General features: G+C 73.5%; 55 protein-coding genes and 1 tRNA gene (2 of these 56 only partly in view). 26 read left to right on the plus strand and 30 right to left on the minus strand.

Annotated elements, in window-relative coordinates:
- Nucleotides 1–437, minus strand: partial view of an aspartate aminotransferase family protein gene (locus tag SJY06_RS18150; RefSeq protein ID WP_380168936.1) — the start only. It extends 808 nt beyond the left edge of the window; the window shows 437 of its 1245 coding nt (coding positions 1–437); its start codon is at nucleotides 435–437; the stop codon falls past the left edge of the window.
- A gap of 166 nt (nucleotides 438–603) precedes the next feature.
- Between SJY06_RS18150 and SJY06_RS18155 the strand changes: the two genes are divergently transcribed.
- From SJY06_RS18155 to SJY06_RS18170, 4 genes are all read left to right on the plus strand, one after another.
- The gene (locus SJY06_RS18155) at nucleotides 604–1605 is read left to right on the plus strand and encodes an NAD-dependent epimerase/dehydratase family protein (protein WP_380168937.1); all 1002 of its coding nucleotides are present in this window, start codon (nucleotides 604–606) and stop codon (nucleotides 1603–1605) included.
- Nucleotides 1606–1675: 70 nt separating this feature from the next.
- Entirely contained in the window at nucleotides 1676–2251 is a 576-nt protein-coding gene (locus SJY06_RS18160; RefSeq protein WP_380168938.1) for a hypothetical protein, read from the plus strand.
- A gap of 335 nt (nucleotides 2252–2586) precedes the next feature.
- A complete protein-coding gene (locus SJY06_RS18165) occupies nucleotides 2587–3183 on the plus strand; it encodes a copper chaperone PCu(A)C (protein WP_380168939.1) in 597 nt (198 codons plus the stop codon).
- The gene (locus SJY06_RS18170) at nucleotides 3180–4424 is read left to right on the plus strand and encodes a Dyp-type peroxidase (protein ID WP_380168940.1); all 1245 of its coding nucleotides are present in this window, start codon (nucleotides 3180–3182) and stop codon (nucleotides 4422–4424) included. Before SJY06_RS18165 ends, SJY06_RS18170 begins: the two co-directional genes overlap by 4 nt.
- A gap of 307 nt (nucleotides 4425–4731) precedes the next feature.
- Here the strand turns inward: SJY06_RS18170 and SJY06_RS18175 are convergent, their stop codons facing one another.
- The 11 genes from SJY06_RS18175 to SJY06_RS18225 form a co-directional block, all read right to left on the minus strand.
- Complete coding sequence (locus tag SJY06_RS18175; protein WP_380168941.1) at nucleotides 4732–5091, minus strand: hypothetical protein; 360 nt, start codon at nucleotides 5089–5091, stop codon at nucleotides 4732–4734.
- A gap of 61 nt (nucleotides 5092–5152) precedes the next feature.
- Nucleotides 5153–6208 (minus strand): copper resistance D family protein, encoded by a 1056-nt coding sequence (locus tag SJY06_RS18180; protein ID WP_380168942.1) that lies wholly within the window; start codon nucleotides 6206–6208, stop codon nucleotides 5153–5155.
- 97 nt (nucleotides 6209–6305) lie between these two features.
- Nucleotides 6306–7637 carry a hypothetical protein gene (locus SJY06_RS18185; RefSeq protein ID WP_380168943.1) on the minus strand — a complete coding sequence of 444 codons (1332 nt, stop codon included), beginning with the start codon at nucleotides 7635–7637 and terminating at the stop codon, nucleotides 6306–6308.
- Complete coding sequence (locus tag SJY06_RS18190) at nucleotides 7637–8572, minus strand: copper resistance protein CopC (protein ID WP_380168944.1); 936 nt, start codon at nucleotides 8570–8572, stop codon at nucleotides 7637–7639. Before SJY06_RS18190 ends, SJY06_RS18185 begins: the two co-directional genes overlap by 1 nt.
- Before the next feature lie 50 nt (nucleotides 8573–8622).
- The gene (locus tag SJY06_RS18195; protein ID WP_380168945.1) at nucleotides 8623–9612 is read right to left on the minus strand and encodes an SDR family oxidoreductase; all 990 of its coding nucleotides are present in this window, start codon (nucleotides 9610–9612) and stop codon (nucleotides 8623–8625) included.
- Between the two features lie 197 nt (nucleotides 9613–9809).
- Nucleotides 9810–11699 (minus strand): hypothetical protein, encoded by a 1890-nt coding sequence (locus SJY06_RS18200; protein WP_380168946.1) that lies wholly within the window; start codon nucleotides 11697–11699, stop codon nucleotides 9810–9812.
- A gap of 116 nt (nucleotides 11700–11815) precedes the next feature.
- Nucleotides 11816–12775 carry a carbohydrate ABC transporter permease gene (locus SJY06_RS18205; RefSeq protein ID WP_380168947.1) on the minus strand — a complete coding sequence of 320 codons (960 nt, stop codon included), beginning with the start codon at nucleotides 12773–12775 and terminating at the stop codon, nucleotides 11816–11818.
- Nucleotides 12739–13683, minus strand: a complete 945-nt coding sequence (locus tag SJY06_RS18210) for a carbohydrate ABC transporter permease (protein WP_380168948.1) — start codon at nucleotides 13681–13683, stop codon at nucleotides 12739–12741. The genes SJY06_RS18205 and SJY06_RS18210 overlap by 37 nt, the downstream gene beginning before the upstream one ends.
- Nucleotides 13680–14987, minus strand: coding sequence for an ABC transporter substrate-binding protein (locus tag SJY06_RS18215; RefSeq protein WP_380168949.1), 1308 nt, complete (start codon nucleotides 14985–14987; stop codon nucleotides 13680–13682). Before SJY06_RS18215 ends, SJY06_RS18210 begins: the two co-directional genes overlap by 4 nt.
- A gap of 152 nt (nucleotides 14988–15139) precedes the next feature.
- A complete protein-coding gene (locus tag SJY06_RS18220) occupies nucleotides 15140–15508 on the minus strand; it encodes an FKBP-type peptidyl-prolyl cis-trans isomerase (RefSeq protein ID WP_380168950.1) in 369 nt (122 codons plus the stop codon).
- Nucleotides 15509–15604: 96 nt separating this feature from the next.
- A complete protein-coding gene (locus SJY06_RS18225; protein ID WP_380169731.1) occupies nucleotides 15605–16204 on the minus strand; it encodes a LysE/ArgO family amino acid transporter in 600 nt (199 codons plus the stop codon).
- An 83-nt stretch (nucleotides 16205–16287) separates the two neighbouring features.
- On the opposite strand from SJY06_RS18225, the gene SJY06_RS18230 reads away from it, so the two are divergent.
- Nucleotides 16288–17211, plus strand: a complete 924-nt coding sequence (locus SJY06_RS18230; RefSeq protein WP_380168951.1) for an ArgP/LysG family DNA-binding transcriptional regulator — start codon at nucleotides 16288–16290, stop codon at nucleotides 17209–17211.
- Nucleotides 17212–17472: 261 nt separating this feature from the next.
- Entirely contained in the window at nucleotides 17473–19740 is a 2268-nt protein-coding gene (locus SJY06_RS18235; protein ID WP_380168952.1) for a putative bifunctional diguanylate cyclase/phosphodiesterase, read from the plus strand.
- Here the strand turns inward: SJY06_RS18235 and SJY06_RS18240 are convergent.
- The 6 genes from SJY06_RS18240 to SJY06_RS18265 form a co-directional block, all read right to left on the minus strand.
- Nucleotides 19718–20494 carry a hypothetical protein gene (locus tag SJY06_RS18240; RefSeq protein WP_380168953.1) on the minus strand — a complete coding sequence of 259 codons (777 nt, stop codon included), beginning with the start codon at nucleotides 20492–20494 and terminating at the stop codon, nucleotides 19718–19720. The two genes, SJY06_RS18235 and SJY06_RS18240, sit on opposite strands and share 23 nt — an antisense overlap.
- On the minus strand, nucleotides 20494–20937 hold the full coding sequence (locus SJY06_RS18245) for an S-adenosylmethionine decarboxylase (protein WP_380168954.1): 444 nt from the start codon (nucleotides 20935–20937) through the stop codon (nucleotides 20494–20496). Before SJY06_RS18245 ends, SJY06_RS18240 begins: the two co-directional genes overlap by 1 nt.
- Before the next feature lie 229 nt (nucleotides 20938–21166).
- On the minus strand, nucleotides 21167–22138 hold the full coding sequence (locus tag SJY06_RS18250) for a pirin family protein (protein ID WP_380168955.1): 972 nt from the start codon (nucleotides 22136–22138) through the stop codon (nucleotides 21167–21169).
- Nucleotides 22119–23285: a DUF4349 domain-containing protein gene (locus tag SJY06_RS18255; protein ID WP_380168956.1), complete on the minus strand. Its 1167-nt coding sequence runs from the start codon at nucleotides 23283–23285 to the stop codon at nucleotides 22119–22121. Before SJY06_RS18255 ends, SJY06_RS18250 begins: the two co-directional genes overlap by 20 nt.
- A gap of 150 nt (nucleotides 23286–23435) precedes the next feature.
- The gene (locus tag SJY06_RS18260; RefSeq protein ID WP_380168957.1) at nucleotides 23436–23843 is read right to left on the minus strand and encodes a DUF5709 domain-containing protein; all 408 of its coding nucleotides are present in this window, start codon (nucleotides 23841–23843) and stop codon (nucleotides 23436–23438) included.
- 52 nt (nucleotides 23844–23895) lie between these two features.
- On the minus strand, nucleotides 23896–25020 hold the full coding sequence (locus SJY06_RS18265) for a PrsW family intramembrane metalloprotease (protein WP_380168958.1): 1125 nt from the start codon (nucleotides 25018–25020) through the stop codon (nucleotides 23896–23898).
- Nucleotides 25021–25043: 23 nt separating this feature from the next.
- Here SJY06_RS18265 and SJY06_RS18270 point away from each other — a divergent pair, with 23 nt between their 5' ends.
- The 9 genes from SJY06_RS18270 to SJY06_RS18310 all read left to right on the plus strand — a co-directional run bounded on the left by SJY06_RS18270 (nucleotide 25044) and on the right by SJY06_RS18310 (nucleotide 30922).
- The gene (locus tag SJY06_RS18270) at nucleotides 25044–25274 is read left to right on the plus strand and encodes a hypothetical protein (protein ID WP_380168959.1); all 231 of its coding nucleotides are present in this window, start codon (nucleotides 25044–25046) and stop codon (nucleotides 25272–25274) included.
- Nucleotides 25275–25284: 10 nt separating this feature from the next.
- Nucleotides 25285–25950: an oligoribonuclease gene (gene orn / locus SJY06_RS18275; RefSeq protein WP_380168960.1), complete on the plus strand. Its 666-nt coding sequence runs from the start codon at nucleotides 25285–25287 to the stop codon at nucleotides 25948–25950.
- A 46-nt stretch (nucleotides 25951–25996) separates the two neighbouring features.
- Nucleotides 25997–26069, plus strand: a tRNA-His gene (locus SJY06_RS18280).
- Nucleotides 26070–26279: 210 nt separating this feature from the next.
- On the plus strand, nucleotides 26280–26942 hold the full coding sequence (locus SJY06_RS18285; RefSeq protein ID WP_380168961.1) for a hypothetical protein: 663 nt from the start codon (nucleotides 26280–26282) through the stop codon (nucleotides 26940–26942).
- Between the two features lie 455 nt (nucleotides 26943–27397).
- Nucleotides 27398–27865, plus strand: coding sequence for a tyrosine-type recombinase/integrase (locus SJY06_RS18290; protein ID WP_380169732.1), 468 nt, complete (start codon nucleotides 27398–27400; stop codon nucleotides 27863–27865).
- Nucleotides 27866–27961: 96 nt separating this feature from the next.
- A complete protein-coding gene (locus SJY06_RS18295) occupies nucleotides 27962–28279 on the plus strand; it encodes a helix-turn-helix domain-containing protein (RefSeq protein WP_380168962.1) in 318 nt (105 codons plus the stop codon).
- Between the two features lie 157 nt (nucleotides 28280–28436).
- A complete protein-coding gene (locus tag SJY06_RS18300; RefSeq protein WP_380168963.1) occupies nucleotides 28437–29294 on the plus strand; it encodes a hypothetical protein in 858 nt (285 codons plus the stop codon).
- Between the two features lie 252 nt (nucleotides 29295–29546).
- Entirely contained in the window at nucleotides 29547–30086 is a 540-nt protein-coding gene (locus SJY06_RS18305) for a hypothetical protein (protein ID WP_380168964.1), read from the plus strand.
- An 83-nt stretch (nucleotides 30087–30169) separates the two neighbouring features.
- Nucleotides 30170–30922 (plus strand): hypothetical protein, encoded by a 753-nt coding sequence (locus tag SJY06_RS18310; protein ID WP_380168965.1) that lies wholly within the window; start codon nucleotides 30170–30172, stop codon nucleotides 30920–30922.
- A 744-nt stretch (nucleotides 30923–31666) separates the two neighbouring features.
- On the opposite strand, the gene SJY06_RS18315 is transcribed toward SJY06_RS18310, so the two are convergent.
- Entirely contained in the window at nucleotides 31667–32269 is a 603-nt protein-coding gene (locus tag SJY06_RS18315; protein ID WP_380168966.1) for a hypothetical protein, read from the minus strand.
- A gap of 1080 nt (nucleotides 32270–33349) precedes the next feature.
- On the opposite strand from SJY06_RS18315, the gene SJY06_RS18320 reads away from it, so the two are divergent.
- Nucleotides 33350–34819, plus strand: coding sequence for a hypothetical protein (locus SJY06_RS18320; RefSeq protein WP_380168967.1), 1470 nt, complete (start codon nucleotides 33350–33352; stop codon nucleotides 34817–34819).
- An 87-nt stretch (nucleotides 34820–34906) separates the two neighbouring features.
- Nucleotides 34907–35206 (plus strand): hypothetical protein, encoded by a 300-nt coding sequence (locus tag SJY06_RS18325; protein WP_380168968.1) that lies wholly within the window; start codon nucleotides 34907–34909, stop codon nucleotides 35204–35206.
- A gap of 256 nt (nucleotides 35207–35462) precedes the next feature.
- Here SJY06_RS18325 and SJY06_RS18330 read toward each other — a convergent pair whose 3' ends face one another.
- Complete coding sequence (locus tag SJY06_RS18330) at nucleotides 35463–35630, minus strand: hypothetical protein (protein ID WP_380168969.1); 168 nt, start codon at nucleotides 35628–35630, stop codon at nucleotides 35463–35465.
- A gap of 84 nt (nucleotides 35631–35714) precedes the next feature.
- Nucleotides 35715–39206, minus strand: a complete 3492-nt coding sequence (locus tag SJY06_RS18335) for a hypothetical protein (RefSeq protein ID WP_380168970.1) — start codon at nucleotides 39204–39206, stop codon at nucleotides 35715–35717.
- A 179-nt stretch (nucleotides 39207–39385) separates the two neighbouring features.
- On the opposite strand from SJY06_RS18335, the gene SJY06_RS18340 reads away from it, so the two are divergent.
- Nucleotides 39386–39514, plus strand: a complete 129-nt coding sequence (locus tag SJY06_RS18340; protein WP_380168971.1) for a hypothetical protein — start codon at nucleotides 39386–39388, stop codon at nucleotides 39512–39514.
- 36 nt (nucleotides 39515–39550) lie between these two features.
- On the opposite strand, the gene SJY06_RS18345 is transcribed toward SJY06_RS18340, so the two are convergent.
- Nucleotides 39551–42364, minus strand: a complete 2814-nt coding sequence (locus SJY06_RS18345) for a DUF4365 domain-containing protein (RefSeq protein WP_380168972.1) — start codon at nucleotides 42362–42364, stop codon at nucleotides 39551–39553.
- Between the two features lie 192 nt (nucleotides 42365–42556).
- Here SJY06_RS18345 and SJY06_RS18350 point away from each other — a divergent pair, with 192 nt between their 5' ends.
- Complete coding sequence (locus SJY06_RS18350) at nucleotides 42557–43468, plus strand: hypothetical protein (protein WP_380168973.1); 912 nt, start codon at nucleotides 42557–42559, stop codon at nucleotides 43466–43468.
- A 240-nt stretch (nucleotides 43469–43708) separates the two neighbouring features.
- Here the strand turns inward: SJY06_RS18350 and SJY06_RS18355 are convergent, their stop codons facing one another.
- The 7 genes from SJY06_RS18355 to SJY06_RS18385 form a co-directional block, all read right to left on the minus strand.
- Nucleotides 43709–44515, minus strand: coding sequence for a hypothetical protein (locus tag SJY06_RS18355; RefSeq protein ID WP_380168974.1), 807 nt, complete (start codon nucleotides 44513–44515; stop codon nucleotides 43709–43711).
- A gap of 238 nt (nucleotides 44516–44753) precedes the next feature.
- On the minus strand, nucleotides 44754–45548 hold the full coding sequence (locus SJY06_RS18360; RefSeq protein WP_380168975.1) for a GNAT family N-acetyltransferase: 795 nt from the start codon (nucleotides 45546–45548) through the stop codon (nucleotides 44754–44756).
- 127 nt (nucleotides 45549–45675) lie between these two features.
- Entirely contained in the window at nucleotides 45676–46134 is a 459-nt protein-coding gene (locus SJY06_RS18365) for a hypothetical protein (RefSeq protein ID WP_380168976.1), read from the minus strand.
- Nucleotides 46135–46253: 119 nt separating this feature from the next.
- Entirely contained in the window at nucleotides 46254–47294 is a 1041-nt protein-coding gene (locus SJY06_RS18370; RefSeq protein ID WP_380168977.1) for a hypothetical protein, read from the minus strand.
- Nucleotides 47291–48064, minus strand: a complete 774-nt coding sequence (locus SJY06_RS18375; protein ID WP_380168978.1) for a hypothetical protein — start codon at nucleotides 48062–48064, stop codon at nucleotides 47291–47293. The genes SJY06_RS18370 and SJY06_RS18375 overlap by 4 nt, the downstream gene beginning before the upstream one ends.
- 251 nt (nucleotides 48065–48315) lie before the next feature.
- Nucleotides 48316–48993, minus strand: a complete 678-nt coding sequence (locus SJY06_RS18380) for a GNAT family N-acetyltransferase (protein ID WP_380168979.1) — start codon at nucleotides 48991–48993, stop codon at nucleotides 48316–48318.
- Nucleotides 48994–49231: 238 nt separating this feature from the next.
- On the minus strand, nucleotides 49232–49702 hold the full coding sequence (locus tag SJY06_RS18385; protein ID WP_380168980.1) for a hypothetical protein: 471 nt from the start codon (nucleotides 49700–49702) through the stop codon (nucleotides 49232–49234).
- Between the two features lie 171 nt (nucleotides 49703–49873).
- Here SJY06_RS18385 and SJY06_RS18390 point away from each other — a divergent pair, with 171 nt between their 5' ends.
- The 3 genes from SJY06_RS18390 to SJY06_RS18400 are packed head-to-tail and all read left to right on the plus strand — an operon-like array spanning nucleotide 49874 to nucleotide 52640.
- Nucleotides 49874–51013, plus strand: coding sequence for a HupE/UreJ family protein (locus tag SJY06_RS18390; RefSeq protein ID WP_380168981.1), 1140 nt, complete (start codon nucleotides 49874–49876; stop codon nucleotides 51011–51013).
- A 35-nt stretch (nucleotides 51014–51048) separates the two neighbouring features.
- The gene (locus SJY06_RS18395; protein ID WP_380168982.1) at nucleotides 51049–51486 is read left to right on the plus strand and encodes an ArsR/SmtB family transcription factor; all 438 of its coding nucleotides are present in this window, start codon (nucleotides 51049–51051) and stop codon (nucleotides 51484–51486) included.
- On the plus strand, nucleotides 51483–52640 hold the full coding sequence (locus SJY06_RS18400) for a cation diffusion facilitator family transporter (RefSeq protein ID WP_380168983.1): 1158 nt from the start codon (nucleotides 51483–51485) through the stop codon (nucleotides 52638–52640). The genes SJY06_RS18395 and SJY06_RS18400 overlap by 4 nt, the downstream gene beginning before the upstream one ends.
- Nucleotides 52641–52855: 215 nt before the next feature.
- On the opposite strand, the gene SJY06_RS18405 is transcribed toward SJY06_RS18400, so the two are convergent.
- Nucleotides 52856–53149, minus strand: a complete 294-nt coding sequence (locus SJY06_RS18405) for a hypothetical protein (protein WP_380168984.1) — start codon at nucleotides 53147–53149, stop codon at nucleotides 52856–52858.
- Between the two features lie 548 nt (nucleotides 53150–53697).
- Between SJY06_RS18405 and SJY06_RS18410 the strand changes: the two genes are divergently transcribed.
- The 4 genes in view from SJY06_RS18410 to SJY06_RS18425 are tightly spaced (each overlapping or abutting the next) and all read left to right on the plus strand, a layout consistent with a single transcriptional unit that may run on beyond the window.
- Nucleotides 53698–54432, plus strand: coding sequence for an ABC transporter ATP-binding protein (locus tag SJY06_RS18410; RefSeq protein WP_380168985.1), 735 nt, complete (start codon nucleotides 53698–53700; stop codon nucleotides 54430–54432).
- Nucleotides 54429–55427 (plus strand): ABC transporter permease, encoded by a 999-nt coding sequence (locus tag SJY06_RS18415; RefSeq protein ID WP_380168986.1) that lies wholly within the window; start codon nucleotides 54429–54431, stop codon nucleotides 55425–55427. The genes SJY06_RS18410 and SJY06_RS18415 overlap by 4 nt, the downstream gene beginning before the upstream one ends.
- Nucleotides 55420–56403 (plus strand): ABC transporter permease, encoded by a 984-nt coding sequence (locus tag SJY06_RS18420; RefSeq protein WP_380168987.1) that lies wholly within the window; start codon nucleotides 55420–55422, stop codon nucleotides 56401–56403. The genes SJY06_RS18415 and SJY06_RS18420 overlap by 8 nt, the downstream gene beginning before the upstream one ends.
- On the plus strand, nucleotides 56400–56427 hold the start of the coding sequence (locus tag SJY06_RS18425) for a hypothetical protein (RefSeq protein ID WP_380168988.1). The gene runs 608 nt beyond the window's last position; the window shows 28 of its 636 coding nt (coding positions 1–28); the start codon lies at nucleotides 56400–56402; its stop codon lies beyond the right edge, outside the window. The genes SJY06_RS18420 and SJY06_RS18425 overlap by 4 nt, the downstream gene beginning before the upstream one ends.

Raw genomic sequence — 56427 nt, forward strand, 5'->3', positions numbered from 1 at the left:
TAGGCGTTCGGGGTCGGCAGGGTGAGGCTGCCCGGCATGGTCGGCCCGTGACCGCGTCGGCCGGCCGCGTAGGTCGCGGCGGCCGCACCGGAGGTCATGCCGTGCCAGGAGCGGTCGAAGGACACGACCTCGTAGCCGCCCGTGGCCAGCTTGGCCATCCGGATCGCGGCCTCGTTGGACTCCGCCCCGGTGCTCAGCAGCAGCACCTTGCTGAGCTCCGGCGGCAGCGTCGCGGTGAGCTTCGTGGCCAGGTCGACCACGGGCGGGCTGAGCATGCCGCTGTACAGGTGGTCGAGCGTGGCCACGGCCTGCGAGACGGCCCGGACCACGTCGGGGTGGGAGTGCCCGAGCACCGCGCTCATCTGCCCGGACGTGAAGTCGAGGATCGCGTTGCCGTCGCTGTCGTAGACGTAGCTGCCGGCCGCGCGCTCGATCACCCGCGGCGTCCACGCCGTCCCGTACCGGACCAGGTGCCGGTCCACGTCGTCCCAGAAACTCGGCCGGGCCTGTCGGTGCCATCCGTACCTCCGCGTGGGGGCGTGCTGGGACGAGGTGACTGTAGGTGCGGCCGCAGCCGCGGTGGGAGTGGGCCAGGCTGCACGCATGACCGACGTGCTGGTGCTGGGTGGGACGGCGTGGCTGGGCGCACGCGTGGCGGCGGCGTGGCGGGACCGGGGGGCGCAGGTGACCTGCCTGGCCCGCGGCTCGGCGCCCGTCCCGTCCGGCACCCGGCTCGTCCGCGCCGACCGCACCACCCCCGGCGCCTACGACGACGTCGTCGACCGGGACTGGGACGAGGTCGTCGAGGTGTCGTGGGCACCCCCGCTGGTGACCGGGGCACTCGCCGCGCTGGCGGACCGGGCCCGGCACTGGACCCTGGTGTCATCGGTGTCGGTGTACGCCGACCACACCGTCCCGGGGGCCGACGAGTCCGCGGCCCTGCTGCCCGCCGACGACCCCACGGACTACGGCCGGGCCAAGGTGGCGGCGGAGACCGCCTCCACCGCGGCCGTCGGCGGCCGGCTGCTGGTGGCGCGGGCCGGTCTGGTCGTCGGCCCCGGTGACGGCTCGGACCGGTTCGGCTACTGGGTCTCGCGCCTGGCCCTGGCTCGGCAGCAGGGCGACGGCCCGGTGCTCGTCCCCACGACGGCCGAGCGGTGGGCCCAGGTCGTCGACGTCGACGACCTGGCGGACTGGCTCGTCGCGGCCGGGGCGTCCGGCCTGACCGGCACGGTCGACGCCGTCGGCCCCCCGCAGCCGCTGCGGACGGTGCTGGAGACGGCCGCGACGGTCGCCGGCCACCGCGGCGAGCTGGTGGCAGCCCCCGACGACTGGCTTCGGGCCCACGACGTGGCCCACTGGGCGGGCCCCCGGTCCCTGCCGCTGTGGCTGCCGCCGGACCACGCCGCGATGGCCCGGCGCCGCGGCGAGGCCCTGCAGGCGTCGTTGGCCTCGCTGGGGCTCGCCCTGTCGCCGCTGACCGCGACCCTGGAGCGGACCCTGGCCGACGAGCGCCGGCGCGGCCTGGACCGCGAGCGCCGTTCCGGCCTGGCGCGCCAGGACGAGCTGGCGCTGCTGGCGGCGCTGGACCGGGACGACGGCTGACGGCGGACGCCGGGCCGGCGTCGTGCCCACAGCCCTCCCGCCGTGGGGCCCGCTGAAGTACGGTGAGCCCGTGCACCCGGACCAGCGCGCCGCCGCGGGACCGCTGCGCGCGGCCGTGGCCGCCGTGGCGGTGGTCGGCCTGGCCGGCGCCGGTCACCTGGCCGCGGGTGGCGCCACGCCGTCGCTGCGGGCGCTGCTGCTGGCCCTGCTGGTGGTGGCCCTGATGTGCACCGCGGTCGCGACCCGGCAGGTCTCCGCCCGGCGGCTGGCCGCCGTCGTCGGCGGTGGTCAGGTCGTGCTGCACCACGCGTTCGGCTGGGTGCCGGGCAGCCACGGCTCCGAGGCGGACGCCGTCCCCGCTGCGGTCGAGGCCGCCGGGCACGGGTCGCTCTGGTCGGACCCGACGATGCTGGCCGCGCACCTGCTGGCCACGGTCTGCACCGTGGCCCTGCTGCGCCGGGGCGAGGCCGCCCTGGTGGCGCTCGGCTCCTGGGCCGGCCCGCTGCGGCTCGTCCTGCTGACCGTGTCCCCCGTGGGACCGCCCCAGCCCCGGGCTGCGGCCGACGACCCGCTGCCGCTCGGCGACCCGCACCTCGCGACCGACCCCGTCCGGGGTCCGCCGCGGTCCTTCGCGCTCGCTGCCTGAGGCCGACGCGCACGACCGTCCCCGTCTGCTCACCGTGACCGGTGGGTGGTGCGGTCGGTCCTGACCTGTCGTCCCGCGGCGCCCCGCTGACCACCGCACCCGCGAGCCCTCGCCCCCCCGACCACCCGAACCGCCCGCAGGCGGACGGCGGGACGGACCGGGCGCGACCGTGCGGTCACCGGCCCCCTGCGAGCAGACGCCGGCGCGCCAGCCCGACCGCCCGGTCGGGGTGGCTGACGCCCCCTCGCCCGACCCGGTGCCCCGGGCGAGGCACCCGACCCACCCAAACCGACGGGCCACCGTGGCCCGCACCCGACCCGAAGGACACCTGTGCCATGAAGACGACGACGCCTCTGCTCGCCGCCGCCCTGCTCGCCGCCACCGCCCTCAGCGCCTGCGGGGACTCCGACGCCTCCTCCTCCGACGGCTCGACCGCCGCCGGCTCGACCGGCCTGCGCCTGGACGACGGCGTGGTCCGCGCCGCCGACTCCGGCATGACGGCCGCGTTCGGCACCCTGGTCAACGACGGCGACGAGGACGTCGTCGTCGTGTCGGCCACCTCCGACGTCGCCGAGGTGATGGAGCTGCACGAGGTGGTCGAGTCCGACGGCGCCATGGTCATGCAGGAGAAGGACGGCGGCTTCGTCGTCCCGGCCGGCGGCAGCCACCTGCTCGAGGCCGGCGGCGACCACGTGATGTTCATGGGCCTGACCGACGGCCTCGAGGCCGGCGAGACCGTCACCTGGACCCTGGAGCTCGAGGACGGCTCGGTCGTCGAGCTGAGCGCCCCGGTGCGCGACATCGCCGCGGGCGACGAGGAGTACATGGGCGACATGGAGATGGGTGACGACATGGACATGGAGTCCGGGGACACGGAGTCGATGGAGCCCGGGGACGCGGAGTCCGGGATGGACATGGGGTCCGACGGGTGAGCGGGCACCCGGTCAGCCGTCGGCACCTGGTCGGCGGCGGCCTCGCGGGCCTGGCCGGGCTGGGTGTGGCCGGCGCGGCCGGGGTCGCGGCCGGTCGGGCGCAGGACCGTCCGATCACGCCCGACGGCACCTCGCCCGGCAGCTACGGCCGACCCGGTCTGGACGAGGTCGTGGCCTTCGACGGCGCGCACCAGGCCGGCGTGGCCACGGCGCAGCAGCGTTCGGCCGCGTTCGTCGGGCTGGACCTGCGCGCGGACGTCGGCCGGGCGGAGCTGGTCAAGATGATGACGGTCGTCACCGGTGACGCCCGCCGCCTGACCGAGGGCCTGCCGGTCCTGGGGGCGGCGGACAGCGGGCTGGCCGCGGTGCCGGCGTCGCTGACGGTGACGGCCGGTTTCGGCCAGGGGCTGCTGCGGGCCGCCGGGCTGCAGCAGCAGGCCCCGCCGTGGCTGCGGGACCTGCCCGCCTTCGGGGTCGACCGGCTGGAGGAGCACTGGAGCGGGGCGGACCTGCTGCTGCAGGTCTGCGCGGACGACGACACCACGGTGACCAACGCGGTGCGGTCGCTCACCCGGGGGATCCGCGGCTTCGCCGACGTGCGGTGGGTCCAGCGCGGCTTCGCCCGGGCCACGTCGCTGGAGGCCGGGGAGTCCGTCGGGCACCGCAACCTGTTCGGGCAGGTGGACGGCACGGTCAACCCGCGGCAGGACACCGACGAGCTGGACCGGCTGGTCTGGGTCGACGACGGGCCGGACTGGCTGCGCGGCGGCACCGGGATGGTGCTGCGGCGCATCTGGATGGACCTCGACGACTGGGACCGCCTCGGCCGGGTCGAGCAGGAGCAGGCCGTGGGGCGGGGCCTTGCGGACGGCACACCGCTGGTGGCCGCGGCCGACGACCCGGACGAGGTCGACCTCGAGGCCCGCGAACCCAGCGGGCTGCAGTCGGTGCCGCCGTGGTCGCACGTGCGCCGCGCCCGGGGGGACGGCCCGCCCGGGCCGCAGTTCCTGCGTCGCAGCTACAACTACGACGACGGTCCGGGTGAGTCCGGTCGGCAGGACGCGGGGTCGCTGTTCGTCGTGTTCTGCGCCGACGTCGACGCGCAGTTCGTGCCCGTGCAGCGCCGGCTCGACGAGCTCGACCTGCTCAACGACTGGACGACCCCGGTGGGCAGCGTCGTGGTGGCGGTGCCGCCCGGGTGCGGTCCGGACGGGTTCCTGGGGCAGGAGCTGCTGGCGTGAGACGGACCCGCTGAGACCCGCCGGCCACGGCCACCAGGCCTGACACCGGGAAGAAAGGACCTCCTGCCGCAGCACGGCACGGAGGTCATTCCCATGCCATTCTGCTGACCATTCTCTGGCAATTTCCTGGCAATTTTCGCGACTATTCCGACTTCCCCCCGGTCGCATTCTTCTGTAGCATTCACCACGGCGGCGATCCGGGAGAGTCACTGCCATTCGTCCTTGTTCTTCGGAGCAGGACGGACCTTCGGGAACAGCGCGGCCCGCCTCGCCTGATGGGCGGGCCGCGTGCCCTCGGCCGGCCGGCTCAACGGACGGCGAGGCGGTAGATCAGCAGACCGGTGTCGTGGGTCTCGATCTCGAAGACGCCCGGGATGTCGGCGGTGAACGTGACCTCGCCGCTACCCGGTCCGTCCAGCCGGATGTACTCGTCGAAGCCGTGCACGTGCACCTCGGCCGCCGCGTCCGACGTGACCTGCAGGGTCACCTCGGTCCCCCGCGTCACCTCGGGCGCCTCCTCGGGCACCGTGACCCCGCCGTCCGACAGCTCCGCGGTCAGGGTGACGGGCTCACCCGGTGGTGCGGCGGGGGTGGAGCCGCAGCCGGCCAGGACGGCGGCCGCCGTCAGGAGGGCCGCGGCGAGCGGGGCGGCGGGGCGGTGCGCCATGGCGGGGGCCTCCAGCGGGTCGAGCGGGTGCGTCCAGGGGTGTCGCGGTCAGGCGTCGGGGTCAGGGTGTCGGGGTCCGGGCGAGCGCGACGGCCAACCCGACGGTAGCGGCCATGACGACGACCTCGACGGCGGCCAGGCGCCGGAACGCCGACGGCTGCCCCGCCCGGAGCCGACGGATGGTGCGGCGACGGTGCAGCGCCCCGAACGTCCCCAGCAGCACCAGCGCGGCCAGCTTGGCCAGCAGCAGCCAGCCGTAGGCCGTGGCGGTCAGCAGCCCGGGCTCCGGCACCCGGATCCAGGCGTTGATGGCCCCCGAGACGGCCACGACGACGAAGCAGGTCAGGGCGACGGTGTCGAAGCGGCCGACCGCGACGGCCAGGGCGACGTCGTCCCGACGCAGGTGGACGACGAGCCCGGCGAGCCCGCCGACCCAGGCCAGGGCGGCCAGCACGTGCACGATGAGGCTGGTGATGGCCAGGTAGTGGTTGGCGGCGCTCGCGGCGTGCCCGGTGACCAGCGGCAGCGCCGCGGCCAGCCCGGTCGCGGCCAGCAGCAGCAGCGGCACGAGCGCCGGGGGCGCCTGCCGGCGGCGGGCGACCAGCCCCGCCCCCACGGCGACCGCGAGCGCCAGCAGGGCGGTGAGCCCCTGGTAGCGGGCCTGCGGGATGATCGTCAGGTAGTCCCACAGCAGCCCGGTGCGCAGCACCTGCCCGACCGTCTGGTTGGAGATCTCCGAGGCGGCCAGCAGGGACGAGCCGGCCGCGCTGAGCGCCCACACCAGGGCCCACACTGCGACGGTCCGGCTGAGCGGGGCGCCGCGCAGGGAGCGCAGCCCGACGCCCTCCCGCCGCGCCGGCAGCATCGAGGCCAGCAGCCCCGCGACCACGGCGACCGCCGCGAGCTCGCCGACCAGCCGCGCCACCGGCAGCAGCTCCCGCGTGACGGGCCCCGCGTAGTCCAGCCCCGTCGGCACGCGTGCACCCGACAGCTCGCGGAACACCAGCAGGGCGACCATGGCGGCGGTGACCGCGGCGAGGACCACCAGGACCGGGTCCTGCCACCAACGGCGCGCCACGACGCGCTCGTCCTCGGCTCCCCAGATCGTCCTGGTCACGTTCCTGACCCTAGGCGATCCGTCGGGGCGCTGCGAAAGTCGTCCGAACGCTGTCGCGGTCCGGCGGGCCGGCACTCGTCCACGTCCCCGACCGCGGTCAGTCGGCGAACAGCAGCAGCAGTCCGGTGACCGTGTAGGCCACCATCAGCAGCAGCAGCGGCACCTGCCCGCGCACGGCCGCGCCGTGCGGTAGCAGGGCGACGGCCCGGTCGTGGGCCAGCACGGTGCCCAGCACGTGGCCCACGACGATGGCCACCACCATCAGCAGCGCGACACCGGTGGTGTCGACCAGGGCGGCGCTCGGCACGAGGTCGGCGGTGCCGAACCAGTCGGCCCCGGTGCCCAGCGGGTCGGAGGCCAGGGCCAGGGTGCGCTGCCCCTCGAGCACGAGCAGCGAGTAGTAGTGGGCCACGAGGTAGCCGACGACGATCGGCACCAGGCTGTGGGCCAGCTCGCCGGGCAGCCGGCGTCGCGGCAGGTCGGTGACCCGCCCGGTCGCGGCGGTCGCGGCCAGGTAAGCCAGCAGGACCAGCCCGACGACGGCCACCAGCACCAGCGTGTCCACGGCGACCCGCGGCAGCGGCGAGCTCTGCGCGGCGCGGACGTAGGCGGTGACCCCGGTGACCGAGTCGAACATCGTCGAGCCCAGCAGCAGGCACATCAGCGTGACCAGGCCCGGCGCGGGCCGCAGCGAGGCGACGCCGTCCAGCGGCAGCCGCAGGACCAGCACGCCGTCCTCGCGCCGGCCCAGCACCGACAGCCGCCCGATGACGGCGCTGAACACCTCGAACCCCTCGCCGCGGTCGAACCAGCGTGACCCGTAGGTGACGCCGGCGACGACGTGGACCAGGGCGTACGTGCCCACCCACGTCTGCAGCACGGGCAGCGTGGCCCGGCCGGGGGCCGCCAGCTCCAGCCAGACGAACGCCGCCAGGCTGACCACCGCCGGCCAGTAGCCCACCCCGGCGGGCAGGGCGACGAACCCGTCCCGGGGGTCGCGGCGCAGCAGGGCCGCCACCAGCAGCTGCACGGTCCGCAGCGGGTTGAGCAGGCGCCAGACCGGTCCCAGCAGCAGCGACAGCGGGACGATGCCCGCCCACAACCAGACGTAGAGCATCCCCGGCGCCGGGTTGTCGACGTCGTCCGGGCCGGCCACCAGCGCGAGCACGAACAGGGCCGTGACGGCCAGGCCCACCAGCCGCATGGCCCACCGGGTGCCGGGGTGGTCGGCGAGGGCCTGCAGCCGGGCCGGCACCGGCCGCCCGGCGCCGTGGCTCAGCAGCTGCGAGGTGCGCCACGACAGGCCCAGCGCCAGGAACGACACGACCAGGGCCGCGGCGGCGCCGGCCACCACGTACCCGAACGGCAGGGGAAGGTCCTGGCGGGACCCGACGCCGTGGGCGGGGACCAGGCCGAGCAGCTCCAGCATCAGCGCCGGGGCGCCGGGCCGGCCTTGCCGCGCTTCGGCCCGGTCGAGGTCGCCCGCACCGCGGGGTTGCCGCTGCGCGAGGCCCGGCCCGTGGTCCCGGCCGCACGCGGCGCGGTGGGCGCGGCCCCGGCCCGCACCGCAGGGTTCCCGCTGCGGGCGGCACGCCCGTCCACCGCGGCGCTCGTGCGACCTCGACGGCCGACGAGCACCACCGCCGCGACGGCGGCCGCGAGCAGCAGGCCGACGATCACGTACACGGCGGGCTGGACGCCGGGCCCGTCGGCCGCGGCCTGCTCCGGCTCCACCGCCGGGTCGGCGGCCACGCCGCTCGGGGCGGGCGCAGCGGCGCTGGGGGCGGCGGCACCGGGCGCCGCGGGGGCGCCCTCCTCTGCGGCGGCCAGCTGCGGGTCGGGCCCGTCGGTCGGGGGCACCCACCCCGCCGGCGCCGGGGTCGTGGGCCCGTCGTAGGCGAACACGTACGACCCCTCGACCACGTCGCCGTCGGAGGCGACGCTGGCGTACTCCACGGTGTAGTCCCCGGCCGCCGGCCAGTGCGCGACGCCCAGGTCCACCGGGAACCCGGTGCTGTAGTAGACGGGCTCCCACGTGTCGTCGACCAGGTTGAACTCCTGCACCGGGGTGGCCAGCGGGAACGGCTCCCCGTGGCCCCAGCCGTCGTCGACGCGGGTGCCGTCGGGCGCCGTGACCGAGAAGAACGCGAACGGCGCGGGCGTCTCGGTGAACACCAGCGACAGGTCGCTCAGGGGCTCACCGATGCGCGCCCCCTCCACCGGCACGGACTCCGCCGCCACGAGCTGGCCGTGCGCAGCCGCGGGGGCCGCGCCCAGCAGGCCCCCGACCATCGCGGCGGCCAGGGCGAGCAGGAGCACGACCGGGCGAGGCCGGCGGCGGGGGTGATCGTCATCGATCGGCACCGGCGCAGTATCACCGCCGATCGGTCGCTCGGGCAAACAAACCCCGGCGCTCAGACCCGCCAGCGCCGGACCAGCTCGTCCATCATCCGGTCGTGGTGGGGGTCCACCCGCCGCCGGTCCACCTCGGCGTCGTACCAGTCGACGATCTCGCGCGCGCCCTGCTCGAAGGGGACCCGGCAGACGAAGTCCGGGGCGAGCTCCTTGACCTTTGTGTTGTCGAAGACCATCGAGTGGGCCTTGTCGCCCAGCAGCCCGGCGCCCCACTCCGGGTCGAGCGCGGCGACCGCGTCGGAGGGCACGTGGACGATGCGTGCCTCGGTCCCGGCCGCGGCGGCGAGCGCGTGGGCGACCTGGTCCCAGGTCAGGGCCTCGTCGGAGGTGATGTGGAACGCCTCCCCCAGCGCGCGGGGGTGACCGAGCAGGGGCACGAGGCCCTGGGCGAAGTCGGTGTGGTGGGTCAGCGTCCACAGCGAGGTGCCGTCGCCGTGCACGACGACCTCGGCGCCGCGCCGCATCCGCTCGACGAACGTCCAGCCGGCGTCGAACGGCACCAGGGTCCGGTCGTAGGTGTGGGACGGGCGCACGATGGTCACGGGCAGGCCGGTGTCGCGGTAGGCCTGCACGAGCAGGTCCTCGCAGGCGATCTTGTCGCGGCTGTAGGCCCAGAACGGGTTGCGCAGCGGGGTCGACTCCCGCACCGGCAGCCTCGCCGGCGGCGTCTGGTACGCCGAGGCGGAGCTGATGAACACGTACTGGCCCGTGCGGTCGGCGAACAGCTCCAGGCTGGTCCGCACGTGCTCGGGGGTGAACGCGACCCAGTCGACGACGGCGTCGAACGTGCGGTCGCCCAGCGCCTGGCGCACCGAGGCCGGGTCGCGGACGTCGGCGACCACCTGCTCGACGCCGTCCGGCACGGGGCGCACCGACGTGGTGCCGCGGTTGAGCAGGGTGACCTGCAGGCCGCGCTCGGCCGCGAGCGCCGTGCTGGCCGAGCTGATGACCCCGCTGCCGCCGATGAACAGGACCGTCCGGGCGCCCATGGCTGCTCCCCTCCGTCGTCGTCGCCGTGGTGCGACGTGCCGACTGTGCCCCAGGTCGCGTCGCCGGGCACCCAGGGGCGAGCTGACGGCGACGCGCGGTGGGCCGATGCCGTACCGACCAGCGACGCAGGACGGGTCCTCGACGGGCGAGGAGCCCCGACCCAACCTGTCGTGTCGCTGGCCGGTACGGCCCGGGCTCAGCCCAGCTCGAACCGGTCGAGCACCCAGGCGCCGGCGTCGGGGTCGGTCAGGTCGTAGACCCAGGTCGTGACCTCGCCGGCCTCGCTGTCCAGCAGGGTGAAGGCGGCGTACTGGTTGCCCCACAGGAACGGCAGCGGAGTGCCGTCCTCGGCCCGCAGCGGCGCGACCGTGGGCACGATCGGCTCGAGGCCGCCGGGGTTGCCCTGGGCCACGTACTGCGAGGCGTCCCACGGCGCCCCGGGCACGTGCCGGCTGCGCCCGCTCAGCGGGTGGTAGGCGCCGTAGGAGTTGCCGGTGTTGGACGACTCGAGGAAGTTCGTCCCGCCCTCGGTGCGGAACCGGTTCCACAGGTGGCTGTGGCCGTTGTAGACCAGGTCGACCCCGGCCTCGGTCAGCAGCGGCTGCAGGTCCGTCAGCAGGACGTTGTCCTCCAGCGGGTACTCGTAGCGCACCCCCACGACCTCGCCGTCGGCGTTCGTCTCCTCGATCCGCACCGGGTCGGCGAAGGCCGGGCCGACGTTGTCGCCCAGCCCTTGCGGACCCTCGTGGAGGATGACGACGGTGTGCTCGGCCCGGCGGAACTCGGGGCTCGCGAGCTCGGCCTGCAGCCACTCGTACTGCTCGCTGCCGCGGTCGATCGCCTCGAAGACGAACTCGCCGTGGCCCTGGGCCATCGGGTCGTCCAGCGACGCCGCGGACTCCTGGTAGCGGGAGGACGCCGTCCGGGCGGCGGGGTCGGCCTGGTTGGCCGTGCCGCGCCAGATCCGGGTCGAGTACAGCGAGATCAGCCGGATGTTGCCGACGGTGGTCGCGTAGTAGGTCTCACCGCCGGTCCGGCTCTCGGGCAGGGTGAAGATCTCCTCGTACGTGCGGCTGGAGAAGGAGTTGTCCTCCAGCCACTGCTCGCGCACGGCCGGGTCGTCGGTGGGGTTCACCTCGGCCGCGACCTCGGCGTAGGCGGCCTCGGCCACCTCGCGCGGGACCGGCGAGTTGTAGCTGGTGCCGATCGACGTCATGCCGTCGACGCGGCCCTGCACCTCGTGGTTGCCGACGGCCGGGTAGACCGGCGCGTTCTGGATGATCGGTGCCCCGACGTAGGTACGCCCGTCGGTGGCGACCCGGCCGGCGTGGCCCTGCAGCACCGGGAAGAACGCGCTGCCCCGGGTGTCGTCGAACCACTCCGAGGCGCGGTCGGGCTGGTTGACCAGGTCGCCGGCGAAGAAGACCGCGTCGAGGTCGCCCACGGTCTGCGCCGCGACCTGCAGGTTGGCGGGGGTGTTGACCATGGCCTGGTGGTCGCTGGTCAGCAGCACGCGCTGCCCCTCGTCCCGCCCGGCGGCCGGGGCCAGGGTGTAGGTGGCCGAAGCGGCGTAGTCGCTGCCCTGCGCCGACACCACGCGGTAGGGCGTGTCACCCCGCACGCCGCGAACCGCGGCCTCGTGGCGGTGCACCTCGCGGGCGACGATGCCGTCGGCGGCGGCGGGTCGGGAGGCGGCCGGCAGCTGCGAGGCCGAGTCCTCGACCGCACGGCTGAGCGGGGCGCTGGCGGCCCGGTGCACCCGGATGCCGGCCGGCGGACGGCCGCGGAAGGCGACGGTCGCGAGCTGGGCCTCGCTCAGGTCGTCGACACCGTCACCGGTGAGCACGACGTGGCGCGAGCCGGGGAACTCGGTCATCCAGGCCACGGTCACCCCGGTGGTGGTCGGGCTCTGCAGGAACGGGTCGGTGAGCAGCGGCAGGTCGCCGGCGGCGGCGACGGAGTAGCCGGTGGCGGGGACGAGGGCGTCGGTCGGCGCGGCTGCGGCCAGCGGGACGGTGAGGGCGAGCGCGGTGGCGGCGGCCAGCGTCACGGTGACGCCGCGGGCGGTGGCAGGACGTGCGGGCACGGGGATGCTCCTGGGTCCGGGGACGGGGGGTGACCGCAGGCTCACCGAGCGCGGTTAACCCCAGGTCGACGCCGGGTGACGACAGACCGAACAGAGCGTGAGCAGCCGCCCCCGGGTCAGCGGATGCCGCTGCGGGCGAAGCCCTGCACGAAGTACCGCTGGAAGACGAGGAACAGCACGACCATGGGGGTCACGTTGATCAGCGCGAACGCCATCGTGGCGCCGTAGTCGGCGCCGAACTGCCCCTGCAGGAACAGCAGCCCGATCGGCAGGGTGAACAGCTCGTTCTCGCGCAGCGCGATGAGCGGCCAGGCGAAGTCGTTCCAGGTCTGCAGCAGGCTCATGAAGAACAGCACCGCCAGCAGCGGGCGCGACAGCGGCAGCACGATGCTGCGGAAGACCCGCCAGTGCCCGGCGCCGTCGATGCGGGCCGCCTCGATCAGCTCCCGCGGGATGGTGAGCATGAACTGCCGGGCCAGGAACACCCCGAACGCGGACGCGGCCGTGGGCAGGATGACGGCCCAGTAGGTGCCGTACAGCCCGGTCGAGGTGACGATCCGGAACAGCGACACCATGATCACCTGGACCGGGATCATCAGCGTGGACAGCGACAGCAGGAACAGCGCCCCCGAGCCGCGGAAGCGCAGGTGGGCGAACGCGTAGCCGGCCAGCATGCTCACGGTCACCGTCAGCAGGGACGTCACCAGCGCGATGGCGACGGAGTTGCCGAACCAGGTCAGCACCGGGAAGCCGTCGAGCACCCGCTGGAAGTTGGCCAGGGTCAGCTCGCGCGGCCACAGCCGCAGCTGCCCGCCCAGCAGCTCGGCCCGGCTGGACAGCGAGACCACGACCATCCAGTACAGCGGGAACAGCAGGACGAGGCTGACCGCGACGGCGGCGGTCAGGCGCAGCAGCCACCAGCCGCGGTCGCGCCGGCGGCGGGCGCGGCGGCGCTGCTCGGGCGGGACCGCGGGACGCGGGGCACCGGGGGCGGCGTGCAGCCCGGCCTGCACGGCGGCGCCGGTCGTGTCGGCGGCCATCAGCCGGCCAGGTCCCGGGACCGGCTGGTGCGCCACTGCACCAGCGTGAACGCCAGGGTGAGCAGCAGCAGGAGCACCATGCCGATGGCCGCGGCGTAGCCCTGGTCGCGGGTGACGAAGCCGTTCTCGTAGGCGTAGGTGACCAGGACGGACGTGGCGTCCTGCGGCCCGCCGCCGGTCATCACGAAGATGATGTCGAACACCTGGAACGAGTAGATGACGTTCATGATCAGCAGGAAGAACGACGACGGCCCCACCAGCGGCACGGTGACGTGCCGGAACCGCTGCCAGCCGCCCGCCCCGTCCAGCCGGGCGGCCTCGTACAGCTCGGGGCTGATGCCCTGCAGGCCGGCCAGGTAGATGAGCATGTTGAACCCGACGCGCCACCACAGGGTGACCAGGACGACCGAGGCGAACGCCGCGGCCCCGCCGGACTGCCACGCCACGTCGGGCAGGCCGAGGGCCCGGACCGCCTTGTCCAGGACGCCGGAGTTCTCGTCGAAGACCAGCACGCCGATGAGCGCGGTGGCCACGCCCGAGACGGCCATCGGCAGGATCATCACGGAGCGGAACAGGCCGCGCGCCGGCAGCACCGAGTTCAGCAGGACGGCCACGCCGAGGCCCAGCAGCATCGACAGCGGCGTCACCAGGACGGTGAACAGGGCGGTGTTGAGCAGGACCCGCCAGAACAGCGGGTCGGTCGCCAGCCGGGTGTAGTTGGCGGCCCCGACCCACTCGCCGACCCCGAAGCCGTTGGTGCGCTGCAGGCTCAGCACCGCGGCCCCCAGCACCGGGACCAGCACGAACACGCCGAGCAGGACGAGGTTGGGCGCCAGGAACGAGTAGGCGGCCGCCGCCTCGCCGCGGACCGCGCGCGCCCGGCCCGGTCGGGTGGCGCGCACGCGGCCGGGCCGGGGCGGCGCGGTCGGGGTGGCCGTGCTCACCGAGCGGTGGCCTCGGCGATGCCGGCGGCCATGGCGGCCACGGTGTCGTCGGGGCTCTGGCCACCGACGAACGCGGCCTCCAGCTGCTCCTGCAGCACGGTGATGATCTCGGACATGTTGGGGGAGGCGACCTGACCGGCGTCCTCCGGCTGCACCTGCGCCGCCTGGCCGAGGAACACCTCGGACAGCTCCGGACGGGCGACGAACTCGACGCCGCTCTCGCTCAGGTCGGCGCGGGTCGGCAGCAGCGAGGACACCTCGCAGAAGTCCCGCATGGACTGCTCCTGGGTGAGGTAGTCCAGGAACGCGACGGCCAGCTCCGGGTCGGCCCCGGCCGTGGCCACGACGGCGTTGCCGCCGAAGTCGCCGCCGCCGCGGACCTGGCGCGGGGAGTACGTCGCGCCCCACTCGAAGTCCAGCGTCGCGTCGGCGTCGGGCAGCAGGAACGCCCCGGCCCAGGTCATGGCGACCGTCTCGGCGTACCAGAGGTCGCTGGCGTAGGTCGCCGACTGCACCGAGCCGTTGGCCGGGACCCAGTCCTGGGTGAAGAACGACTGCGTGAACTCGACGGCCGCGCGACCGGCGTCGGAGTCGATGGCCGGGGCGAGGAGGTCCTCGGCCAGGAACCGGCCGTCGGCCTGGAACAGCCAGCTGAGCCAGCGCGTCACGCCGTTGCCCTGCCAGTTGTAGGCCAGCGGGTACTGCGCGGCCGGCAGAGAGGCCCGCAGCGCCTCGGCCACCCCGGCCAGCTCGTCCCAGGTCCACGCGTCCTCGGGCGTGGTCGGCACGTCGGTGACGCCGGCCGCCTCGAGCAGGGCCGTGTTGTAGAGGATCACCGAGGTGTCGGTGTGGTGGGGCACACCGAACGGCGTCTCCTGGTTCTGCACGGCCGCCCACGCGGTCGGGGTGAACCGGTCGGCGAAGTCCGCGGGCAGGTGGGGGCCGAGGTCGAGCAGCTGGCCCTGCCCGGCGTAGCTGCCGAACGTGTAGTAGGGCACGCGGAACAGGTCGGGTGCCTCGCCCGCCTGCAGCTGCGCGTCGATGTTGGTGAACATCTGCTCGTAGGGCACGGCGTTGAGCTGCACGCTCGCCCCGCTGTCGGCCTCGAACCGGCTGATGACGTCGCGGAAGCCGGCCAGCTCGGCGTCGGTGCCCCAGGTGGTGAACGTCAGGGTGCCGCTGCCACCCCCGGTCGAGCTGCTGGGGGCGGGGCTCGCGGCGGGGGCGAACCCGCAGCCGGCCAGGGCGGCGGCGGGCAGCGACACCGCACCCGCTCCGAGGAACTGGCGCCTGCTCAGGTGCATGGTGGTGCCTCCCGTTACGGGTGGGGGGGTTTGGGTGGGATCGTGCGGAAATCGCACGCTAACCCGCGACCGTGATGATCACCTCTCCAGACGAGGACGGCCCCGGACCTGGCGGTCCGGGGCCGTGCTGAGTCGTGCGGAGAGCGCTCGGGTCAGGACACCCCGACCAGGTCGCAGACGAAGACGAGCGTCTCGCCGGGCTTGATGACTCCGCCCGCGCCGCGGTCGCCGTAGGCCAGGTGCGGCGGGATGACGAGCTGGCGCCGGCCACCGACGCGCATGCCGGTGATGCCGGCGTCCCAGCCGGAGATGACCTGCCCGGCCCCGAGCCGGAACTGCAGGGCGTCACCCCGGTTGTAGGAGGCGTCGAACTCCTCGCCGGTGGACAGGGCCACGCCGACGTAGTGGACCGACACGGTCGCGCCGCTGGCGGCCTCGGGACCCTCGCCCACGGTCAGGTCGGTGACGACCAGGTCGGTCGGCGGGGTGGGGTCGACGAAGTCGATCTGGGGCTTGTCCACGGCAGTCCTCCTGCGCTGGTCGGGTGTGTGCCAGGCGAGGCTAGGCGTTGGACGCCCCTCGACCGGCACCGGCACCGGGACCGGCCTGGGCCGACCTCAGCCCAGCAGCAGCGAGACGGCGATCGCCACCATCACCACGGCGATCCCCGCGTCCAGGACGCGCCAGGCGGCGGGCCGGGCGAACAGCGGCCGCAGCAGCCTGGCTCCGTACCCCAGACCGGTGAACCACAGCAGGCTGCCCAGCATCGCCCCGGCCGCGAACCAGCCGCGCTGCTCGCCGTGGGTCTGGGCGATGGACCCCAGCAGGACGACGGTGTCCAGGTAGACGTGCGGGTTGAGCCAGGTCAGGGCCAGCACCGTGGTCAGCGCCGCGACCAGCGAGGTGCCGGGGCCCTGGGCCTGCGTCTGCAGCGCCCCCGGGCGCAGCGCTCGCCGGGCGGCCACCACCGCGTAGGCCAGCAGGAACGCCGCACCCCCGACCCGGAAGACGGGCAGCAGCCACGACAGGCGCTCCAGCAGCACCCCGGCGCCCAGCACCCCGGCCCCGATGAGCAGCGCGTCCGACAGCGCGCAGACCACGACCACGGGCAGCAGGTGCTCCCCGCGCAGCCCCTGCCGCAGGACGAACGCGTTCTGGGCCCCGATCGCGACGATCAAGGACAGGCCGAGGCCGAGACCCGCGAGGGCGGCCAGCAGGGAGGGGGTCACGTCGAGGACGCTACGGACCACCCCGGATCCAGTCCAGCTCATGTTTCTACGGTTGCATTAGCATCGCTGTCGTGGATCTCGAGCTCGACCAGCTGCGGGCCCTGGACGCCGCGGTGACCGAGGGCAGCCTGGACGGGGCCGCCCGCGTGCTGCGGGTGACCCCGTCCGCCGTCAGCCAGCGGCTGAAGGCCCTGGAGTCGCGGGTGGGCCAGGTCCTGCTCGTGCGCAGCCGGCCGGTGCGGACCACAGGCGCCGGCCAGGTGGTGCTGCGGCTGGCCCGTCAGGTCTCGCTGCTGGCCGCCGACGCCGACGCCGAGCTGGCCGGGGTGGGGGTCCAGGCCGGGCCGGGCCCGGCCGGTGCGGCGGGGCCGTCGCTGCCCGTGGCGGTCAACGCCGACTCGCTGGGGACGTGGGTGCTGCCCGCGGTGGCGGCGCTGGCCCACCGGCTGCGCCTCGACCTGCGCCGGGACGACGAGGAACGCACCTCCGAGCTGCTGCGCGACGGCAGCGTCATGGCCGCGGTGACCACGGAGCCGACGGCGGTGGCCGGCTGCCGCGCCACGCCCCTGGGGATCATGCGGTACCGAGCGGTGGCGTCACCGGGCTACCTGGCCCGCTGGCTGCCCGACGGGGTGGGCGAGGCGGCCCTGCGCGCCGCCCCCGTCGTCCTGTACGACCGTCGCGACGACCTGCAGCACCGCTGGCTGCGCGGGCACGGGGTCACGGCCGCACCCCCGGCGCACCACGTGCCATCGACCGCCGACCACCACCGGGCGGTCCGGCTGGGCATGGGCTGGGGCATGGTGCCCGACCTGCTGGGAGCGGAGGACCGTCGCGCCGGCCGCCTGGTCGAGCTCGTCCCGGACCGGGTGGTGGACCGCGTGCTGCACTGGCAGCAGTGGCGGCTGCGCTCCCGGGCCCTGGACGAGCTGGCCGACGCCGTGGTCACCGCGGCCCGCACGCGGCTGCTCCCCGTGCCGGCCGGCGCCGGCTGACGCGGCACGCCCTGCCCGACGCCCGGCCCGGATCTCCGTCGCCCCGCCGGGCGCCCGCAGGTCCTGGCGGATGGCACCCTAGGCCGGGTACGCAGAGTGAGCGGCAACCGTCCCGGGCGCCGCGACGATCGACCCTCAAGGTGCCACCCCGCTCGTCCGATGATCACGTCGTCGTCGGGTGGCACCCGCGTGGCCGCCGCGCCGTGGTGGCCCCGACAGGAGACCGGAGGCCGTGGAGTGCACAGGACGAGCGCGGCGGGCGTGCCCGTCTGGCGCCTGCTCGAGCGGCGCCTCGGCGTCGCCGCGTGGGTGGTGCTCGTCAGCGGCCTGACCGTGGCGATGGTGCTGTCGGGCGCCTCGCTCACCCAGACCCCGCCCGCGCTGCTCGTCGCCGTGCTGGCGACCTTCTTCCTGCTGCTGCTCGGCCGCCTGGCCCTGGTCGCCGCCCACGACCGGGCCCGCCGCACGGCGCTGCTGGTCCTGGCTGCCGGGGTCACGCTGTGGGCCGTCGGCTCGGCCGTGCTCAACGCGGACGGCGAGCTGACCGGCAAGACCTTCCCCGCCCCGGGCGAGGGGTTCTTCCTGGCCTCGTACCTGGGCTTCGCGTTCTTCCTGCTGCTGGACACCCCGCGGCGCACCCGCGCGAGCGCCACGGTCTGGCTGGAGACCCTGCTCGTGTGCTGCGGGGCGATGTCGCTGGCCGGCTTCGTCCTGCTGAGCCCCGTGGGCAGCACGATCGGCGAGCAGGGCCCCGCCCTGTTCCTGGCCCTGCTCTACCCGGTCCTCGGCGTGGTCCTGGGCCTGGTCGTGCTCGCCCAGGTACAGCTGCGCCAGCGCCGGGCGTCCCGACGGACCCTGACCCTGGCCGGCGGCTTCGTGCTGCTGGCGGTGGCCGACTCGACCTTCGTGCTGAACGCCGCGACGACGACGTACGTGTCCAACACGGTCCTGGAGCTGATGTGGGGGGCCAGCTTCGCGCTGGTCGTCGGGGCCGCCTGCGCGCCCCGGCTGGACGCGGTGAGCAGCCCGGCGACCGCACCGTCGCGGCACATCGTCCTCGTCCTGGCCGCGGCCGTCGCCCTGGTCGTCATCGTGTTCCGTCCGGCCGGGGTCGGCGCCTGGTACGTGACCCTGCCCGCCGTGCTCACCCTGGTGGCTGCCGGCACCCGGATGGCGATGGCGCTGCAGGAGGCCCGCGGTGCGGTCGAGGCCCGCCGGCTGTCGGTCACCGACGACCTGACCGACCTGCCCAACCGGCGCGCCGTCATGGCCCGGATCCAGGGCGACATGGCCGCCGGACGACCGCTGGCCCTGATGCTGCTGGACCTGGACGGCTTCAAGGACATCAACGACAGCCTCGGCCACGCCGCGGGCGACCGGGTCCTGGAGCAGGTGTCGGCCCGGCTGCTGGGACAGGTGGGGGCCGCGTCGATGGTGTCCCGGCTCGGCGGCGACGAGTTCGCCATCGTCGCCCCCCAGGACGACGAGGTGTCCCTGCTGCGGACCGCGCAGGTCATCGGCGAGGCCCTGCTCGCGCCGCTGGCCGTGGACGGCCTGGTGCTGTCGGTGCGCTGCTCGATCGGCATCGCGCTGCGCGAGGGCGCCCGCGACGCCACGGACCTGCTGCGCCAGGCCGACGTCGCCATGTACGAGGCCAAGACGTCGCGCTCCGGCGCCCTGGTCTACGACCCGTCGCGGGACGAGTTCTCGCGCTCGCGGCTGCGTCAGGCCGAGGACCTGCGCCGCGGCATCACCCAGGACCAGCTCGAGCTCTGGTACCAGCCGCAGATCGACGCCGCCACGCAGCGCGTCACCGCGGTGGAGGCGCTGGTGCGCTGGCGGCACCCCGAGCTGGGCCTGCTGTCACCGCTGGCGTTCCTGCCCGACGCGCGCCGCTGCGGCCTGATGCCGGCGCTGACCGAGGCCGTCATGCACCAGGTCGTCCGGGACGCGCGGCGCTGGCAGGCCGAGGGGTTCACGTTCACCGTCGCGTTCAACTGCGCCCCGCCCGAGCTGCTCGGGGGCACGTTCCTGCCGCTGCTGTTCCAGGCCGTGGAGCGCGCCGGGCTGCCCTCGGACCGGCTGCTGGTCGAGGTGACCGAGGACTCGTTCGTCAACGACCCCGAGCACGCCCGGGTGGCGCTGCAGCGGCTGCGGGCCCACGGCGTGCAGGCGGCCATCGACGACTACGGCACCGGGTTCTCGTCGCTGGCCTACCTGCGGGACCTGCCGGTGCAGGAGCTCAAGATGGACCGGTCGTTCGTGTCGACCATCCTCACCGACACCCGCAGCCGCACCATCGTCGACTCCACCCGGCAGATGGCCCACGCGATGGGCCTGCGCCTGGTGGCCGAGGGGGTCGAGGACTCCAGCACCGCGGCCGAGCTGGTGGCCCTGGGCATCGACGTGCTGCAGGGCTACCACATCTGCTCACCCGTCCCGATGAAGGACGTGTCCGGCTGGGTGCGGCGCTGGGAGGCCTCGTTGCACGACCGGCGCGCGGACCTCAGCTACCGCCGCCGCGCCTGAGCGGCACGACCGCGACCCGCTCGCGCAGGTCCACCACCCGGCGGGCCGGCAGCAGGAAGGCCTCCGGTCCCGGGACGCTGACGCCGTCCAGCCCGCTGCCGTGGACGAACAGCCGGTAGGAGTCGGGGTCGATCCGACGCTGGTTGTCCAGCATGACCGCCATCTCCGCGTACACCGGCACGCTCGCGGCCGAGCCCAGGTAGGGCCGCACCCGCGTGCCCGGCAGGGTGCGGTAGTGCAGCCCGACGGAGTCGAGCAGCCGACGCACCCGGATGTCGAGGATGGCGACGGTGCCGGTGACGTCGTTGGCCCGGGTCGCCTGGGCGATGCCGTGGTAGAGCGCCGCGACGTGGCTGACCCCGTCGGCCCGCTGGCTGCGGGCGCTCAGGGTGGCGATGTCCCAGGTCCGCTCCAGGTCGAGGCCGGCCACGCCCGCGCTGGCGCTCGCGTCGGCGTGCCACGGCTCGCGCTGCACGTCGACGAGGCTCTTGAGCCCGGCCGGGCCCGGCACGATGAACCGCACGGCCGCCTCGACCTCGCCGGCCGGGGTGGCCAGGGCCAGGAACACCGAGTGGTCCTCGTACGGCCCGTACTCCTCCGCCAGCTGCTCGCGGGTGTTGCCGTAGCGGGCCATGAACACGTCGGCCTCGCAGGCGCGGGCCGCCTCGAGGAGCTCGCCGCGGGGGTCGAAGACGAGCCGGTGGGTGCCGTCGGGCTGCTCGGACAGCCAGCGCTCGGCCACGGTCGCGCTCATCAGAACTCCTTCCACACCGGCTCGGAGCCGAAGTGGCGGGCGGCCAGCGCCACGGCGTCCCGGGCGTCGAAGGCCTTGCAGGCGTAGACGTCCACGCTGAAGAACAGCAGCGGCTGGTCCCAGGCGTAGAAGTGCGCACCGGAGGTCTCCCAGTGGATCCAGCCCGCCCAGCCGTACAACGGCGACTGGTGGGTCATCGGCTCCATCAGCGCGACCATGTCGATGGTCTCGCTCAGCTCGGACAGGAACGCCTTGATGGCCTCGGCGCTGATGGGCTCCTCGCAGTAGCCCTCGATGACCAGGCGCTGACGGTGGATCATCGGGGCCAGGTCGGGCATGGCGGCGGGCTGCCGGACGGAGACGCCCGTGCCGTGCGCGCGGGCCTGGACCAGCTGCAGGTCGTGGGGGGCGGACGGCTGGAGGACGGCGGGGGAAGGCTGCACGGAGATGGCCCTTTCGTGACTGCTGGGATGCGAGACGGCCTGCTGGGTGGCCGCCCCGGACACTAGGTCGCAGGCACCCCGCCTACGCCTCCTGCACCCCGGAGTTGCTCCCTCCGGGAAGAGTCCGGTACCGAACAGTGACTGTCAAGGCACTGTGGGTAACGAAACGGCGTGAGGCTGCACGGATGGCGTCACCCACATGGCGTCACCGAGGATGTTCGGAGCGTGGTCAGCGGCGACGCGGCCTCAGCCGGACGTTCGGCAGCTCCGGGGCGCGCAGCCAGGAGTCCTCCGCCCAGCCCGGCACCTCCCCGAACCGCTTGTCCTGGTCCTGCCACGCCTCGCGGGCGGCGACGACCTCGTCGTGGCTGCGCCCGACGAAGTTCCACCACATGACCAGCTCCTCGCCGAAGGGCTCCCCGCCCAGGAGCAGGAGCACGGCGGGCTCGACGACGCTCAGCCCGACCTCGTCCCGCCCGGTGCCCAGGTGGACCAGGTCCCCCGGGTCGGGGTGCTCGCCGGCCACCTCGACCCGGCCGGAGACCAGCAGGACCGCGTGCTCGAAGTCCGCCCGCACCGGCAGGCGCACCTCGCCCACCCCGGCCCGCACCTCGACGCCCACGATCGGGCTGTAGGTCGCGGCCGGCGAGGTCATGCCGTCGTGGCTGCCGAGCAGGACGGTGCGGCGGCCGCCGTCGACCTCGCGGCGGGGCAGGTCGGCGTGGTGCTCGAAGTGGGGCGTCTGGTGCCGGTGGGCCTCGGGCAGGGCCACCCACAGCTGCACGCCGTGCAGCGGGGCGCCGTCCCCGGCCAGGGAGCGCTCGCCGTGGGCGATGCCGTGCCCGCTGGTCATCAGGTTGAGCTGGCCGGGGCGGATCCGCACCTGCGAGCCCACCGAGTCGTCGTGCAGCGCCTCGCCGCCCACCAGCCACGTCACGGTCTGCAGCCCGGTGTGGGGGTGCGGCGGGACCACCATGACGTCCGCCCCGGCGGCCGGGCCGTAGGAGTCGACGAAGCACCACGCCCCGACCGTGGTGCGGGCCCGCGAGGGCAGGCTGCGGCGTACCAGCATCGCCCGCGGCCCGCCCAGCGGGACCTCGCGGGCGGGCAGCAGCTGCACCTGGGGACCGTCGGTCGGTGCGCTGCTGCGGGCCCGGCCGCCGACCTCGGTCTCCGTCGGGTCACCCTCGAGGTTGCTCATCCCCCGAGTCTGGCCCGGCGGCCGCCGGGACGCCCGCGCGCTCGGGGGCCGGGGCCGCTGCGGCCGACCCCGCTACGGCCGGGCGCGGGTGGCGGGAGCGGCGCAGCCGCAGGGCGCCCAGCAGGGCCGCACCGAGGACGAGGGCCACGACCAGGAACGGCAGCAGCGCACCGAGCACGACCAGCACGACGGCGGTCGAGGCCAGCAGGGCGTCCCAGCCGGCGGCCAGCCCGCTCAGGAACGGCGGCGCCGGGGTCGGCACGTCGACGTCCGCGGGCCGGGTCAGCACGACGGTGACCGTGGCCAGGGCCGCCCGGTCGGCCAGGGCCGACTGCCGCGACTGCACCGACTCCAGGTCGGCCTGGCGCCGGGTGAGCTCGGCCTCCAGGGCCAGGACGTCCTCCAGGGAGGTCGCCTCCTGCAGCAGGGCGCGGATGCGTTCGACGCCGGCGCGCTGGGTCGCCGTGCGGCTCTCCAGGTCGACCAGCGTGGCCTCGACGTCCTCCGACTCCGCCGAGCGGGCCACCTCCTCACCCAGGGCGGCGGCGGCGGTGAGCAGGTCCGGGCCCGCCTCGACCGGCACCCGGACGGTGATCTCGGCCCGGGGCCGCTCCCCACCCGTCGTGCTCTCGCCGGCCACGAACCCGCCGGCCGCCACGGCGGCGGCCCGCACCCGCCGGGCGGCGGCCGGTACGTCGTCGACGGCGACGTCGACCGAGGACGTGACGACGCGTCGGCCCTGGGCCACCCCGGCGGCGCCCACGTCGACCGCGTCGGCGCCCGCCGAACCCTCGCCGCCCGCCGCGCCGTCGCCGGCCGCCGCATCGTCCGCCACCCCGGCCTGCGCCTGGCCGTCCTCGTCGGCAGCCTCACCGGCCAGGTCATCACCGGCCAGGTCACCACCACCACCGGCGTCGTCTCGGCCGGCCAGCGGAGCCGGCACCGCCTGGTCCGCGGCGCCGGCGTCCTCGGCGGACGTGGCCGAGCCGGCGCAGGCGCTCAGCCCGAGGGCCAGCACGAGCAGCAGCAGCGACCCGGCCCACCGGCGTCGCCCCGTCGCCCACGCTGCCCGCGCCGCCCACCCGGTCCGTGCCGTCCGCCCGTCCCGGCGGGTCCCGGTCCTGCGTGCCTGTCGTCGTCCCGCCACGGTCGCCCTCGTCCCTCCGCACCCCGGTGGTGCGGTCGGGGGTTGGACGGGCCGAGGGGGCGCCGGGGTCCCGGTCCCAGGACACGATCCGGTACCGGTCAGGTCGCGGTGGGGTCGCGGTCCGGTCGGCGTGGCTGCGGCGGAGGGACCTCAGTCGTCCTCGTCGGGGACCACGTGCATCGCGGCCTCCTCGGCGCCCGCGGCGCCGGAGTCGATGCCGATGTCGTCGGCCACGAGGTCCTTCTCGGTGTCGGCGTGGCTGCCCTCGTCGGGGGCGACCAGCCGGCCCGCCCGCTGCTCGCCGACCTCTCCCCCGACGGCCTCCGCCTCCTCGAGCACCTGCCCGTCGCGGTCGTGGCCCCAGTCGGGCACCTCGGCGGCCAGCCGGTCGTCGAGCTGCGCCCCCTCGGCCTCCTCCTCGGCGGTGATGCCGTGGGAGAAGACCGCCCCCGGCGAGTCGGGCGGGGACCAGCTGCGTCCGGCCACCTCCTCCTCGCCGTCCTCCCCCAGGGACTCCTCGAGGTCGGGGATCTCGCCGTCGGACGGCTGCTCGCTCATGCGCTCACGCTGGCACTCCGGCCGCCCCCGGTCCACCCCCTGGCCCAGCGGGTCAGGACGCACCGGGCAGGGCGGCCCGGTGCCGGGCCAGCTCGGCCAGCAGGTCGGCCTCCCGCCGGGCCGCGTCCCAGGGCTGGGTGCCGGACCCGATCCGGTGCCGCAGGTGCGCGAGCCGGACGGCCGTGGCCTGGAACTGCCGCATCTGCCGCCCCGCGCCCGCCCGGCGGGAGGCCTGCAGGGCGGCCCGGCGCGCCGGCAGCGAGACGAGCAGCTGCGCCTCGGGCGGGGAGAACCAGCCGTGCCGGGCGTACAGCGTCACGCCGTCGCGGATCAGCCGGGCCTCGCGCGAGCGCGCCAGCAGCGCCAGGGCGACGAACGCGGCGAACAGCGGCACCCACAGCACGACGAACGTGCCGAGGAAGCCCATGAACGACCCGACGGCCATCCAGTTCCACAGCCCGTGCAGCACGATCGCGACGAGCAGGCCGGCCGTCGCGAGCAGGTACCGCGCCGCGCCGCGGCGGCGCGAGGCCAGCACGAGGCCGATGCCCGTGGCGGCCGTGAACAGCGGGTGGGCGAACGGCGAGACGACGCCACGCAGCAGGAACGTGCCGACCAGACCGGCCCCGCCCGACTCCAGCAGGGCCGCGCCCAGGTAGAGGATGTTCTCGGTGAACGCGAACCCCACCCCGATGACGCCGGCGTAGACGAACCCGTCGACGACCCCGTCCAGGCCGCGCCGGCCGACCAGCAGGATCGCGCCGAGGCCCGCGGCCTTGAGCACCTCCTCGACCACCGGTGCCACGACGACGGCCCCGAGCAGCTCGGGGTCCCCGCCCGCCGCCTGGACGACCAGCGTCGGGGGCAGGCTGAGCAGCAGCGCCCCCGCGGTGGCCACGGCCGCCCCCCAGCCGAAGGCGAACACCAGCAGCCCGCGGGGCTCCGGCTCGTACCGGTCCAGCCAGCCGAGCACGGCCAGCAGCGGCACCACGGGCAGCAGCGCCGCGAGCAGCCCCACCGTGAACGCGCGGGGCCCCACGGACAGCAGCAGCACGACCGCCACCACCAGCGCGCAGACCGCGATGAGCAGGACGCCCAGGACGGTCAGGAGCACCTGGCCGGTGCGACCCGCACCGGGGTGTCGGTCGCCGGTCGGCAGCGGGTCGGGGTGCACCATGTGCGCAGGGTAGGAGGTGCGGGGTGCCGGGCGACGTGGGCGGGCGGGGAAGGCGGGCGCGTCGGCGTGCCGCCGCACCCCGCCCGCCGCTGGGCCCGTGGGTGGCGTGGGTCGTCTTCACGCTGCTGATGAGCGCCGGGGTGCTGCTGTTGGTCGGGGTGCCCGGGTCGACCGTGGCGTGGCTGCTGCTGGGCGGTGTCGTGGTGGGCGCGGTGCTGCTGGTGGCGGTCACCCTGTCCCCACCCGCCCCGTAGGCTGCCGGACGTGAGCAGCGCCGACAGCACCGACAGCAAGAACCGCATCGTCTGGGTCGACTGCGAGATGACCGGGCTCAGCCTGACCGACGACGCCCTGGTCGAGATCGCCGTCCTGGTCACCGACAGCGAGCTGAACGTGCTGGGCTCGGGGGTCGACGTCGTCATCAAGCCCCCGCCCGGCGCGGTCGAGCAGATGAAGGACGTCGTGCGCGACATGCACACCAGCTCCGGCCTGCTGGAGCAGCTGGACGGCGGCACGACGATCGCGGACGCGCTGGCGCAGGTGATGGCCTACGTCAAGGAGTGGGTCCCCGACGTGCGCAAGGCCCCCCTGGCCGGCAGCACCGTGGGCACCGACCGCGCGTTCATCGCCCGCGACATGCCCGAGCTGGACGAGCACCTGCACTACCGGATCGTTGACGTGAGCAGCATCAAGGAGCTGGTCAAGCGCTGGTACCCGCGGGTGCACTTCAACTCCCCCGCCAAGCACGGCGGGCACCGGGCCATGGCCGACATCCTCGAGAGCATCGCAGAGCTGCGCTTCTACCGGGAGGCGGTGTTCGTGCCCCTTCCCGGCCCGGACAGCGAGTCGACGAAGGCCATCGCCGCTGGTCACGAGCTCCCGGCCGGCACCGTCCCGGCCTGGGCGCCCGGACTGAGCGCGCACCTCTGACGGGCGGCTACACTCCTTCTCGCAGCCGGTGCGTGCACCGGCCGTGGTGGGTGTAGCTCAGCTGGTAGAGCGCCGCCTTGTGGTGGCGGATGTCGCGGGTTCAAGTCCCGTCACTCACCCTGAAGGCTCCGCAGGTCAGGAGCTGGTTGCCTGGCTCCTGCCCCCTCGCGAGGGGGCAGGAGCCAGGACACGACCAGACCCGTTCCCGCGCCAAGCCTTCGCCGCCTCCACCGTTGGTCCGTCCGTGGTGGCGGGGGTAGTGCGCAGCGAGCGGGACCCCGCACCGGTCTCTCATGCCAACACCGGCATGACACGAGGAGACCAGCACCATGTGGATCGACCGCCGCCGCCAGCAGTACCGCGTCTACTGGCGCACCGCGAACAAGCGGGACTACCTCCCCTTCGCCAGCCGTGAGGACGCCGAGACGTTCCTCGAGGTCGCCCGCGAGATCGGCCTCGACGCGGCCCGCGAGGCCCTTGCCGTGCCCCGAGTCCCGTCCGCTGCAACGACCGCTTCCCCCAGCACCACCGGGGCCGACCTGACCCCCTCGATGGAGGTCGGCCCCACGACCCTGACGGCGGCGGCGCTCACGCCCCGACAGGGGATGCCGCGACTGGCAGCCGGGCTCACGCTGCCCGTCCCGGCCGGTGTGACGACGGCGTGGCTGGCTGAGCAGTACGTCGAGCACGGCAACCAGGGCAACCCCCAGACCCGGGACGACTACCGCCGCGACATCAGGCGCTACGTGCTGCCGTACTTCGTCGACCACCAGGGCGACAGCCTCGACATCGGTCTCGTGTGCACCTACGACCTGCCGACCGCGGAGGGCGAGCAGCCGTGGTCGCTGCCGACCGTCACCGGGTGGGGTCCTGGCTGGCCGAGCGGCCCAAGCACCGGCGGGACGGCTCCCCCATCCCCGGGACCGAGCTCAGCGCGAAGACGCAACGCAACGTCCAGGGGCTGCTCGCCTCGGTCTTCACCTTCGCGATGAACTTCGCCCCGCAGCCGCTACTGGCGCGCAACCCGTGCGGCCCGCTGTCGCTGACGAAGGCGGAACCGAAGGAGGCGACGTACCTCGAGCGGGGCGCGGCCGAGCTGCTGCTGGCCGAGATCGATCCTCACTTCGTCGTCGCGGTCCGGTTCCTCCTCGGCACCGGGGTGCGCATCGGCGAGCTGACGGCGCTCAAGGTGCGAGACGTCCACCTGGGCGACGGCACCGCCGACGACCCCGCCACGGTGTACGTCCACCGCACCTGGAAGCGGGTCGGACGGGTCCCGAAGGCCCGCGGCTCTGCCGGTCTGACCAAGACCCGCGCGACGTACGTGTGGGGGCTGGGCCGGACCAAGACGGCGGCGGGACGGCGCCGCATCACCATCACCATGGCCATGCGGGAGCAGCTGCTGCCGCTCGTGGCAGGTCGCCCCCCGGAGGCGCACGTCTTCACGATGAAGACCGGCACCGTCTTCCACCGCGGCAACTTCCACGACCGCATCCTCAAGCCGGCCCTGGAGCGCGCACGTGTCCGCCTCGCCGAGCTCCACGCCGCGGCCGACGACAACGACCGCGCCCGGCTGCCCGGGGAGATCCCGGACGTGCACCCCCACTCGTTCCGCCACACCCACGCCGCGTGGCTGATCGCGTCCGGCGCGAGTCCCCTGGAGATCCAGCGGCGGATGGGGCACGCCGACATCGCCACGACGACGCGGCTGTACGGGCACCTGACGCAGGAGACGGTCAACGAGACGCTGCTGTCGTTGCAGACCTACATGGCGCCGCTGATGAGCCCGGGGTTGGCCGCGGTCATCCCCGACAGCGACTACCGCACACCGCCGGTACCGCACCCGGCCGACGCCGCGCTCCCGCTCGTGCTGGACGACGACGACGAGGACCAGGAGGGTTTGCGGGCAGCCTGACCGACCCGCCCCAACCTGAACGCGGGAGACGGCGCCCGGCCGGGCGCCGTCTCCCGCAGGTTGCGCAACCTGCCCACCGCCGCACGGTGCGAAGGCATGACGACGACCGACGACATCCGCCACACCATCGCTGAGGCCGCCGCACTGCTGGGCAAGTCGCGGAGCACCGTGCGCGACATGTGCACACGGCACGAGCTGCACCACCACCGCACCGGCCGGGTCCGGGGCATCTACTTCACCCCGAGCGACATCGAGCTCAACCTCGAGCTGCAGCGCCGACCCGTCGGCCCACGAGAACGCGGCGGGGACCGCGCCCCTGCGTGCGCCGCCACACCGGTCGGGGACACCGGCGCGGTCACTGCTTCGGCACGCGATCGGTTGGTCCGGCTCAAGGTCGTCGGCAGCCGGGCCTAGCCACCAGCCGTTCGGGCTACGACAAACGTCCGAGCCGCACCCCGAGGTTTGTGCGGGTCTCTTCCCCACAGACGTGCCATGTGCTGGGGAGACGACGGCGGTCACGATGGACGCGTCGCAGAGAGCGACAGATCCAACACGAAGGGTCATAACTCCCATGTCCATCAAGCACGCTCGTTCCCGTCAGCGTCAGCAGCAGCAGACGCGCGCCAAGCAGCAGGTCCGCCGGCAGCAGCGAGATGCCGCGAGAGGGCGTCAGACGCCGCCCCGCGCACGGTCCGGCTCCGCGCCTTCCAGCACCGCCGACCACGTGCACCGCTGCGCCTGCCCGGGCGGGTGCAATCCGGCGTACCTGGCCGCCCTCGCACCCCGCGTCAGCGGCGTCGGTGAGCCCGCGCCCACGATCGACCGCCCCGTCAACCCCGTGGTGCTGCTCCTGCAGACCGTCGAGGGCACGGCCTCCCTGCTGCACGTCGAGGCCATCACCGAGTACACGGCGAAGCTGGACCCCGACCTCACGACGGACGCCTGCATCGGCCTGTGGCAGCTCCTGAACCACCTCATGGCGGCCATGACGGACTTCACCGGGGGTCTCGTCTGGCGCACCGTCGACGCCATCGGCACGGCCGTCCCACTGACGGACGGTGAGGCTCGGTTCATGGCCAACTGCCTCGCCGCGGCGATGCAGAACGCCACCGCCTGCGACACGCACCGGCGCGCATACCTGGACACGGCCGACTGGGAGGGCCTCGACTTCGGGCAGCAGGCCAAGGCCTTCGTCATCCTGCTGAACACCTTGCTCATGTCGTTCTCGCACCCCGCCGAGATCATCCGGGTCGGGTTCGACGGGTTCGACGGGTTCGACGGGTTCGACGGGTTCGACGGGTTCGACGGGTTCGACGGGTTCGACGGGTTCGACGGGTTCGACGGGTTCGACGGGTTCGACGGGTTCGACGGGTTCGACGGGTTCGACGGGTTCGACGGGTTCGACGGGTTCGACGGGTTCGACGCCTGACGCTGCCCCGGGCGGCGGAGAGCAACCTCGCGAACCGCGGCCTTGCCCGGCGGCCCGTCTACCTGGCCCCAGGGCAGACGTGCAACCCGTCGACGTCGTGACCGACTCCTAGCCGCGGTCTCGTGCCACGTCGACCACGCCCATGGGGCGTCCGGGATCGAGGCGGAGTCGGTGCCGGAACCCGTGCCGTGGAGGCGGTGGCGCTCGCACCGTCTGGCCGACGGACGAGGTTCGGTCCCACGGTTCCAACCGATGTCCGACGTAGCCGGCGACCACGCAGCTATGGTCCGCTGCGTGAGGGGCAGGGGTGCGGGCTTCGATGAGAGGCTCGTCGCTGCTCTCCTCGACGGAACCGCCGGTCTGCGGCTCGTGCAGCCGCTGACGTGGCGGGAGGGCCCTACCTGTGTCTACGCCATCGCGGCGCTGGCCTCGTCCAGTGGCCGCGCTCTCGACCTGAGAGCCCAGGTGTGCGAGGTGAGTTGGAGCGTCAGCATCCTCGACCGCGTCTCGGGGACCCGGCTGGTGTCCCTCTGCGGCACGAGAGGCCACCTGAACCGTCGCGACGGGCGGCGGTGGCCGGGCGCGCACCTGCACGTGTGGACCGCGGAGTACGGAGACAACGACGCCCGGGCCGTCTCCTGGCGCGTGCCGGATGCTGTCAGCCGGGAGACCTACCGTGACGTTGTCGAGGGGTTCTGCGAGGCTCTCCTCATCACCCGCGACGCGAAGTACGGCTGGACCGAACCACCTCAGGAGACACCCGCTACGACGACCGACGGGAGCGTGACATGAGCGTCTGCGATCAGCTCGGGGAGACTCTCCGCAGCCTCAGCGACTCATGGGCGTGCGAGCCGCTCCCCGGTCGTGACACCGCGGTGCTCGTCCTCACCGGCCGGTACTACGCCGACGGAGACCAGGTGTCGGTGATCGTCGAGCCCGGCGAGGGGCACTTCATGATCCGTGACGCCGGGGCGGCCGGTCGGCTCGACCTCGCCGGTGCGAGTGTCGAGACCAACCGCCAGGTGCAGCAGTACTGGGAGGCCATCGTCGACGACTACGGCTGCCTCACGGTCGGCGGGCGGGTCTACCTCCACGCCGAACCACAGCGTCTCGAGGTGGCGCTCCTGCAGATGGCCGACGCGCTCCTCGCCCTCGACAGCGTCAGGCATCTCGCCCCACCCGGCCGCGGGGACCGGTTCGACCAGCAGGTACGGCGCTGGCTCGTGGGGGAGGTGGGCATCCCGGTACGGGAAGACCGGATCGTCCGGACGATCACCGGCGCTTCGCGCCGCGTCACCGCCATCCTCGACCCGCCCCAGGCTCGCCCCGTCGTCGTCATGGCCGCACAGCGGGGGAAGGCGGCAACGCCGCTGGAGCATGCCTACTTCGTACTCGACCAGCTCAGCGTCGACCAGTGGCCACTCCGCCAGCGGATGACCGTGCTCGGCGGCCCGTCGCACCTCTGGAGAGAGTCCGACCGGCTCGCCCTCTCCAAGGTCGGCTACGTGGCGAGCCGCGAGCAGGCCGTCACCGTTGGTCGAGTCGCTCGGGGAGAGCTCAGGCCCGCCTCGCTCGACCTCCTCGACTTCGACCCGCTCCAGCCGCGTCTCGACGACGCCCAGCCGTAGCAGCCCGCAGACCCGGCATCAGGTGCACCCCTCCCACTGCTTCTAACGTGGGTGGCGCGGCAAGAGGTGGGAGGGCACCGCGACCGTCGGGGGCTCCTGGCAGGTCGTGTCAGGTGCCCCGCCGGGGCCACCCTCGGGACGTCAGGTCGGCCCGCCGGCCTGAGGATCAGCCCGAGTGGTTCCGTCCGTAGCGGCCCGGGGTCGGACACCCAGCCGTCGTCGACGCTGGTGACGACCGTCCGCGTCCAGGCGAAGGGCGTCCCCGCGACCACGACGTCACCAGGGCGCGGTCCTGCCCCTGGTGGGACCGGGGCCAAGACCAGGCCGTCGTCGTCGACGAAGTTGAGGTCAGCAGGCAGGTCGATCTCCACGCGGTGCTCCTCTCGTGCGCCGCGGTCGACGCGGCGTTCGCGCTCTCGAGACTGCGGTGCCGTACGGGGTCGTGGACCACGCTGCTGGTCGTCGTCGTTGTGGTCACCAACGGCCAACGACCGGAGGGGGTTGGCCGCCCGGGTGAGCCCCACCACCCCGTCGGCCGTTGGCGAGTGTCCTGGAACGCTCACCCTCACGCCGTTGCCCGCCCGTCCGCCCCGCAGGTGCACACGCGCCGGCGAGGCGGCCCGTCTGGGGCTCGCGTCACCTGAGGTGACCAGCATCTGATCTACGAACGTCCGCCCCGATCTCGGGCGCGCAATGGTCTGCCCGACTTTCTCAGCGACTGGCCCGATCAGTGCCCGCCCCGCCTCACCGCGCCGTCCCCACCGGCCACCCGACCGACTCGAGGGCGGTATCACACGCGCTCAGCACCCCTTGCACGCTGCCGGCCGCCACGACCAGCCGCAGGGTGGCGGCGACGATCCACCTCTCGTCGTCTGGGAAGGGCAGGTGGGCGGCGGCCATGGCCCACAGCGAGCGGCCGCGGACGGTCTCCCGCTCCGGCGTGGGCAGGGTGCAGGCCTGCACGTGACGGGTCAGCCGCTCGTGATCACCGGCGGACATCGTCATGGCCTTTCCTGGGCGCTCGTGGGCGAGCCAGGCCAACACCTCCTCGACGGCCGCCGGGCCGCTGACCTCACGCTCTGCCGCCACGAGGAGGTACGGCGCCACCGTCGGGCACGCCTCCCGGATCCGTGCCTCCACAACCGCGGCAGGGAGCCCACGGGTCCAGCGCACCCGCACCTGCAGGAAGGGTCCCACCGTCGTGACCTCGAGCACTTCGAAGTCGGCCAAGCCGGTGACGGCCCTTACGTGGTCGGCGACGCGCGTCGCGAGGCTGCCCGCCAGCACGACGTGCTGCAGAACGACAGGCCGGCGGCTGAGCGCGGCCGGCGTCCACCGCGCACTCACGCGTCGCTCCACCTCCTGTCCGAGCTCGTACGGGAGCAGGTCCGGGGCCACGACGAGAACCGGGCCGGGACGGGCCTCCACGACCGCACACGGCCCCCCGGGGGCACCCAGGGGCAACCCGGCCAGGACCGCGCGCACGGCAGCCGCGGACGGCGGACGTGAGCTGCGGGACGTGCAGGGGTGGGGGTTGTTCATGTCTCTCCCCTCTCGACGGAGACCAGCACTGTGCCCGGGCCGTCGGACACGACAGCCGGATCGATGTAGCCACCCGCTGTCGAAGGCCGGTGCAGCCCCGGTGGTCGGGGCGTCCCCTCTCACGCCGTCCGCGACGTCCAGGGCGCCCCAGGCGGGCACTTGACGACACGTGGTGCGACAGAGGTTGCAACTACCGCCGTAGGGCTCTTGGGGGACGCGGCCGCGCGCTGACAGGTGACGCGTGAGCCGTCTGGCTCCGTGCAGCACACCCCGTCCCGGGATGCGCGCGCACCAATTCCGAGGAGCCTCAGTGCACCCACAACCACCCCCCTTCGTCCCCACCGCTGGCCAGCCCAGCCCCACGACCCAGCCCCCTCAGCGGGCATCCTCCGCCCGGCTCTCGCATCCACCGCGCGCCGAGCACACCGATGCCGTCCTGTCGCGGCTTCCCGGTAGCCATCACGGCACACCGTGGCAGCGGCTGCTGCGCGAGCGGGCCCTCAGCGGGGTCCTGCTCGCCGACGTCCTGGCCCACCGTCACGGCGAGGTGGCGACGCAGATCTACCGGGTCCACATCCACCCCCAGGAGGAACAGCTTCGGGCTGACCGGGCCTGGACGGCCGCCGTGGAGGAGCAGCTGCTCCAGGTCGAGGCCGCCCGGGACCACGAACCCGGCCAAGGGCTGGGCTACGTCCGACCGTGGCCTTGCCTTCTGTGCCTGAGGGACGACGAGAGCCTCGGCCTGCCGGCCCCGACCCGGGCCCTGCCCCTGCCCCGGACCGGACGCACGTGGCAGCAGCTGCACCCGCTGCCCACGCGACACGGCAGTCACGGGTTCCAAACCGTGGCGCCCCTCCCCCGCCCTCGCCGGCACGAGGAGGACGCATGAGCGAGAACGACACCACCACGGATCACCACGCCACCGCCGCCCCGGGACCCACCAGGCGGGCGACCTCACCGGCCGCCGCAAGCTCGCCCCTCATCCCTAGCCAGACCGGCAAGCCCGACGTCCAGTCGGTACGCCTCGGAGACGAGGGCACGCTCCTCCTGATCGACACCTGGTCGACCCGCGACCCCGACGTCGTGGCCTCGGCCAGGACGGCCTCCGGGCGGGGCGAGCTCAGGGAGTGGCTCGACACGACCCTGCGTCTGGGGGTCGTGGCCCGTCACGCCGTGGGCGGCAGCGTCCTACGGGACGACGGTCGCGCGGTCATCGACGGCCTCGACCAGGCCGTCCGGACCCTCACCGCATCTCTCCAGCAGGAGGTCCGCGGCTCCATGGACCTCCTCGAGGCCCACGTCACCCAGACCGTCCACCCCGAGACCGGCCCGCTGGCTCTCAGCGTCCAGCAGGGCGTCGACCGACTCGCGACGGGGCTGGGCAGGATGTTCGGCGGGGAGACGGCCGAGGTGCCGGCCCTCATCCGGGCCACCACCGACCGTGTCCTCGCGGACCGGCTCGGCGGCGCCCTGGAGGGCATCCACCTCGCTCTCGGTCAGCACTCGGCCAGCCTGCGAGCCCTCAGCGAGCAGGAGCGCTCCGAGCTGGTCAGGAGCCTGGTCTCCGTCGTCGAGCGGCAGGACCGGGAGCTGCACGACGGGCTCCGTGAACTCCGACAAGCGCTGCACCAGCGGGAGCTGGCCGATGCCACCGCTGCCGCCGACGCCCAGGCCGAGGCCCGGGTGGGCAGCGGCAAGGGCGCCACCTACGAGGACGCCCTCGCCGTCGCCATCAGCGGCATCTCCCACGCCGCAGGGGATGGCCCCTCTGACGCCACCGGGAACATCTCGGCGCCCGGCGGCTCACGAGCCGGTGACGTCACGACAACGCTGACCAGTCTGGGCGAGCCCCACCGGATGCTCGTCTGGGAGGCCAAGGCCAGGCCTGGCCGGCCCCTGACCGCCAGCGCGTGGCGGACCGAGCTCTCCCGGGCTCGTACCAGTCGAGCCGGGCAGGCCCCCGCCGTCGCCATCGGCGTCACACCGACAGCCCAGCTCCCCGGCGCCGGCGCCACCGGCCCGATCCTCATGCTCAGCCCGACAAGCTTCGTCGTCGGGTGGGAGCCCGGGGACGACCCGTCGCTCCTGACGGGCGTCTACCACCTCGCCCGTCTGGCCGCCGCCCTCCAAGGCGGACCGACCGGAACCGGGGTCGACGTCACCGCCGTCGAACGAGGCCTGAAGGACCTCATGTTCCGCCTGCAGCCCCTGCAGACCCTCAGCGGTGAGGCGACAAAGATCACCCGCAGCGCCGCGAAGATCACCGACGCTGCCCAGCGCCTGCTCCAGGACCTCGAACAGGCCATCGCCGCCCTCCAGCGACACCTGGTCGACACGATCAGCACCTCCACCTAGACCCACCTGTGGTGCCCCAGCCAGCCGCTGGGGCACCACAGCCATGTCCACCCCCGGCAGCTCACGTGTCCACGGGGCAGGCACTCCATGGCGAAGTCCAGGTCGGCGTTCGCGATGCCGCGGCGCGCCCAGGTCGCCACCGTGTACCGCTCCGACCTGACGCGCGGCCCGGAGCGCTACGACCGGCGCGTCCGGGGCGAGGGCGAGGTCGCGCGCGTCCTACCGATCAGCGAGCACCACGCCGTGCGCATCCTCAAGGCCGGTGACCACCCGCAGCACGGCCGCAGCACGCGGCTGTTCGCTAACCCCGACACGGGTGGTCAATTAGCCCCGAACTACGTCGGCAGCCCCATCGGCCGCCATGTCGGCGGCATAGTCGGCGCATGACCTGCGGCGCGGTCCCAGCGGCCGTGAAGCTGGTGTGTACGACATCGCCCGACACAGACGCCCTGAACCCCCTGTACAGCGGGTTCAGGGCGCTCTCCTTGCGTGGTCACCGTCCCGGGCGGTGCAGACGCCGACCGGCGGTCTGACCGAGCCCGTGTCCTGACGTTCGCCTCAGATCCAGGTCGCAGGGTCCGTCCCGGACGCGCTCAGCCCCAGGTGTGCGCAGCCCCGCCCACCGGACAATGGACTCGGACCGTCATCCCGCCACCACCGTGTCAGGCAGGACGACCGGGACGAGCACGGCAGAGCCGTCCAGCAGCTGACGGAGGACGTCTTGGTCAGGGTCCGAGGCGAGGGCTTCGATCGTGTCGCGGTGCTGGCGCAGCAGGGCGTCGTAGGTGTCCAGGGCAGAGGTAGCAGCCATGCTCCTGACCGTTGGCGCGCGGCTCGACACCGCAAGCCCGGTGCGCGTTGACCTGCAACGGGGTCGTGGCCGGGACTGCGGGTGTCACCCCACGACTGCATCGTCACGCTGCTGGCGGCGGTCAGCGCGCCCGGCGGCGAGTAGGCAGTCGCGGGAGTGCCACCGCCGACCTGGGCCGTTCAGGGGGTCTCGTACGCGGTCGAGCATGCCGGGCCCCCGGCCTTCGTCGACCCGGCAGTCGGCGTAGCGGCACGGACGCCCAGGGGCGTCGATACGGTCTTCCGCGCGCGCCTGGCCACGTGCGACCCGTGCCTCGGCGATGGCACAGGCACGGGTGTGCCACCGCCGCCTGGCCGCCCCGGCGGTGACAGGCACGATCCCGGGACCCGAACCCTCGTCGACGTCGCAGTCCCGGTAACCGCACCGGCGGACCTCACGCGGCGCGAGCTCCTCCGGCACGGCTCGTCTGGCTCGGCAGTCCGGCCCGTGCCAGACCGCCGTGAGCTGCCCAGCGCCCACCGGCGTGGTGCCCTCCGGGTTGCTGGCGGCGACCGCACCCGGGTCGAGCCACTGCCACACGAGGCCGGCGCCGGCGCCGGCGTCGACACGGCATTCCTGGTAGGCGCAGGCGACCCACTGCCCGGCCAGTGCAGGGGTACGAGCGGCGACGGCCTGCACGTACCAGCTCGGGAACGCCACGGCGCTGTTCGCCGGTCGCAGGCACTTCTCGCACAGCGTGGCGGCACCGAGGCGATCCATCTCCGGGGTCAGGGCCACGTGCCGGTGCAGCCCGTTGCAGCGACCGTGGCCGGTGGCGTCGGGATGCGGGCAGCGGAGGGGCGTCAGTGCGCTGATGGGTCCCGGCGTTGCTCTGCCCTTCGTCTCGGACGGAGCCAGCGGGGACCGCGCCGGTCCGTGGGCCCGGGCCAGGACGGGGACGTCAACGCCCCGGGTGTGGTTCCGGCGGGCGGCGCCAAGAGCGAGCAGCTGCGTTCCGGTGAGACCGGAGGCGGATGCCAGGTGCTGCGGGGTCATCCCCTGGTGGGCGGTGACTGGGTGGGACAGGAGGACGGTCAACGCGCGGTGGCGAGCTCCGGGTGCGCGGAGCCAGACCCGGGGCCCGCTCTTCCGGCTCGTAGCGTCCCCGATGGAGTCATCTCCGTCGCCCTCGGTGGTTCCGGAGCCCTTCCCGGTGGCCGCGCTGCCAGCGGTCTCGGTGGTGAGGTAGGTGTCGACGATGAGCTGCAGGAACGGGGGGGAGACGTTGGCGTCGTCGGTGCCGCCGGACCACCTGTTCCACACGAGGCGTCGCAGCTCGGCCGGGGCGTCCAGCAGTGCGGGTGCGTACCCAGGCCGGAGGACGAGGCGCGCACCGGTCGATGTCGACTGCGTGTCGGGGATCCGGCGGGAGAGCACGTCGTCGATCCAGCGGCGCAGGTTGTCGCGCGTCGCGTGGCTGCGGGCCGCGGCCGCGGCCCCCTCCAGGGTCTGTCCGTCGCGCATGAACGCTCGCGTGAGGGCGAGGAGCCGGTCGGCCTTGCTCCGGTCGGGGATGCGCGACGGGAGGGTGAGCTGGTGCGGGACGTCCACCAGGGACCCGTCGGTCAGACGGAACCGGGCCGCGCCCGTCAGCCGGACGGCGAGGACGTCACCGTCGATCCGCTCGAAGCGCAGCCCGGGCTCTGCCAGGTACGCGCGGACTGCAGCGTTGAGCTCCACGGCCTGCGGACCGGACCCGAACGGCCCCCGCAGGGCGGCGACCAGTCCGGCGACGGTGCTGATGTCGAGCGCGGTGGTGTGCGGCCCCCCAGCGGTGGCGTCAGCGCCGGCGCGCTGGGCGGTTCCGTCGGCTGTCCTGCTGTGGCGCTCGACGCCCTCCGCGGCCGCGGCGATTCGCGAGCCGAGGGTGGCGGCTTCGTGGTGCAGCGCGCGGCCGCGGTCGTACTGCGCCAGGGCGGCTTCGTCCTCACCGCGGGCAGCGAGCAGGCCGGCAAGGCGCTCGGCCCCGTCCGCCTGCTCGGCCAGCTCCTGCATGCGGTTCCGGAGCTCGCGGTCCTCTCGCGCCCGGCGAGCCTGGCTGGGGCTCGTGGAAGGGGCGGGACGATGCACGCTCAGCGGTGCCAGGTCGGCGTCCGGGTGCTGGGTGAGCAGCCGGCGTACGGCACCGTCGAGGAAGTCCGCGACATGGGTGGCGAGCTCGTGGTCGAACCAGCTCGCCATGAGCGTGCTGTTCTCGAGGCGCAGGTCCGCTGGGGTGCCGTCCGCGCGCCGGGGGGCGACAGCGAGGTTTTGGGCACGCCAGTCGTAGCGGCCGGCGTGGCCGAGAACCTCATGGCGGGCACCAGGGGTCTGCCAGGCCATCACGCCGGCCATCGCACGCCTGTCGTGGTTCGTCGTGGCCCGTCCGGGAGAGTTCCGCCGCGGGCTGCCGGCCGGCCACCACTTCGCGGCCACCGCGTCGAGGTCGTCGTCGGTGAAGCCTCGCGGCCACTCCGGCAGGCCGAGCTGCACCTGGTAGCGGACGCTGCCGCGCTCGTCCCCGGGCCAGCGGGGCAGGAACTTGTGCCCGCCGGGCAGCGTCCACAGGCCCCCGCCGACCCCGATGCGCTCGTAGGCCAGCTCGCCGGTCCGGTAGGCCTGGAGCTTGCTCGGGTGCAGCGACAGCTTGGAGGCGGACCGGGGGTCTGCCAGGCGGTCGACCGGGACCCCGTGCTCGTCGACGCCGCGAGCGAGCAGGCCGGCCTCGCCCATCCGACGGGCCAGCTCGCGCCACGTCGTCACCGTGGGATCGAGCGCGGCGCGGACTAGGACCTGCACCTCCCACCACGTCTCCGGGTCGGGCTCAGGGTGGTGCTTGATGACCGACCGGGGGTGGTGGGACTCGTCGGTCGCGCGACGCCACGTCCCGTCGGGCATGGCCTCGTGCTGCCACCGGAAGCCGCGGGGCAGGCTCACCTGCGCGCCGCCGTGCAGCCCCACCCGGTACAGGTTCAGCTCACCGCCGGTGAGCCGGGTGACGGTGGTGGTCTTGGCCGAAGCGCCCTCCCAGGCGTACATCATCCAGCTGGTCTCGCTGTCAGGGGACAGGGTGTCCAGGGGACTCTTGCCCGCGATGCTGAAGACCGCCACCGCGGCGCGGGCGACGTTGAACAGCCGCCAGCCGAGCTCCTGATCGCGGATGAAACGGTCCGCGAAGGGGGCGAAAATCGTCGGTCGGTCCTCTGCGGGCAGATGGGGATCCAGGCCACGGAAGCCCTGGCTGAGGACCAGCTCGCTGACCACCGCGACGAAGGCGTTGGCGTCCTGACCCAGGTCTCGCTGGCTGGCACTGGCGTTGATCAGCAGCACCATGGTCTCTCCGTGCAGGGCGAGGACGCCGAGCTCACGGTTCGTCCCGGGGGCGTGGACGGTCTTCCAGCCCAGGGCCTCCCGTGCGTTCTGGCCGGCCGTCCCCCGGTCCATGACACCCGGCCGCTTCGCGTCCGCGTAGATCTGCGTCACTCCCGGCAGGTAGGCCAGAGGCGGGAGCGTCGTGTCCAGGTGCTCGATCAGGGAGGCCCGGGACCCCGTGGACACCCGGCCCAGGATGAGGTGCCGGTAGGTGCCCGCCGGGCAGAGGGCGCTACGAGGGTCAGGCGGAGTCGGGGTGCACACAGTCGTCATGGGGCGCACCGTGCGGGGCGTCACCCCTCGCGCAATGGTCCGAGGGACCGGCCGGGGACGTTCACGCCGCTGCGTCGCCACCGTGAGACCAGGTGCCCGGTCTCACAGTCGCGACTGCGGAGACGAACTTCGCGCAGGGCAACGGGTCGCAGAAGGCCTCCGCCCCGCCGTCGCCCCCCATCACCGACATGCCCTCCACCGGCGTGCGGCTCATCCGGTGACCATGGACGAGCCTGACGACATCGTGGCTTCAGCAGTCACGGCAATCCGTCGAAGGCAGCGCCACGGACCTTGTGGGAGGGGTGGTGGGCAAGCGGCCTCAGCAACCCCGCCGTGTCATCGTCTACCGTCCCGCTGCCCGCGCCCAACACCCTCGCCAGGGTCAGCGGGACCACCCGCCCACCATCGTCAACGGCCCGCCGCAGGGACTGACGGACGATGTCGCTCCGGTCACCCTCGGCCCAGCGACGGGCCATCCCATGAACGGCGGCAGCCCGCACGTCCGGATCGGAGGCCTGCGACAGGCACGCCAGGAGCTCCGCTCCGCCCTGCTGACCCACTGACCCGGCGAGGTGCGCAACGTCCGTGAGACGCCCCTCGCCGGCGCGGTCCAGGAGGTGCGTGAACAAGTCCTGGCGCTCTCCGGCATCGACCGCGTCCGATCCCGCGACCACGGCATGGTGCAGCAGCAGAGCGGCCCCGCGAACGTCTGGCGGCGGACCGCCACCGAAGAGGGCGTGTCCATCCAGAGGCGAGGGCGCGGCCCCCGCGGCGGCTCGGGCAGTCAGGACCAGCGCCGCCCGCACGTCCGACGGCAGATCGTCGGCGATGATCGCCAGGTACCGAAGCGCACGGTGCTTGTCGTCCGCCGCGACCCTCGGCTCAGCTAAGGCCTCCAGCACCGGTTCCCACGACGCCGCCTCGGGATGCCACCGGTTGATGAGCGCCAGGACGTAGACCTGGTCCACGCCCCCGCCGCTTCGGCTGTTGGCGCGTGCCCGCTGCACCGTCGCCTGGACTCGTGCCGTCAACACGTCCACGAGTCTGCGGGCGTCCTCCGTCTCGAGGGTGGTCACCGGTCCGACGGCAGACAGGGCGTCCGCATCACCGTCGATGGCACTACGCACCAAGGATTGACGCACGTCCTGGTCGTGTCGGGCGAGCAGACCCAGGAGCGGGGTGCGGAGCCTGGGGTGGTGGGAGGCACTGGCGCAGCGGCTGGCGCGGTCGTGGTCCCACACCTTGTCGGGCAGGGCGCCGGCCAGGTCCCGCCAAGCCTCCGCCAAGGACTGATCCTCGACGGGAGCCAGCTGAGCGAGGTGTTCTGCAGCAGCCTCCTGCACCTCCGGGCTGCTCGAGGGAACCACGGCGGTCAGCGCACGGATCCCTTCTCGGGTGAGCAGGAACCGGGGCGTGCACCTCTGACGGGTGGGCGCCTCGTTCCGGAGCAACTGCAGAAGGTCCGTGGCATGGCGGTCCGCCACCGCCGCAGCCAGGACGTCACCACCGATCTCGAGCAGCATCAGGTCCGCCTGCAGCGACGTAGCAGTCGACAGTCCGAGGTCCACCTTCTCGGCGCTGGCGGCCACGGCGAGGCAAGGACCGTCGCGCAGCAGCCTGCCGGCTACCATTTTCAGCTCCGCGGTACTACCTGACAGCCGCAGATCCGACAGGACGGTGACCGTGGTGTCGACGTCGCTGTCGCGGGTGAGCGTGACCGCCCGGTGTGCGGCGAGCAGCCCGGCGTAGTGCTGCCAGCCGTAGTGGTCCCCGGCGCCGCTGGCGGTCAGCATCACCGTGAAGAGCGGCACTTCCACGGGGTCCTCGAAGTGGTGCACCGTGCTGCCGTCACGAGACCACTGACGCAGGGTTCCTTCGAGCTGCGCCGTGAGCCCGTGGGCGAGGGTCTGGGATCGCCACCAGGCGGTCACGGTGTCCTGGTGGCGGATGACCTGCTCGACGTCGGTCTTGTGGAAGCTGGCCGTGCGGTAGACGAGGGACGTCGCCGCGGCGCTGATGGCCCCGGCCGTCACGTCGTGCGGGTGGGAGAGGCGCAGGCCGATGAGGTCATGCGCCAGCTGCCGGGCGTCCGAGACTTCTCCGTGGTCAGCCAAGGCTCGGGCCATCTGCATCCTCATCCAAGCGCGGTCGATGGGCGTCAGGCCCTCGACGTCGAGAAGGGGTGACAGGACGTCGGCGCCGGCCTCCGGGCGGCCCTCCTCCAGGTAGGCCATGGCAGAGGACACCGCGGCGGCCGCGAGACGTTCAGGTGTAGGCGCGCCTGGAAGCAACCGCAGGAGCAGGTCGGGCTCCCCCGTGGTCACGCGGTGGCGCAGGGCGGCGACGAAGCGCCAGTCCCAGTCCGGGTGGTCTCGCGCCTCCTCCATGGGTGGGACCGCTTCGCTCCGGTCCGCAGCGAACGCCAGGTCTCGTAGGCGTACCTGGGTGACTAGCGCCAGCGCCTGAACGGGGGTCAGGGCGTTGACCGACCGGTTGCGGTGGGGCGCGAGCAGACGAGGAGCGATCAGGGCGTGCCGCCAGGAGTCGACGGTAGCGATGCGCCGACCAGCGTCCCAGGCGCTGCCCTCCCATCCCCGGGCGGCCGGGGCGGCGCCTGCCACGCCAAGCAGCGCCGACGAGTCCGAGGGTGAGATCACCTGCTGTGCGGGGACCAGCATCTTCACGCCGCGGCCGGTGGACTCCACCGTCTCGGGCGTGACATGCACCCAGTAGGACCTGTGGTCGCCCGGATGGTGCAGGACGAGAAGAACGGAGTAGGCGCTTCGCAGCCAGTGGTCGACGTGCCGCCGGTCCTCGTCTGCCCACCACCACCCGGTCACATGGCCAGAGGCGTCCTGCTGGGGGCGCTGAAACCAGGATGTACCGGTCTTGACCTGCACCCCCACCATCTGCCCTAGGTCCACCCCGGTCTGCTCGCGCGGCTGCACGAAGAGGTCGATCCCGAGATCGTGCCGGTCGTTGTCGACGGCCCCCCAACCCAGCTGCTCGAACGCCAGCTTCACGGCAGTCTGACCCGCCGCGCCCATCACCTGACCCGGGGTCGCCCGCATGGGAACAGGACAGCAGACGCCCGGGACAGATTCGTCGCGTGCCGCTCGTCGCGTCGAAGAGAAGGGCTTGGGAGTATGGTTTCTCGCACTGGAGGGGTGTGGCGGCGGTACCGCTCACCCACCGGGACCTTCCACCTACTGCCGCGTGATCGCCCCTCGGGGCTCGAGCCGCGACCTGTCCTGAGGAGTCCCATGACCACCTACAGCCTGCTCGGCACCGGCGCCCGCGTGACGCTTATCGCGTCCTGGCCCGGAACGATGTGTGACCTTGCCAGCAAGGTCACCACCGTGGAGGACCGCCTTATCGGCGAAGACCTCGCGGAGTCCCTCACCACCCTGTCGGAGGCCGCCTGGTACGCCGCTACGTGGCTCGACACCTGGCCCCAGACCCACCAGCACCTGACCGACCTCATCGCCTGGCTGCGGGAGCCGGTGCTCGGCGAGCGGGACCCGCGGCTGGACCTGGCCGACTGTCGCCACCACGACGCGGCCAGCAGCTACGACTACGACCAGACTGCCCGGTTCTACCTTCCGCCCCGGTTGCGTGCGCTGTCGCACGCCCAGCGGCTCGCCGTCGCCGACGAGGTAGCCGCCGACTGCGCCGCCATGCTCGAGGCGCTACGCGTGGCGCCCACCGGTGCGGACCTCGCGCCCGAGGCGCGCGGCTGGCAGTTCGGTGAGGTCACCCGCCGCCGCTTCTACGGCCAGGCCGTCTACCTGCCGGACGGTGCCGCGAACTGGGCCGCCACCCTGTTCGACGCCGGTGGCGTGCTGCAGACGATGTGGGCCGCCCGTGGTCACCTGCTGCGCGTGGAGCAGCTCGTCGCCGCAGGCTTGGCCGCAGGTGGTCGCGGAAGCGTCTCCGACGACCCGCTGGTCGCGCACTGCGTCCTGCCGCAGGGCGACGACGTGGACCGCATCATCTACGCCGGACCCACAGGCCGGCCGCACCTGAACGGCCACCTCCCAATGCGGGTTCGAGACCGGCTCAGCCGCCCCGCGCAGGACGGCCCGGAGACGACCTCCGAAGTAGACCCCTACGACACCGACGCCCTTGTGAACCACCTCGGTGACTGGGTCACCGCCGTGCCGATGCGCACCTGAACCCCGGACTCCAGAAGCGCCGGCGAGGCAGGTGTCGCAAGTCGACCCCGCCCCACCCCGGGATCCCGCCCGGGCGGTTCTGCTGGGGCCCTACGTCAGAGCGCGACGCTTCCGAGCCGGTGACCAGCGACTTCGTCAGATGGGGGTCGTCCACTCGCGCACCGCTCCCGACCGGCCGCTCGTGTCGCTCGCTGGAGGGGAGATGTGAGTGGCCATGACTGGGTGCTTGTACCGCTGTCCTCAGGGCATCGCGGGCGGTCGCCCTGGGCTGACTCCGACGTCAATGTGGTCCTGGTGCACCTGGTCGGTGAAGAACCCTGGCCGTTCGCCGTTGACGTCGAAGGGGCCGCCGATCTCGGTGGCGCCGAGGGCCGCGGCTTTGACCATGACCGCGGCGATTAGGTCGTCGGGGGTGTCGGGATCCACGACGAGCTGGTCGTCGATGCGCCAGATGTCGAACGCGCGCCCGACGGAATGGTTGGAGGCGCGTTCGGTGTCGAAGACGTTGGTCGGGTGCCCGCGGTAGAGGACGTGGAGATCAAGGACGTGGTCGGCGGCCAGGCCGTTGAGCAGCCCGAGCAGGCTGTCGTCCATGCGGCCCTCTTCGATGTCGCGGACGGCGGGCTCGGGCAGCCTCAGGTTCGGATTGCTCAGCACCTGCTGGGCTGCAGGCGAGACGTCCCCCACCACGGTCGTGTCGGGGTCGGGCCCGACGGCTGTCACCTGCCAGGGTTCGTCGGCGGTGGCGCGTCCGAGGCGGACGTCGAGGACGACCTGACGTTCAACCGTCGAGCCGTCGAGCAGCAGCAGATGCTGGGTGAGCAGGGTCATGACGCTGGCGTCGGTGGTGGTGAGTCCGCCGTACTGCGGGTAGTCGACGGCCACGTCCGCAGCCGCGGCGTCGTCGTGGAGCAGGCCTGCGGTCTGCTCGGCCAGTACAGGGTTGACCTCGGCCGCCACCAGCCGTCGGCTGGCATCGGCGAGGCCGCCCTGGCTGTCCTCCCACGTCCCGAGGAGCTCGACGAAGCGGGTCGCGGCGAGCTTCACCTCGGGTGCGACCTCACCGGGCCCGGCTTCCCATGCGGGTGATGCCGGCAGGGTGGGTTCGGGGGTCGGTGTCGGGGTCGGTGTCTGTACCGGGCCGCTGGACGCCTCGGACGTCGGGCGGGCGGGTGCGCCCGCCTCAGGCTGACTCGCGGAGGGCCCACACGCAGTGAGCAGCAGGACGACCACCAGCCCTGCTGGCAGTCGGCTCACGTGGCGTGTAAGCCAGGCCTGGTCACGGTTACTGCTGCTCACGCAGGGGGGTTCCTTCCTGGTGGGTCTGCTCGGCGCCGTGGGCCGGGACCGGCTCGCTGGGGTGGATCGGCAGGTGGTAGGTCGCCATGAGGGCTCCGTCGCGGGTGGGGTGCACGTCGCCGCGCCGCCAGCCGAGTGCCTCGTAGAACGATCCGGCTCCGTCGGTCCCGGCCAAGGTGGTGAGCTGGGCCTCGCGGGTGCCTGCGGCGCGAGCACGGGCCACGAACCCGGCCACGAGGGCGGCACCCACGCCGGCCCCGCGACCGTCCGGTGTCACGACGACGGCGGTGATCACGGCGACCGGGTCGCCGCGACCGTCACGTCCGGTGCCGGAGTCGCCGTGGGTGGGCCTGGCCGACGCGGCCGGACCAGTCGGGCCGGTCGGGGCGGGCCGGCCGGTGAGGCGACGTAGGTAGGAGGGGGCGCGCGTCCGCAGGAAGTGCAGGGCGAGGCGGGGCCTGACGAGCAGGGACAGGGCGCCGACGGCTCCGAGGTGCAGGCGGTGGTGTCGGACGACGTGGTCGACGTGGGCGACCTGGTCCACGGCTCCGACCAGGAACCCGAGACGATGGTCGCCGGTGCTGTCGGCCCGGACGGCGACCAGGGCGACGCCGTGGGGTGCGTCGAGGTAGGTGGCGTGCCAGCGGCGCATGAATGCGTCGCCCAGCAGGGGGAACAAGCCGTGGGGCAGGTGCTGGCGGTGGGTGCGGGCGGTGAAGTCGACGTCGGCGGGTGTCGCGCGGCGCACGACGACCTCCGACCACTCGGGGTGTGACGGCATGACGGGGCCTCTCGGGGCTCTGGCGGCTCAGGGACGGACGGCGGACGGACCGCGGCACAGGGGGCCGCGGAGCGCGCTGCAGGCACCGCCCGGGGCAGACCGGGTCGGTGTCGCACGAAGGCGCCCGTCAGTCGGGGCGGCCGCCGCCGTCGGACAGAGAGGCAGGTACCGACGTCACGGTCACCGGTGGCAGGGGTGCGGCCCGGCGCGGGGCGGCTACGGCGACGTGGAGCACGACGCCGGCGTCGACGTCGACCAGGTGGTGATGGTGGTCGTCCTCGGCAGGGTCGTCGTGCGCCGCGCTCGCGTCGATCAGGACGGACGTCAGCTCCTGGCCCACGGGCTCGTCGGGGTGCTCGCCCGGGTGCTCGTGACCGTGGTCATGCTCGCCGACGGGGCTACCTCCCGAGGCGGCCGAGGCGACGGTGTCGTGGACGTGCCCGGCGCCGACTGGGTGCCCACCGGTCTCGGCGTGCACCAGGCCCATCGACAGGGCGGCCAGCAGCGACAGCACGACGAGGGCAGCAGCAGCTCGCGCGGCACGCCACGCGTACCCCACCGCTCCTGCTGTCGTCGACGGACCCATCTCATCATGATGACGGATAACGTCTTGCCGTCCCGACAACCTGCGTTCAGGTCGCGGGCGGCGTCATGTTGCGGGGCAGAACGTCCGGGCTGTGACGGCTCGGGAGCGTCCTGACGCCCTCAGGCCCGGTTTGTCGTGGGTCCGCGGCCAAGGCCAATGGTTCGCCGGTGGAACAGGTAGACCGAAGCAGTCCCGTTGGGCAGGACGAGACGGCTGAGCGCAGGGTCCTCGATCATGTCGAAGTCTGTCTGCGTGCTGTACGCGGCCGTGTTGCCTGCCGCGAAGGCGTTGCGGCTGGTGATGAGGACGTACAGGTCCACGCTCGGGGTGGTGAACACGTGCTTCTCGAAGGTGTTGCCCGGTGGTGGCCAGGAGCAGAGGACGACCTGCGGGGTGTGGGTCCGCAGAGCCTGACGGGCCTCGAGGCGTTCGACGTCGTCCTCGTCGAACCTGATCGCGTGGTCCCAGCTGAAGTTGTCTGTCGCGGTGACGGCGACTCCCTCCGCGGTGAGGAATCGGGAGAGCGTGCCGTCGCCGGCGGCGATCTCCAGGCAGGGGCGTCCGGCGATGAGGCGGGCGAGGGCCTTGACGAGGCGCCGGGAGTAGAAGCAGTAGATGCCTTGCTGCATCACCAGGGGCATGAGTCGCCTCTGCTGGGTGAGCCTGGGCCAGAGGAGGCGGTACGCCGTCAGCGAGACCGGCTTGCGACGGAGGCCGACTTCGAAGAAGAGCCACTGCATGAGGGTTCCGTTGACCCGCCCGAGGCGGATACGTCCGTGAGGCACGTCTGCGCCTTTCGCCACACAGGCGCGTCGGACGAGTTCCAGGGTCATGTGTCGCCGGATGGCCCTGGAGGTCCGGACCTGCTCCGGTTCGCGATGATCCAGCGGGCGGCGGGTCCGGGCGTCTGCCGTGGCCAAGAACGACTTGAGGGCCCCGACACCCCCATGGGCGAGCAGCCGGGACAGCTCGCGCTGGGCGAGCTCCCACTCCTCGGGGTAGTGGTGCTGCAGCTGTTCCAACGACGGGTTGCCCGCCAGCATCGCCTCGACGTGCCGTACCCGGCGGTGTCGGGTGCTGGGAGCGGGTGCGTAGGTCGTGGGGTCCACGACCACCAGCATCGGCAAGCGGTGGCCCTGGGTTGAGGTGCTGTTGCTCACGGCTGCGCAGGCGAACGTCCCTCGCTGAGGCCCACGTGGATGTGGTCCTGGTGCACCGCGTCGGTGAAGAAGCCGGGCCGGTCCCCATTGACGTCGAACGGCCCGCCGACCTCGGTCGCCCCGAGTGCCGCCGCGTCCCGCATGACCTGCTCGAGCAGCTCCCGGGGCGTGTCGGGGTCGCCGACCAGCCGGCCGTCGACGCGCCACACGTCGAGGGCGCGTCCGAGCGAGTGGTTGGACGGGCGGTCGGTGTCGAAGACGTTCGTCGGGTGCCCCGTGCGCAGGACGTGGACGTCGACGACGCGCCGGTCGCCGAGGCCGTCGAGCAGCGCCAGCAGGTCCTCGTCCATCCCGCCGGCCTGGATGTCGCGCAGGGCCGGGCCCGGCAGCCTGACCCCCGGGTTGCCGAGCACGTCCTGGGCCTTGACGGACACCTCGCCCGCCGCGGGCGCGTCCAGGTCGGGCGAGACCGCCGTGACGGCCCAGTCGTCCTCCGTCGTGGCCCGGCCGAGCCGGACGTCCAGGGTCGACTGCCGTTCCTCGAGCTCGCCGTCCGCGGTGACGAGGCGCTGCGTGAGCAGTGTCATGACGCTGGCCGAGGTCTCGGTGAGGCCGCCGTACTGGGGGTAGAGGACCGTCACGGTGGCCGAGAGGGCCTTCGGGTCCAGCAGCTCCGCGGTCTGGGTCGTCAAGGCCGGGTCCCCGCCGACGGTCGCCAGCCGCTCCGCGGCGGAGGCCGGGTCCCCGCCGCCGTCCTGCCAGGTGCCCACGGTCTCCACGAACCGTGTGGCGGCAAGCTTTGCTTCGGGCTGCTGCTCCCCAGGACCGGCGACCCACGCCGGAACCGGGTCCAGCGTAGGTGGGGCCGTCAGGGCCGCGAGAACGGCTACGCCGGCGGCGGCGAGGCCTGCGAGCCCCAGGAGGGCGAGGGTGAGCGTCAGGACACGGGCGAGGGGCCGGGCGGGTCGTCCTCGGCGTGGCTGCGGGGTCTCACGTGCGCGGACGGTCATTGCGCGGACGGTCATGACGACGGGGTTCTTTCCTGGGGTGCACGGGTGTGGCCGCGGCCGTCCGGTACGAGATGGGCGCCCGGCGGGTCGAGAGGGAGGCGGTACGTCACCACAGGCAGGCCGTCTCGCGTGGTGTGCGTGCCCGCCCGTCGCCAGCCGAGCGGCTCGACGAACGGGCCGGCCCCTTCCGGGCCGACCGGAGTTGTGAGGTGGGCCTCGGCGACCCCGGCCGCCGTGGCCCGCTCGACGAAGGCGGCCATCAGCGCCTCCCGCACGCCGGCCTGGCGAGCGTCGGGGGCGACGACCAGTGCCGTGATCACTGCCACCGGGTCGCGTCGGCGGACGGGACGCGGGGCGCCCGGGTCGATGTCGGAGGAGTCCTGGCGCTCGGCCGGGGAGCTCGGTCGACCCGTAAGCCGTCGCGCGTAGGCCAGGGCTCTGGTCCGGACGAAGTGCTGCCCCAGGCCCGGACGAACCAGCAGCGACCAGGCACCGACCACGCCCAGCCGCAGACGGTGGTGCCGGATGACGTGGTCGACCAGCGCGACCTGGTCCACGGAGCCCAGCAGGAAGCCCACGACGCGCTCCTTCACCGGGTCGACGGGGCCGACGTCGACGGCGACCAGCGCGACCGCCTGTGGCGCCTGGAGGAAGGTTCCGTGCCACTGCCTCAGGAACGGTTGCCCCATGCGGGGGAACAGGCCGTGACGCAGGTAGCGGCTGTGGGCTGGGGCGGTGATGTCGATGTCGGGGCGGGTCGCAGGGCGTACGACCGGCCCCGACCTGTCAGGTCGTGACGGCATGGCGGACAGACCTCCCGGAGGGGTAGCACGGGGACAGACGGGGTGCGGCCTCGGGCCGCGGACGCGGGACCGCTGCGGACGAACAGGCCCGGGGCCCGGTCGGCGCGGTGTCGGCGTCGTCTCGTCAGTCGGGTCGGCCCCCGCCGTCGGACAACGACACGGGCACCGCCGCAGCCGTCATCGGACGCGGTGCGACCGCCCGGTCGGGGGCTGGCACCGAGATCGCGAGGACCACCCCGGCGTCCACCTCCACCAGGTGGTGGTGGTGGGACTCCTCCCGGTCTTCGGTGCTTTCGCTGTCGCCGGTGCGGGGATCCTCGCTGCCGCCAAGGGCCTCCGGAGCCGGCACCTCGGCCGTGGTCGGGGCGGCGGCACCGTGCCGCTCGGAATGCTGGAGGCGCTCGGTGGCCCCGGACGTGGCGACCTCGTACGGGTGCGCCGCCGCCGGGTCGGGGTGGCCGGCCTCCGTGTGGCCGGTCTCGATGTGGCCCACCGCCATCGACAGCACCCCGAACAACGCCAGCACCAGGGTCACGCACAGCACGACCGTGCGCGAGGCGCGCCCGGTCGCCGGCTGCGTGTCCTGCCGTCCCACGCCGCCCAGGATGGCGCACGGGACCCCGTGACCGTCCCCGCGACACGTCCGCCCGTGGCGACACGCCAGGACGGGGGCTCCCTCAGAGTCACTGCGTGACTACTCTTCGGTCGTCCGGCTGCTCCGCACCGGACGGCCCTGCCCCAGCACCACCCGGCGAAGGAGCCACCCATGGCAGTCACCGACCGGTCCACCGGGCGTCCGACCCGCCTCCCCCGGTTGTCCTCCGTGGGTGTGGCCACCGCCCTGCTGGTGCTCGTGCCCGCCAGTGCCGCCCACGCCCACGGCCTGCGGGGCATCTCGAACGACTCCCCGTGGGGATTCCTCGCCTCCGGGATCGAGCACATGCTGCTCGGCTGGGACCACCTGCTGTTCATCGCGGGCGTGCTGCTGGTGTCTAAGGGCTGGCGGGTCGCGGCGGAGATGATCTCGCTGTTCGCGCTCGGGCACAGCATCACGCTCATCCTGGCCACGATGTCCGGGTGGCAGGTCAACGCGACCTTCGTCGACGTCGTCATCGGCCTCAGCGTCGTCTACGTCGGGTTCCTGGCCCTGCGGGGCCGCAGGCCCGAGCTCAGGATCTTCGCAGCCGTCGTCTTCGCCTTCGGCCTGATCCACGGCCTCGGTCTGTCCACCCGGCTGCAGGCCCTCGACCTGCCCGAGGAAGGCCTGCTGCTGCGCGTGATCGCCTTCAACGTGGGCATCGAGATCGGCCAGCTCATCGCCATCGCCGGCATCGTCGGGCTCACCATGGGCGCGCAGTGGATGTGGCGCACCCGCAACCAGCAGCAGCCCCAGGCCGTGCAGGTGGCTTCCATCGCCCTGGTCCTCGGTGGCGTGGTCGCCGCCGGTGCCGTGGCCGGCGGCGCCCTGATCGGCGAGGAGGACGAGGTGGCGGCCACGGCCGGCACCACCGCAGCCGGGGGCACCACCGAGGACACCTCCGCCGCGGCCGCGTCCGGCAGCTGCACCGAGGGCGAACGGACGATCGAGTTCCCGGCGACCGGCGGGCACACGGCGAAGGCGTTCTTCGAGCCGGGTGAGGAGGCCCCGCTGGGTGACATCGGGCACTCCCTGGGCGACGGCTACGTGGCCTACCTGTACCGCGCGGACCTGCCCGCGGAGGACGTCGACGCCCTGCGGCAGGCCGTGGAGAACGCACCCAACAGCGGGATCCTGGCCGGACCCGTCACCGGGCAGGAGGAGGCGGTGCTTGCCGTCACCCAGACCTCCACCCTGACCTGCGCGGAAGCCGACCACGCCGCCCTCGACGCGTTCACCACTGCCTGGTTCACCTCCCTGGAGGGCTGAGTCGATCGACCGGCACTACCTGGACGGTGCGCGGCATGGGCTTGCGCCACCCGACGCCGCTGGTCTACGACTTGCATATGCGCGCAGACAGCAGCATTGGGCCGCCCCCCGCCCCCGAGCTGGTCACCGAGACCGTCCTCACGTTCCACATGCTCGCCGACGAGACGCGGGTGCAGCTGCTCTGGGCCCTGCTCGACGCCGAGCTGTCGGTGGGCGAGCTCGCCGCGCGGGTCGGCAAGCCGGCACCCGCGGTCTCCCAGCACCTGGCCCGGTTGCGTCTGGCCCGGATCGTGGGCACGCGACGGGACGGGACGTTCGTGTACTACCGCCTCGAGAACGACCACATCGCCCAGCTGCTGGTCGACGCGTTCCGCCACGCGGAGCACGGCGGGCCGGGGCTGCCTCCGCACCACGACGGCCAGGGGGCCCGCCCCGCAGTGACCGACCACGACCTCGAGGAGTCGACGCGATGACCACCCGACGTCCCGCGCCCGACGCGGCAGGGCACGACCACAGCGACCACAGCGACCACAGCGACCACGAGCCGCACGACCACGACGCCGACCACGACCATGGGAGCTCGTGGCTGGCCCGGGTGAAGCACGCCGTCGTCCCGCACGCCCACGACGCGAACGAGGCCATCCAGACCGCCGAGGAGTCAGCCGGGGACGGCATTCGGACCGCGTGGATCGGCCTGGCCGGGATGATGGCCACGGCCGCCGTCCAGGTGTTCATCGTGGCGATCTCCGGCTCCATCGCCCTGCTCGCGGACACCATCCACAGCCTCGGCCACGCCGCCACCACGATCCCGCTGATCATCGCGTTCCGGCTCGGCCGCCGGGCCCCGACCGCGAAGTACCCCTACGGCTACCGACGCGCCGAGGACCTCGTCGGGCTCTTCATCTCGGTGGTCATCATCGCCACCATCGTCCTGATCGTCTGGGAGTCGGTCGACGCCCTGGTCAACCCTCGTGAGCTGACCAACCTGGGGTGGGTGTTCGCCGCCGGCCTCGTGGGGTTCCTGGGCAACGAGGTCGTGGCCGTGTACCGGATCCGCACCGGACGCCGGATCGGGTCGGCGGCGCTCATCGCCGAGGGCCAGCACGCCCGCGCCGACGGCTTCACGTCCATCGCCGTCGTCCTCGGGGTCCTGGGCGTCTGGCTCGGCTTTCCCCGGGCCGACGCCGTCGCCGGCCTCCTCATCGCCGTCGCCATCGCCGGGATCCTCATCAACTCCCTGGTCATCATCGTCCGCCGACTGATGGACGGCATCGAACCGGCGGTGCTCGACCGGATGCGCGCCGCCGCCGAGGCCGTCCCCGGGGTCGACCTGGTCAGCGAGGTCCGGGCCCGGTGGTCCGGGCACCGCATGGAGGGTGACGCCGAGATCAGCGTGAGCGCGGACCTCACCCTGCCCCAGGCCCACGAGCTGGCCGAGCACGTCCAGCACGAGCTCATGCACGCAGTACCCAACCTCGACCGCGTCACCGTCCACGTCCACCCGACCGTCGACACCGAAGTGCCGCCCGGTCTGCACGACCTGTCCGGGCACCACGCGTCGACGCAAGCGCGGGAGGCGTACCGCGCCCGCCTCGCCGCCCACGAAGCGGGCCTCGACGCACCGTAAGGAACGGCCGGCTGGCCCGGGCGCGCCCCGGGCGCCGGTAAGGCCCTCACGCCCCCGTTGCGTCTTGGCCCGAGGTCGTCCTGTCGCCGGTAGGCGACCACCCCGCCCAGGATCAGCAACGCCACGACCACCACGCCGGCCACCGTCGCCCGCGCGGGCGGGCCGTCGCCGTCGGCCGACGTGGTGGCGGCGGCGATCGCGCCTGGGGTGCTCGCTCACCGCTCCCGCGACTCGGCGTCTCCTGAGGCGAGGGCGAGCCGGAGGACGTGGACCAGCAGCACCGTCACCGCCAGCACGAGGGTCAGAACGGTCGGCCAGCCCCAGCCGGTCGGGTGGTAGCCCCCGGGCAGTCCGATGGTCCTGCTGAGCAGGGTGACGGTGACCACTGCGGCTGCAGTGACCAGGCCCGCCAGGGTCAGGACGAGCTCCTCGAGCCCCCCCAGGTACCCCCGCACGACGCGTGACAGCGTCGCCACGGCCACCGCGCACATCACGAGCCCCCCCGACACGTGGCCGACGGTCACCAAGGCCGGCACCGACGACCACGACACGGTCGCGATCAAGAGGAGCCCGAGCAGGGCTGCGCCTGTGCCCCAGATGACGGCGGCGACGCCTTGCCGGGCGGGGGCGGATCCCCTCCCCCCGCCCTCGACACCCACCTCGAGTCCCGCACCGCTGTGTGATAACCGGTACATGTCACCCTCCGAAGGTGCCGACGGACGCCCGCGTCGGAGCCGGCGAGGGCGAAGACCAGCATCTCCGCCCGGACGTGAGAACGCGGTGAGTGCGGTCCGACGTCGCCGTGAGACCCGGAGACGGTGGCCTGCTGACGCCGCCCGGGGGCGTGCCGTCCCCGGCACGGCCGCCGTCCGGTTGACGCCCCTGTTCCAAGGCCGACCAGTGCGTGTGTGTGAGCGGGCTGGGACCGAGCGGCCGACCGGCCGCCCCCGCGACACAGACCTGGCCACGATCTTGCCTTCCGCTAACCGTCCTCGACCCGGCCGCTGGCCGGGCCCTCCGTAGCGTCGACGACACCCACCGACACGAGGAGAAGACCATGACAGTCCCGGCCATCGAGCTCCGCGCCCTTCGGCACCGGTACGGCGACGTGGAGGTCCTGAAGGGGATCGACCTGACCATCGCACCGGGTGAGATCTTCGGCTTCCTGGGGCACAACGGGGCCGGCAAGACCACTGCGATCAACATCCTCACCACGCTCCTGCGGCCCACCTCGGGCTCCGCGGCGGTGTTCGGGCACGACGTGGTCCGGGAACGGGCCGCCGTCACCGCACGCATCGGGTACCTGCCGGCCGAGGTCCGCCTCTACGGTCACATGACCGCGCTGGAGAACCTTGTCTTCTTCGGGAAGCTGTCCGGGGTGCGGGACGCACGCTCCGCCGCCCACGAGACTCTCGCGTACCTGGGCTGTCGCGACCTCGCCGACCTCCGTGTGGGGTCCTTCTCCACGGGGATGCGGCAGCGGATCGGCATCGCGCAGGCGGTGCTGCACCGCCCGGACGTGCTGTTCCTGGACGAGCCCACCTCCGGCCTGGACCCGGTGGGGGTACGCCAGCTGCGCGACACGGTCCTGCGCCTGAACCAGGACCTCGGGGTCACCGTCTTCATGAACACCCACCTGCTCAGCGAGGTGGCGAGGGTCTGCTCGAGCATCGGCGTCCTCAACCACGGGGAGCTCATCTACCAGGACTCCCTCGCCGAGACGTTGCGGCTCTTCCCGGACGAGGCGTCGCTGGAGGACATCTACGTCCGGATGGAGGCTAGCCCCGCATGACCCGGACGCCGGTCCACCTGCCGCCGCGACCCACCGTCGGCGTCGCGCCCCCCGCTCCCCGATCCGCCGTCCGCGACATCGTCACCATCACCTCACAGCAGGTCGTGTCCCTACGCCGGCAGCGCACGTTCTCGGTCCTGCTGGGCACGCTGGTCGCGGTCACCGCCCTGGCGGGGGTGATCGGCTGGTCGAGCCAGAACACCATCGCCCGGGTGTACGACCAGGCGGTCCTCCTCCTGGCGAGCACTGGTCAGCCGGCACCCGTCAACCCGGTCTCGCTCAAGCCTCCGCTCGCGCTGCTGTCGAACATGGCCATCTACGTACCGCTGATCGGCGCGCTGCTGGCCGTCGTGGTCGGTCACCTCACCCTCGCCGACGACGAGGCGAGCGGCATGGGACGCCTGCTGTTCAGCCGCGGCGTGCGCCGCCAGCACTACATCGCGGGACGGCTCGTCGGCACGGCCCTCGTCCTGGCCGCCGCCCTGGCGGCGAGCCTGCTGGTGAGCGGGCTCGCGCTCGTCGTGGTCCACGGGGGGGCACCGAGCGGGGACGAGGTGCTGCGGCTGCTCTCGTTCTACCTGCTGTCGTGGTGCTACCTCATGGTCTTCGCCCTCGTCGGGATGGTCGCCGTCCTGCTGACCCGCAGCCGGTCCCTGGCGCTGCTGTCCGCACTGGCGGCCTGGCTGGTGGTCACGTTCGCCGTGCCCCAGCTCGTCTCGGGGCTGCGCCCGGTGGAGTCGCTGAACCCGCTCAGCGCACCGGCCACCGGCACGTCGGCGTTCTTCCACGCCACCGGGCTCCTCCGCCCGCTGTCGCTGTCCGAGCAGTACAAGGGCGTCGCCGCCCACATCCTGCAGACCACCCCCGACGGGGCGGTCCTCACGCCGGTGGTGGCCGGCACCGTCCCGGTCCTGCTCGCCGTGGTCGCCCTGGCGGCTCTCACGGTCGTCCTCGTCACCCGGCACGACTACTCCAGGAGCGTCTCCAATGACTAGCGTCGGCCGGGTCCTGACGGTGGCCTCGCACGAGCTGCGCGCGGCGTTACGCAGCCGCATCCTCGTCGTCCTGCTCGTCGTGCTGGTCTGCATGACGGTCGTGTCGGTCCTGGTGTCCTCGGCCCAGTACGCGGGCCAGCTGGCCGACTACCTGGCCTACCGGGACGCCGCCGTCGCCGGCGGGGTGCAGCGCGTCGCTCCCTCCCCGCTGGCGCTGCTGTCGCTGCTGCGCGGCGCCCTGGAGTACGTCGAGATCGTCGGCGCCGTCGTCGCGATCACGCTGGGGTACCTGAGCGTGTCCCGCGAGCGCTCGGCACGGACCATGCCCCTCCTGCGCTCACGGCCGGTCAGCCCCGCCGAGCTCGCCACCGGCAGCGCGCTCGGCGCCCTCGCCCTGATCAGCATCCTGGTCACCTGCCTCGCCACGGTCGCCGTGCTCAGCCTCGGCCTGATCGGCCACGACTGGATCGGTGGGGTGCAGGTCCCCAAGCTCGTCCTCGCCTACCTGGCGGCCGTGGTCTACCTGTTCGTCTTCTACTGCCTGGGAGCCGTCGCCACCAGCCGGGCACGGGTGCCCGTCAACGGGCTCATGGTCGCTCTGGGGATCTGGCTGCTGGTCGGGCTGGTGCTCCCCCAGATCGGAGACACGCTCGACGCCGACAACCAGGTCCCCGGCGGCCTCTTCGCCGCGCTGGGTCTGGGGCACGACGGCGAGGTCACCATCCTCGCCCACCTGAGCGGGTACGAGCGTGTCCGGACCGGCATCGAGGAGGCGTCCTTCACCAAGCACTTCGAGCGCTTCGCCTTCGCGATGACCGACGTCAAGGAGCGCTACCGGTCCCTGAGCCTCACCCAGCTGTTCGTCGAGACCCGCAACGACATCGCGTGGCTGGTCGCCTACCCCGTCGCACTGTCCACCGCCCTGTGGCTCAGCTTCAGGGCCCAGCCCACCACCCCCACCGGAGGAACATCATGACCATCACTCGCAGCCAGCGCAGCA

It is taken from the genome of Jannaschia sp. R86511 (assembly GCF_042466345.1).
Classification (GTDB): domain Bacteria; phylum Actinomycetota; class Actinomycetes; order Actinomycetales; family JBBAYJ01; genus Aquipuribacter.

What these genes read in the sequence shown, in the direction of transcription:
- SJY06_RS18350 (WP_380168973.1), top strand. Translation starts at nt 42,557, where the DNA reads ATGACCACCTACAGCCTGCTCGGCACCGGCGCCCGCGTGACGCTTATC.
- SJY06_RS18250 (WP_380168955.1), bottom strand. Translation starts at nt 22,138, where the DNA reads ATGAGCAACCTCGAGGGTGACCCGACGGAGACCGAGGTCGGCGGCCGG.
- SJY06_RS18325 (WP_380168968.1), top strand. Translation starts at nt 34,907, where the DNA reads ATGGCGAAGTCCAGGTCGGCGTTCGCGATGCCGCGGCGCGCCCAGGTC.
- SJY06_RS18260 (WP_380168957.1), bottom strand. Translation starts at nt 23,843, where the DNA reads ATGAGCGAGCAGCCGTCCGACGGCGAGATCCCCGACCTCGAGGAGTCC.
- SJY06_RS18390 (WP_380168981.1), top strand. Translation starts at nt 49,874, where the DNA reads ATGGCAGTCACCGACCGGTCCACCGGGCGTCCGACCCGCCTCCCCCGG.
- SJY06_RS18185 (WP_380168943.1), bottom strand. Translation starts at nt 7,637, where the DNA reads ATGCTGGAGCTGCTCGGCCTGGTCCCCGCCCACGGCGTCGGGTCCCGC.
- SJY06_RS18395 (WP_380168982.1), top strand. Translation starts at nt 51,049, where the DNA reads ATGGGCTTGCGCCACCCGACGCCGCTGGTCTACGACTTGCATATGCGC.
- SJY06_RS18175 (WP_380168941.1), bottom strand. Translation starts at nt 5,091, where the DNA reads ATGGCGCACCGCCCCGCCGCCCCGCTCGCCGCGGCCCTCCTGACGGCG.
- SJY06_RS18345 (WP_380168972.1), bottom strand. Translation starts at nt 42,364, where the DNA reads ATGCGGGCGACCCCGGGTCAGGTGATGGGCGCGGCGGGTCAGACTGCC.
- SJY06_RS18285 (WP_380168961.1), top strand. Translation starts at nt 26,280, where the DNA reads ATGTGGATCGACCGCCGCCGCCAGCAGTACCGCGTCTACTGGCGCACC.
- SJY06_RS18415 (WP_380168986.1), top strand. Translation starts at nt 54,429, where the DNA reads ATGACCCGGACGCCGGTCCACCTGCCGCCGCGACCCACCGTCGGCGTC.
- SJY06_RS18290 (WP_380169732.1), top strand. Translation starts at nt 27,398, where the DNA reads ATGAAGACCGGCACCGTCTTCCACCGCGGCAACTTCCACGACCGCATC.
- SJY06_RS18330 (WP_380168969.1), bottom strand. Translation starts at nt 35,630, where the DNA reads ATGGCTGCTACCTCTGCCCTGGACACCTACGACGCCCTGCTGCGCCAG.
- SJY06_RS18305 (WP_380168964.1), top strand. Translation starts at nt 29,547, where the DNA reads ATGTCCGACGTAGCCGGCGACCACGCAGCTATGGTCCGCTGCGTGAGG.
- SJY06_RS18265 (WP_380168958.1), bottom strand. Translation starts at nt 25,020, where the DNA reads ATGGTGCACCCCGACCCGCTGCCGACCGGCGACCGACACCCCGGTGCG.
- SJY06_RS18400 (WP_380168983.1), top strand. Translation starts at nt 51,483, where the DNA reads ATGACCACCCGACGTCCCGCGCCCGACGCGGCAGGGCACGACCACAGC.
- SJY06_RS18320 (WP_380168967.1), top strand. Translation starts at nt 33,350, where the DNA reads ATGAGCGAGAACGACACCACCACGGATCACCACGCCACCGCCGCCCCG.
- SJY06_RS18195 (WP_380168945.1), bottom strand. Translation starts at nt 9,612, where the DNA reads ATGGGCGCCCGGACGGTCCTGTTCATCGGCGGCAGCGGGGTCATCAGC.
- SJY06_RS18360 (WP_380168975.1), bottom strand. Translation starts at nt 45,548, where the DNA reads ATGCCGTCACACCCCGAGTGGTCGGAGGTCGTCGTGCGCCGCGCGACA.
- SJY06_RS18420 (WP_380168987.1), top strand. Translation starts at nt 55,420, where the DNA reads ATGACTAGCGTCGGCCGGGTCCTGACGGTGGCCTCGCACGAGCTGCGC.
- SJY06_RS18165 (WP_380168939.1), top strand. Translation starts at nt 2,587, where the DNA reads ATGAAGACGACGACGCCTCTGCTCGCCGCCGCCCTGCTCGCCGCCACC.
- SJY06_RS18410 (WP_380168985.1), top strand. Translation starts at nt 53,698, where the DNA reads ATGACAGTCCCGGCCATCGAGCTCCGCGCCCTTCGGCACCGGTACGGC.
- SJY06_RS18380 (WP_380168979.1), bottom strand. Translation starts at nt 48,993, where the DNA reads ATGGGGCAACCGTTCCTGAGGCAGTGGCACGGAACCTTCCTCCAGGCG.
- SJY06_RS18300 (WP_380168963.1), top strand. Translation starts at nt 28,437, where the DNA reads ATGTCCATCAAGCACGCTCGTTCCCGTCAGCGTCAGCAGCAGCAGACG.
- SJY06_RS18295 (WP_380168962.1), top strand. Translation starts at nt 27,962, where the DNA reads ATGACGACGACCGACGACATCCGCCACACCATCGCTGAGGCCGCCGCA.
- SJY06_RS18215 (WP_380168949.1), bottom strand. Translation starts at nt 14,987, where the DNA reads ATGCACCTGAGCAGGCGCCAGTTCCTCGGAGCGGGTGCGGTGTCGCTG.
- SJY06_RS18155 (WP_380168937.1), top strand. Translation starts at nt 604, where the DNA reads ATGACCGACGTGCTGGTGCTGGGTGGGACGGCGTGGCTGGGCGCACGC.
- SJY06_RS18240 (WP_380168953.1), bottom strand. Translation starts at nt 20,494, where the DNA reads ATGAGCGCGACCGTGGCCGAGCGCTGGCTGTCCGAGCAGCCCGACGGC.
- SJY06_RS18365 (WP_380168976.1), bottom strand. Translation starts at nt 46,134, where the DNA reads ATGGGTCCGTCGACGACAGCAGGAGCGGTGGGGTACGCGTGGCGTGCC.